50 protein-coding genes, 3 pseudogenes and 1 riboswitch (1 of these 54 cut by a window edge) are annotated in these 56,459 nt (G+C 72.5%); of the genes and pseudogenes, 28 read left to right on the top strand and 25 right to left on the bottom strand.

Annotated features, from left to right (window positions below; translation table 11 throughout):
• A protein-coding gene (locus ACO0M4_RS11245; RefSeq protein WP_430369727.1) for an aminoglycoside phosphotransferase family protein crosses the window boundary here: on the top strand, positions 1-245 show its 3' end. 712 nt of this gene lie to the left of the window's left edge; only the last 245 of its 957 coding nucleotides appear in the window; the start codon falls outside the window, past its left edge; it ends in the stop codon at positions 243-245.
• A gap of 139 nt (positions 246-384) precedes the next feature.
• Entirely contained in the window at positions 385-789 is a 405-nt protein-coding gene (locus ACO0M4_RS11240) for a DUF779 domain-containing protein (RefSeq protein ID WP_390012741.1), read from the top strand.
• A gap of 208 nt (positions 790-997) precedes the next feature.
• On the opposite strand, the gene ACO0M4_RS11235 is transcribed toward ACO0M4_RS11240, so the two are convergent.
• The 3 genes from ACO0M4_RS11235 to ACO0M4_RS11225 form a co-directional block, all read right to left on the bottom strand.
• Positions 998-1,945: a hypothetical protein gene (locus ACO0M4_RS11235; RefSeq protein ID WP_430369726.1), complete on the bottom strand. Its 948-nt coding sequence runs from the start codon at positions 1,943-1,945 to the stop codon at positions 998-1,000.
• Between the two features lie 213 nt (positions 1,946-2,158).
• Positions 2,159-2,674, bottom strand: a complete 516-nt coding sequence (locus ACO0M4_RS11230) for a lytic polysaccharide monooxygenase auxiliary activity family 9 protein (RefSeq protein ID WP_430369725.1) — start codon at positions 2,672-2,674, stop codon at positions 2,159-2,161.
• Positions 2,675-2,757: 83 nt separating this feature from the next.
• Positions 2,758-3,801 (bottom strand): LacI family DNA-binding transcriptional regulator, encoded by a 1,044-nt coding sequence (locus ACO0M4_RS11225; RefSeq protein ID WP_430369724.1) that lies wholly within the window; start codon positions 3,799-3,801, stop codon positions 2,758-2,760.
• A 334-nt stretch (positions 3,802-4,135) separates the two neighbouring features.
• On the opposite strand from ACO0M4_RS11225, the gene ACO0M4_RS11220 reads away from it, so the two are divergent.
• From ACO0M4_RS11220 to ACO0M4_RS11200, 5 genes are all read left to right on the top strand, one after another.
• Positions 4,136-5,083 (top strand): nucleoside hydrolase, encoded by a 948-nt coding sequence (locus ACO0M4_RS11220; protein WP_430369723.1) that lies wholly within the window; start codon positions 4,136-4,138, stop codon positions 5,081-5,083.
• Positions 5,080-6,519: an MFS transporter gene (locus ACO0M4_RS11215; RefSeq protein ID WP_430369722.1), complete on the top strand. Its 1,440-nt coding sequence runs from the start codon at positions 5,080-5,082 to the stop codon at positions 6,517-6,519. Before ACO0M4_RS11220 ends, ACO0M4_RS11215 begins: the two co-directional genes overlap by 4 nt.
• Positions 6,520-6,685: 166 nt before the next feature.
• Positions 6,686-7,102 (top strand): DUF2795 domain-containing protein, encoded by a 417-nt coding sequence (locus ACO0M4_RS11210; RefSeq protein WP_430369721.1) that lies wholly within the window; start codon positions 6,686-6,688, stop codon positions 7,100-7,102.
• 80 nt (positions 7,103-7,182) lie between these two features.
• Positions 7,183-7,665, top strand: a complete 483-nt coding sequence (locus ACO0M4_RS11205; RefSeq protein ID WP_430369720.1) for a DUF5709 domain-containing protein — start codon at positions 7,183-7,185, stop codon at positions 7,663-7,665.
• A gap of 104 nt (positions 7,666-7,769) precedes the next feature.
• Positions 7,770-8,435, top strand: coding sequence for a class I SAM-dependent methyltransferase (locus ACO0M4_RS11200; protein WP_430369719.1), 666 nt, complete (start codon positions 7,770-7,772; stop codon positions 8,433-8,435).
• 59 nt (positions 8,436-8,494) lie between these two features.
• Here ACO0M4_RS11200 and ACO0M4_RS11195 read toward each other — a convergent pair whose 3' ends face one another.
• The 3 genes from ACO0M4_RS11195 to ACO0M4_RS11185 form a co-directional block, all read right to left on the bottom strand.
• Positions 8,495-9,898: a M1 family metallopeptidase gene (locus ACO0M4_RS11195; protein WP_430369718.1), complete on the bottom strand. Its 1,404-nt coding sequence runs from the start codon at positions 9,896-9,898 to the stop codon at positions 8,495-8,497.
• Positions 9,895-13,854, bottom strand: coding sequence for an epsilon-poly-L-lysine synthase Pls (pls, locus tag ACO0M4_RS11190; RefSeq protein ID WP_430369717.1), 3,960 nt, complete (start codon positions 13,852-13,854; stop codon positions 9,895-9,897). Before pls ends, ACO0M4_RS11195 begins: the two co-directional genes overlap by 4 nt.
• 449 nt (positions 13,855-14,303) lie before the next feature.
• Complete coding sequence (locus tag ACO0M4_RS11185; RefSeq protein ID WP_430369716.1) at positions 14,304-15,083, bottom strand: hypothetical protein; 780 nt, start codon at positions 15,081-15,083, stop codon at positions 14,304-14,306.
• A gap of 152 nt (positions 15,084-15,235) precedes the next feature.
• Positions 15,236-15,406: riboswitch (M-box (ykoK) riboswitch) on the top strand.
• Between the two features lie 299 nt (positions 15,407-15,705).
• Here ACO0M4_RS11185 and ACO0M4_RS11180 point away from each other — a divergent pair.
• The 3 genes from ACO0M4_RS11180 to ACO0M4_RS11170 all read left to right on the top strand — a co-directional run bounded on the left by ACO0M4_RS11180 (position 15,706) and on the right by ACO0M4_RS11170 (position 19,535).
• Positions 15,706-17,361: an NRAMP family divalent metal transporter gene (locus tag ACO0M4_RS11180; RefSeq protein ID WP_430369715.1), complete on the top strand. Its 1,656-nt coding sequence runs from the start codon at positions 15,706-15,708 to the stop codon at positions 17,359-17,361.
• Between the two features lie 60 nt (positions 17,362-17,421).
• Positions 17,422-18,153 (top strand): MgtC/SapB family protein, encoded by a 732-nt coding sequence (locus ACO0M4_RS11175; protein WP_430369714.1) that lies wholly within the window; start codon positions 17,422-17,424, stop codon positions 18,151-18,153.
• Between the two features lie 734 nt (positions 18,154-18,887).
• Entirely contained in the window at positions 18,888-19,535 is a 648-nt protein-coding gene (locus tag ACO0M4_RS11170) for a TetR/AcrR family transcriptional regulator (protein ID WP_430369713.1), read from the top strand.
• A gap of 58 nt (positions 19,536-19,593) precedes the next feature.
• Here the strand turns inward: ACO0M4_RS11170 and ACO0M4_RS11165 are convergent, their stop codons facing one another.
• Entirely contained in the window at positions 19,594-20,379 is a 786-nt protein-coding gene (locus ACO0M4_RS11165; RefSeq protein WP_430369712.1) for a DUF6214 family protein, read from the bottom strand.
• Positions 20,380-20,574: 195 nt separating this feature from the next.
• Here ACO0M4_RS11165 and ACO0M4_RS11160 point away from each other — a divergent pair, with 195 nt between their 5' ends.
• Positions 20,575-21,948, top strand: a complete 1,374-nt coding sequence (locus ACO0M4_RS11160) for an FAD-dependent oxidoreductase (RefSeq protein WP_430369711.1) — start codon at positions 20,575-20,577, stop codon at positions 21,946-21,948.
• Positions 21,949-21,997: 49 nt separating this feature from the next.
• On the opposite strand, the gene ACO0M4_RS11155 is transcribed toward ACO0M4_RS11160, so the two are convergent.
• The 4 genes from ACO0M4_RS11155 to ACO0M4_RS11140 form a co-directional block, all read right to left on the bottom strand.
• Entirely contained in the window at positions 21,998-22,369 is a 372-nt protein-coding gene (locus tag ACO0M4_RS11155) for an ArsR/SmtB family transcription factor (protein WP_430369710.1), read from the bottom strand.
• Positions 22,370-22,698: 329 nt separating this feature from the next.
• A complete protein-coding gene (locus ACO0M4_RS11150) occupies positions 22,699-23,388 on the bottom strand; it encodes an ATP-dependent Clp protease proteolytic subunit (RefSeq protein ID WP_430369709.1) in 690 nt (229 codons plus the stop codon).
• Positions 23,389-23,568: 180 nt separating this feature from the next.
• A complete protein-coding gene (locus ACO0M4_RS11145; protein WP_430369708.1) occupies positions 23,569-23,751 on the bottom strand; it encodes a hypothetical protein in 183 nt (60 codons plus the stop codon).
• A gap of 252 nt (positions 23,752-24,003) precedes the next feature.
• Positions 24,004-25,101: an NADH:flavin oxidoreductase/NADH oxidase gene (locus tag ACO0M4_RS11140; protein WP_430369707.1), complete on the bottom strand. Its 1,098-nt coding sequence runs from the start codon at positions 25,099-25,101 to the stop codon at positions 24,004-24,006.
• 430 nt (positions 25,102-25,531) lie between these two features.
• Between ACO0M4_RS11140 and ACO0M4_RS11135 the strand changes: the two are divergent.
• The 7 genes and pseudogenes from ACO0M4_RS11135 to ACO0M4_RS11105 form a co-directional block, all read left to right on the top strand.
• Positions 25,532-25,769 (top strand): annotated as a pseudogene (locus ACO0M4_RS11135) (NADH:flavin oxidoreductase/NADH oxidase); the annotation flags it as partial.
• A gap of 92 nt (positions 25,770-25,861) precedes the next feature.
• On the top strand, positions 25,862-26,944 hold the full coding sequence (locus ACO0M4_RS11130) for a WD40/YVTN/BNR-like repeat-containing protein (protein WP_430369706.1): 1,083 nt from the start codon (positions 25,862-25,864) through the stop codon (positions 26,942-26,944).
• Positions 26,945-26,999: 55 nt separating this feature from the next.
• Positions 27,000-27,677 (top strand): uracil-DNA glycosylase, encoded by a 678-nt coding sequence (locus ACO0M4_RS11125; RefSeq protein ID WP_430369705.1) that lies wholly within the window; start codon positions 27,000-27,002, stop codon positions 27,675-27,677.
• 39 nt (positions 27,678-27,716) lie between these two features.
• Positions 27,717-28,715, top strand: coding sequence for a phospholipid scramblase-related protein (locus tag ACO0M4_RS11120; RefSeq protein WP_430369704.1), 999 nt, complete (start codon positions 27,717-27,719; stop codon positions 28,713-28,715).
• A complete protein-coding gene (locus ACO0M4_RS11115; RefSeq protein WP_430369703.1) occupies positions 28,708-29,748 on the top strand; it encodes an N-acetylglucosamine kinase in 1,041 nt (346 codons plus the stop codon). The genes ACO0M4_RS11120 and ACO0M4_RS11115 overlap by 8 nt, the downstream gene beginning before the upstream one ends.
• A gap of 72 nt (positions 29,749-29,820) precedes the next feature.
• Positions 29,821-30,759 carry a sirohydrochlorin chelatase gene (locus tag ACO0M4_RS11110; RefSeq protein ID WP_430369702.1) on the top strand — a complete coding sequence of 313 codons (939 nt, stop codon included), beginning with the start codon at positions 29,821-29,823 and terminating at the stop codon, positions 30,757-30,759.
• Positions 30,760-31,108: 349 nt separating this feature from the next.
• Entirely contained in the window at positions 31,109-31,462 is a 354-nt protein-coding gene (locus tag ACO0M4_RS11105) for a nuclear transport factor 2 family protein (RefSeq protein ID WP_430369701.1), read from the top strand.
• A 35-nt stretch (positions 31,463-31,497) separates the two neighbouring features.
• Here the strand turns inward: ACO0M4_RS11105 and ACO0M4_RS11100 are convergent, their stop codons facing one another.
• The 4 genes from ACO0M4_RS11100 to ACO0M4_RS11085 all read right to left on the bottom strand — a co-directional run bounded on the left by ACO0M4_RS11100 (position 31,498) and on the right by ACO0M4_RS11085 (position 35,741).
• The gene (locus ACO0M4_RS11100; RefSeq protein ID WP_430369700.1) at positions 31,498-32,589 is read right to left on the bottom strand and encodes a lactonase family protein; all 1,092 of its coding nucleotides are present in this window, start codon (positions 32,587-32,589) and stop codon (positions 31,498-31,500) included.
• Positions 32,590-32,774: 185 nt separating this feature from the next.
• Positions 32,775-34,286, bottom strand: coding sequence for an FUSC family protein (locus ACO0M4_RS11095; RefSeq protein ID WP_430369699.1), 1,512 nt, complete (start codon positions 34,284-34,286; stop codon positions 32,775-32,777).
• A 307-nt stretch (positions 34,287-34,593) separates the two neighbouring features.
• Positions 34,594-35,121, bottom strand: a complete 528-nt coding sequence (locus ACO0M4_RS11090) for a GNAT family N-acetyltransferase (RefSeq protein WP_430369698.1) — start codon at positions 35,119-35,121, stop codon at positions 34,594-34,596.
• 62 nt (positions 35,122-35,183) lie between these two features.
• Positions 35,184-35,741, bottom strand: coding sequence for a DUF6624 domain-containing protein (locus ACO0M4_RS11085; RefSeq protein ID WP_430369697.1), 558 nt, complete (start codon positions 35,739-35,741; stop codon positions 35,184-35,186).
• Between the two features lie 200 nt (positions 35,742-35,941).
• On the opposite strand from ACO0M4_RS11085, the gene ACO0M4_RS11080 reads away from it, so the two are divergent.
• The gene (locus ACO0M4_RS11080; protein ID WP_430369696.1) at positions 35,942-36,424 is read left to right on the top strand and encodes an Lrp/AsnC family transcriptional regulator; all 483 of its coding nucleotides are present in this window, start codon (positions 35,942-35,944) and stop codon (positions 36,422-36,424) included.
• A gap of 239 nt (positions 36,425-36,663) precedes the next feature.
• On the opposite strand, the gene ACO0M4_RS11075 is transcribed toward ACO0M4_RS11080, so the two are convergent.
• A complete protein-coding gene (locus ACO0M4_RS11075) occupies positions 36,664-37,749 on the bottom strand; it encodes a sugar ABC transporter substrate-binding protein (RefSeq protein WP_430369695.1) in 1,086 nt (361 codons plus the stop codon).
• A 282-nt stretch (positions 37,750-38,031) separates the two neighbouring features.
• On the opposite strand from ACO0M4_RS11075, the gene ACO0M4_RS11070 reads away from it, so the two are divergent.
• Complete coding sequence (locus ACO0M4_RS11070) at positions 38,032-38,919, top strand: phenylalanine 4-monooxygenase (RefSeq protein WP_430369694.1); 888 nt, start codon at positions 38,032-38,034, stop codon at positions 38,917-38,919.
• A gap of 44 nt (positions 38,920-38,963) precedes the next feature.
• On the opposite strand, the pseudogene ACO0M4_RS11065 reads toward ACO0M4_RS11070, so the two are convergent.
• Positions 38,964-39,221: pseudogene (locus ACO0M4_RS11065) on the bottom strand (MATE family efflux transporter); the annotation flags it as partial.
• Between ACO0M4_RS11065 and ACO0M4_RS11060 the strand changes: the two are divergent.
• Together ACO0M4_RS11060 and ACO0M4_RS11055 are read left to right on the top strand one after the other, a co-directional pair.
• Positions 39,210-39,872: an ABC transporter permease subunit gene (locus ACO0M4_RS11060; RefSeq protein WP_430371338.1), complete on the top strand. Its 663-nt coding sequence runs from the start codon at positions 39,210-39,212 to the stop codon at positions 39,870-39,872. The pseudogene ACO0M4_RS11065 and the gene ACO0M4_RS11060 sit on opposite strands and share 12 nt — an antisense overlap.
• Positions 39,760-40,926, top strand: a pseudogene (locus ACO0M4_RS11055) (ABC transporter ATP-binding protein); the annotation flags it as partial. The gene ACO0M4_RS11060 and the pseudogene ACO0M4_RS11055, both read left to right, overlap by 113 nt.
• Before the next feature lie 223 nt (positions 40,927-41,149).
• Here the strand turns inward: ACO0M4_RS11055 and ACO0M4_RS11050 are convergent.
• Together ACO0M4_RS11050 and ACO0M4_RS11045 are read right to left on the bottom strand one after the other, a co-directional pair.
• Positions 41,150-41,902 (bottom strand): PP2C family protein-serine/threonine phosphatase, encoded by a 753-nt coding sequence (locus ACO0M4_RS11050; RefSeq protein WP_430369693.1) that lies wholly within the window; start codon positions 41,900-41,902, stop codon positions 41,150-41,152.
• Positions 41,903-41,977: 75 nt separating this feature from the next.
• Entirely contained in the window at positions 41,978-43,111 is a 1,134-nt protein-coding gene (locus tag ACO0M4_RS11045) for a site-2 protease family protein (RefSeq protein ID WP_430369692.1), read from the bottom strand.
• A 346-nt stretch (positions 43,112-43,457) separates the two neighbouring features.
• Here ACO0M4_RS11045 and ACO0M4_RS11040 point away from each other — a divergent pair, with 346 nt between their 5' ends.
• A complete protein-coding gene (locus ACO0M4_RS11040; protein ID WP_430369691.1) occupies positions 43,458-43,745 on the top strand; it encodes a hypothetical protein in 288 nt (95 codons plus the stop codon).
• Positions 43,746-43,963: 218 nt separating this feature from the next.
• On the opposite strand, the gene ACO0M4_RS11035 is transcribed toward ACO0M4_RS11040, so the two are convergent.
• From ACO0M4_RS11035 to ACO0M4_RS11025, 3 genes are all read right to left on the bottom strand, one after another.
• The gene (locus ACO0M4_RS11035) at positions 43,964-44,407 is read right to left on the bottom strand and encodes an SRPBCC family protein (RefSeq protein ID WP_430369690.1); all 444 of its coding nucleotides are present in this window, start codon (positions 44,405-44,407) and stop codon (positions 43,964-43,966) included.
• A 383-nt stretch (positions 44,408-44,790) separates the two neighbouring features.
• Positions 44,791-45,960 carry a PP2C family protein-serine/threonine phosphatase gene (locus ACO0M4_RS11030; protein WP_430369689.1) on the bottom strand — a complete coding sequence of 390 codons (1,170 nt, stop codon included), beginning with the start codon at positions 45,958-45,960 and terminating at the stop codon, positions 44,791-44,793.
• A 716-nt stretch (positions 45,961-46,676) separates the two neighbouring features.
• Positions 46,677-47,369 (bottom strand): RraA family protein, encoded by a 693-nt coding sequence (locus tag ACO0M4_RS11025; protein WP_430369688.1) that lies wholly within the window; start codon positions 47,367-47,369, stop codon positions 46,677-46,679.
• A 229-nt stretch (positions 47,370-47,598) separates the two neighbouring features.
• On the opposite strand from ACO0M4_RS11025, the gene ACO0M4_RS11020 reads away from it, so the two are divergent.
• Together ACO0M4_RS11020 and ACO0M4_RS11015 are read left to right on the top strand one after the other, a co-directional pair.
• The gene (locus ACO0M4_RS11020; RefSeq protein WP_430369687.1) at positions 47,599-48,357 is read left to right on the top strand and encodes a TetR/AcrR family transcriptional regulator; all 759 of its coding nucleotides are present in this window, start codon (positions 47,599-47,601) and stop codon (positions 48,355-48,357) included.
• 137 nt (positions 48,358-48,494) lie between these two features.
• The gene (locus ACO0M4_RS11015) at positions 48,495-49,784 is read left to right on the top strand and encodes a cytochrome P450 family protein (RefSeq protein WP_430369686.1); all 1,290 of its coding nucleotides are present in this window, start codon (positions 48,495-48,497) and stop codon (positions 49,782-49,784) included.
• A 163-nt stretch (positions 49,785-49,947) separates the two neighbouring features.
• Here the strand turns inward: ACO0M4_RS11015 and ACO0M4_RS11010 are convergent, their stop codons facing one another.
• A complete protein-coding gene (locus ACO0M4_RS11010) occupies positions 49,948-53,220 on the bottom strand; it encodes a CHAT domain-containing protein (protein WP_430369685.1) in 3,273 nt (1,090 codons plus the stop codon).
• 129 nt (positions 53,221-53,349) lie between these two features.
• Here ACO0M4_RS11010 and ACO0M4_RS11005 point away from each other — a divergent pair, with 129 nt between their 5' ends.
• The 3 genes from ACO0M4_RS11005 to ACO0M4_RS10995 are packed head-to-tail and all read left to right on the top strand — an operon-like array spanning position 53,350 to position 54,464.
• Entirely contained in the window at positions 53,350-53,721 is a 372-nt protein-coding gene (locus ACO0M4_RS11005) for a hypothetical protein (protein WP_430369684.1), read from the top strand.
• Between the two features lie 20 nt (positions 53,722-53,741).
• Complete coding sequence (locus tag ACO0M4_RS11000; RefSeq protein WP_430369683.1) at positions 53,742-54,107, top strand: hypothetical protein; 366 nt, start codon at positions 53,742-53,744, stop codon at positions 54,105-54,107.
• A gap of 6 nt (positions 54,108-54,113) precedes the next feature.
• Positions 54,114-54,464, top strand: coding sequence for a hypothetical protein (locus ACO0M4_RS10995; protein WP_430369682.1), 351 nt, complete (start codon positions 54,114-54,116; stop codon positions 54,462-54,464).
• Here ACO0M4_RS10995 and ACO0M4_RS10990 read toward each other — a convergent pair.
• Together ACO0M4_RS10990 and ACO0M4_RS10985 are read right to left on the bottom strand one after the other, a co-directional pair.
• Complete coding sequence (locus ACO0M4_RS10990; RefSeq protein WP_430369681.1) at positions 54,436-55,305, bottom strand: ABC transporter permease; 870 nt, start codon at positions 55,303-55,305, stop codon at positions 54,436-54,438. The two genes, ACO0M4_RS10995 and ACO0M4_RS10990, sit on opposite strands and share 29 nt — an antisense overlap.
• Positions 55,302-56,213, bottom strand: a complete 912-nt coding sequence (locus ACO0M4_RS10985; protein WP_430369680.1) for an ABC transporter ATP-binding protein — start codon at positions 56,211-56,213, stop codon at positions 55,302-55,304. The genes ACO0M4_RS10990 and ACO0M4_RS10985 overlap by 4 nt, the downstream gene beginning before the upstream one ends.
• Between the last annotated feature and the right edge of the window lie 246 nt (positions 56,214-56,459).

The raw sequence follows: 56,459 nt of genomic DNA, 5'->3' as shown, positions 1-56,459 counted from the left end.
GGGACGACGTGGTGGCCACCGGTGACGTGCGGCGGGCGGTGCTGCGCCGTTTCGACCTGCTGACCGAGGTGGTCGGCCTGGACCGGGAACGGGCCGCGGGCTGGACGCTCGGCCGGGTCCTGCAGAACGCCCTGTGGGACGTCGAGGACGGCAGCCCCGCCCTGGAGCCGTCCCAAGTGGCCATCGCCGGCGCGCTGCTGGACCACCGGATGCCGGCCGCGGCGAACCGCCACCGTCGGGGGTGAGGTGTCGTAGTCGTCCCGGTCCGGCGTGATCCGGTGTATTCCGTGGCGCGGCGGACCTCTGCCATGCTGCCGGGCGGGGCACTCCCCCGCCCGGCAGGGGGAGCGCGCCCACTGTGACCGGCCGACGAAGGGGCGACACATGGACGACCAGGGAACCGGCCTCCCGGAAGGCGCCGCACGGATCGCGCTCACCGACACCGCCGCCGCGCTGCTGCGGTCGCTGCACGCACAGCACGGGCCGCTGATGTTCCACCAGTCCGGCGGTTGCTGCGACGGGAGCGCGCCGATGTGCTATCCGGCCGGGGAGTTCCGTACCGGCGCGTCGGACGTGCTGCTGGAGAAGCTGGCGGTGGACGGGGTGCCCGAGCCGGTGGGCTTCTGGATGTCCGCGGACCAGTTCGCCCGCTGGCGGCACACCCATCTGACGGTGGACGTCGTACCGGGGCGGGGCAGCGGCTTCTCGCTGGAGGCGCCGGAGGGCGTGCGCTTCCTGATCCGCTCGCGGCTCTTCACGGACGAGGAGCGGGCGCAGCTCGACGGGTGAGGTCCGGCGCGGTGGGGCTCTGCGCGGTGGGACCCGGTGCGGCGCGGAGGCACCCGCGGACATGGCGAGGCCCCGCGCACGGGGGAGAACGCGGGGCCTCACACTGACAAACGGGCTACGGGCGGGCGGGGTTCCCACTCGGCGAAGATTTCGCGGAAAAATTTTGGACGGGCCCGGTCGCGGACTTCCGACCGGGCGCCGGACGTCGTTACGGCTCGTCCTGCACCAGGCGCTCCAACATGTCCTGGAACTCCATGTCGACCACCACGCGCAGGCCGTCGCCGTCCGGTTCGCTCAGCGGTGTCATCATCCCGCGGCGCCACCAGTACACCCGGGGGCTGATCGCGCCCGCCGCGTCCTCGTGGCCGGCCGCGGCGAACTGCGCCATGGCCTGGAGGGCCGGGATGACCTGGGCGTCGTGGATGCGGTGGAACGCCAGCTGGTGGCGGAAGGGCAGGGCGACCAGGGCGCCGTCCCGGGTGAGGGCGGTGCCCATGAGGCGCTCGACCACGTCGTCGAGGACGAGGACCCGGCTCGCGGTGAAGAAGGAGTCGCCGAGCAGCACCTCGAACGCCGAGCCGTCGCCGCGGCGCACCGTCTCGTGCCCCTCTACCGGCAGGGCGCGCAGGTTGTTCATGGCGCGGATCCGCAGCTCGGCCACGTCCCCGAGGTCGGCGAGGGAGTCCTCGCTGAGCATTTGGACGGCCTCGGGCAGGTCGAGGGCGAGCACCTCGCACAGTCCCGGGGCCGGTTCGTGGCCGTAGTGGAAGGAGTCGGAGGCGGGCAGGGTCTCCTGGGCGACGATCCGGGGGTAGAGACAGGCCCGGATCTCGTCGTGGGAGAGGATCTCCAGCGGCTGCGGGCCGTCCATGGTGCGCAGCACCTTGCCGACGTGGTCGCGGATGAGCGTCGGCCAGGTGCGCTCGCCGCGGCGGTCGCGGTGGCAGACGGCGGCCAGATTGCCGAGGCCGAACTGCCGGCCGGCGGAGTCGGTGACCACTCCGGCGTACGCGGTGACCTCCAGGCCACGCTCGGCGAACGCCTGCCGGACCTGGGATCTGAAGGCGCGGCCTTCCCGCTCGGAGAAGAAGCTGAACTCCTCGTCGCGTGCGAGGTCGCGGGAATCCCGCTTCGGTCCTCGGCGGAACAGACCCATCTCGTCCTCCCGGCTGCGGCCATCCGCGGCCACCCACATCGGCCCTTGAATGCGCCGATCGTAACGGGTGCCCCTGACAGCGGCGTCGCCCCGCGTCCTGGGACGGGGCGCGGGGCGACAGTGGGGAGGGTGAGCGGAGAAGGGGGCCGGGGTGGGGCGGAAGGTGCGGGGTCGGGACCAGGGACTGTCCGGTGGGTCAGGGGCGGACAGGCCCTAGCCGATGTTGACGTCGATGCAGGCGTAGAAGGCGTTCGCCGTGTCGGCGATGTTCCACACCGCGAGGATCTTCTGCTGGCCCTTGATGTTGCCGAAGTCGACGGTGTGGGAGACCTCGGCCGGGGGCTGGGCTCCGTTGCCGTTGATCTCGGCGACCTTCTGGCCGTTGGCGAAGTACTGCCAGTTGCTGGTGGCGTGCCGGGCCGTGAAGCGCCAGGTGAAGGTCTGGCTGCTGCTGATCGGGGTGACCTTCCACGGCTTGGAGTCGTCGTCCAGATCGGCGAACTGACTGTTGCCGCCGCTACAACTCGTCAGCCCCTTGGGCCCTTCGACGCTCTGCGGTTCCCATTTGATGGGGCCGCAGTCGATGGTGCCGGCGGCGCACTGGGCCTGTCGGCTGGGCGGTGAGGAGACGTAGCCGTGGGCACTGGCCGGGCTGACCGGCAGACTGACGACGAGGAGGGGGGCGATGCCGGCGCCTATGGCGAGGGCCAGCCTTCTCTTCTTGTTCATGTCAACCCTTTCGCGTAGGGGGGTGGTTGACGCGAGGGCGTGCCGAGCAATTGGTCTAGACTTAACGCTGTGACCGCGTACGGTCAAGAGGCCGGGAGCGCCTCAGTGCCTGCTCCGCCCGGTGCGCTGGACGCCCGTACCACCAATTCCGGGGCGAGCCGGACGGTACGGACCGGTCGGCGGGGCCCGGGGACCGGGACCGCGGCGGGGGTGCGGGTGAGCAACCGGGCCGCCTCGGCGGCCAGTTCGGCCACCGGCTGGCGGACGGTGGTGAGGGCCGGGTCGGCGAGGCCGGCCAGCGGGACGTCGTCGAAGCCGGTGACCGCGACCTCGCCGGGTACGTCGGCGCCGAGTTGCCGCAGGCGCTGGAGGGCACCGGCCGCGATCAGGTCGTTGGCGCAGACCACGGCGTCCGGCCGGGCGGGCCAGATCCGATCGACGGCGGCCCGGCCCCACTCCACGGAGAAGTCGCCGAGCACCGTGCGTTCCGGGGCGGTCGGGTCGAGGGCGGCCACGCCCGCCGCGTACGCCGCGTGCCGTTCGACCGCGGCGGAGGCGGTTCCGGCGGCACCGATGAAGCAGGGGCGGCGGCGGCCGGTGGCGGCCAGGTGCGCAAGGACCAGGGCCATCCCGGCCGCGTTGTCGACGGCGACCGAATCGGCGACGCCGGGGCCGCAGCCGCGGTCCAGCAGCACCAGCGGCACCTGCGCCGCGGCGGCCGCCACCGCGTCCCGGCTGCGGCGCTCGTCGACCGGGATGAGCAGCAGGGCATCGACCCGGCGGCCCAACAGCGCGGTGATCCGGGCGGCCTCGGTCTCCGGGTCGTCATCGCAGTCGGCGAGCAGGACGGCCCGGCCCTCGGCGTGCAGGGCGTGCTCCAACTCCCGGACGAGGGAGGGGAAGAAGGGGTTGGTGATCTGCGGGAGGACCAGGCCGACGGTGCCGGTGGAGCGGCTGCGCAGCGCGCGGGCGACCTCGTTGGGGCGGTAGCCCAGGCGGTCGGCCGCCGCCCGCACGGCGCGCGCCGTCTCGGCGCCGACCGGGCGGGTGCCGGCCAGGACGCGGGAGACGGTGGCGACGGAGCAGCCCGCCGCCCGCGCGACGTCCCGCAAGGTCACTTCGGCCACGACGGCGTGCCCTTCCACTACGGGACGGCAGCCCTGCGCACCGCACTGCCCCGGACGATGGCGGCAAACGTTATCACCGCACGTACACAGGCGTACCAGCTCCGTTCCCCTCCGTACCAGCGGGTAGACGGGTCGCCTGCCTCACACTTCGTTGACGTTTCATTGACATCTCCGCGCAACATGAGCGAAATTTCCGGAGAACGTTTTCCCGAGGTAGCGCCCGGTGCAAGCACCGGCTCCACTGGAGCGGCTGACGCCGCGCCCCCTGGCTCGCGCGCCCCAGAGATCGAGTTCACCCCGCTTCACCGTTCCGCAGAGCAAAGGGGCTCTCCCGTTGGCCAGAAAGATCATCCTCGACTGCGACCCGGGGCATGACGACGCGATCGCCATGCTCCTGGCCCACGGCAATCCCGACATCGAACTGGTCGCCGTGACGACCGTGGTCGGGAACCAGACGCTGGAGAAGGTGACCCGCAACGCGCTGTCGGTGGCGACGATCGCCGGGATCACCGGCGTGCCGTTCGCCGCGGGCAACCCGCGTCCGCTGGTCCGGTCCATCGAGACCGCCCCCGACATCCACGGCGAGACCGGCCTCGACGGGCCCGAGCTGCCCGAGCCCGCCTTCGAGCTGGACCGCCGGCACGCCGTCGACCTGATCATCGACACCGTGATGTCCCACGAACCGGGCGAGATCACCATCGTCCCCACGGCCGGGCTGACCAACATCGCCATGGCCGTGCGCAAGGAGCCGCGGATCGCCGAGCGGGTCCGCGAGGTCGTCCTGATGGGCGGCGGCTACCACGAGGGCAACTGGAGCGCGGTCGCCGAGTTCAACATCATCATCGACCCCGAGGCCGCGCACATCGTCTTCAACGAGAAGTGGCCGGTCACCATGGTCGGCCTGGACCTCACCCACCAGGCACTGGCCACCCCCGAGGTCGAGGCGAAGATCGCCGCGGTCGGCACCGCGCCGGCCCGGTTCGTGCTGGAGCTGCTGGACTTCTTCCGCGAGGCGTACCGCGAGAACCAGGGCTTCGAGTTCCCGCCGGTCCATGACCCGTGCGCGGTGGCGTACGTCATCGACCCGGACGTGATGACCGTCCGCAAGGCGCCGGTCGACATCGAGCTGCGCGGCGCGCTGACCCTGGGCATGACCGTCACCGACTTCCGGGCGCCGGCGCCGGCCGACTGCCACACCCAGGTCGCGGTCAAGCTCGACCACGAGCGCTTCTGGAACCTCGTGGTGGACGCCCTTGAGCGGATCGGCGAAGGCCGCGCATGAACGTCTCCACTGCACCACGCTCCACAGAGGTTTCCGGCGGCGGCTCCGGCGTGCGGATCGGCGTGCTGGTCACCGCGCTGCTGGTGGCCTGTTTCGCCTTCCAGCTCAATGCCAGCATGCTCAGCCCGGCGCTCAAGAGCATCGAGGACTCGCTCGGTGCCAGCTCCGCCGAAGTGGGCATGACCCAGACCGCGTTCTTCACGTCCGCGGCGCTGTTCTCGCTGTTCCTGCCCCGGTTGGGCGATGTCCTGGGCCGGCGCCGCGTGCTGGCCGGCATGCTCGCCCTGATGGCCGTCGGCTGTGTGGTCGCCGCGCTGGCGACGAGCATCCCGATGCTGTTCGCCGGGCGGATCATCCAGGGCGTGAGCGGGCCGGTCGTCCCGCTGTGCCTGATCATGCTGCGGGTCGAGGTCCAGGAGCCCAAGAAGTACGGCACCCTGCTGGGCGTGATCACCGCCGTCAACGGCGGTATCGCCGGGGTCGACTCGCTGGCCGGCGGCTACCTCGCCGACCACCACGGCTTCCAGTCCGTCTTCTGGACGATGGGGGTCGTCGCGGCACTGGCCACGGCCCTGGTCGCCACCCTGACCCCGGAGTCCAAGGCGCCCACCGCGTCCCGCATGGACTGGCCCGGCGTCGCACTGCTGGTCGTCTCGGTCGGCGCGCTGCTGATCGCGCTGAACGAGGCAGGCAAGCTGGCCGCCGCCAACTGGGCGATGATCGCCGTACTGGTGGTCCTGGCCGCCGCCGCGTTCGCCCTGTTCTGGCGGACCGAGAACCGCAGCGGGCACCCGTTGGTCGCCACCCGGCACCTCAAGCAGCGGGCCACCTGGTCGCTGCTGCTGACCACGGTGCTGACCATGACCGGCGTGTTCGCGGTGATGAACGGTCTGATCCCGGCCTTCGCCCAGGACGCCCAGGCCGGACTGGGGATGTCCGCAGAACAGTCCGCCTGGTGGACGCTGTCGCCGTACGCGCTCGCCGGGTTGGCGATGGGTCCGCTGGCCGGCCGGCTGGCCGCGACCTTCGGCTACGGCCGGATCCTGCGGCTGGGCCTCGTCGGGGCCGTGGGTTCGGTGGTGCTGATGCTGCTGACCATGCACAGCCAGTCGCACGTGCTGCTGCTGGTGACCTCGCTGCTGGTGGGCATCACCTACGCGGGCGTGGCCAACATCGTCCTCAACGGGCTGGGCATCGTCCTCTCCCCCGGTGAGAACCCCGGCTTCCTGCCCGGTCTGAACGCCGGCGCCTTCAACCTCGGCGCGGGGCTGAGCTTCGCGGCGCTGTACGCGGTGAAGACCGCGCTGACGCCCACCGACCCGACCTCGTCCGGCGGCTACACCGCCGGCATGATCGCCGGTGTGGTCATCCTGGCGCTCGCCATCGCGACGTCGTTCCTGATTCCGAAGCCGACCACCGCCGAGGCCACGAGCTGACGGCGCGGGCCGCGCACCGACCGCCCGCCGCTCCCGGACCCCCGGGAGCGGCGGGCGGTCCGGTATCCGGGCCCGGGACGACCGGCGGGCGCCGCGTCCGGTCCTCCGTCGTGTTGTCAGGACGGGGGGAAAAGGGAGACTGGAACCGGAGGCAACGGAGGCAGCAATGGTCATGGAACACGGTATGGACAAGACCGGTCCCGCCCGGGACGACATGATGAAGAAGCAGCTTCGGAGCCAACTGACGATGGACCGATCGCTGCGCGCGGACGAGAACCGCGAGCTGGAACCGCCCGGCGAGGACCAGCCGGTGGCGGCGCCGTCACCGGAGAGCGTCTACCGCGGCGGCACCCCGCACGGCATGTCCGAGCGCGACGTGGGGCTCCGCTCCGAACTGGCGCAGTACCTCGGCCGCAGTGTCTACCCGGCCGAGCGCAACGACATCCTCCGTACCCTGCGCCGCAACCACGCCCCGGACCGCCTGGTCTCGATGGCCGAGCAACTCCCCACCCACCACCGGTACGGCAATGTGCAGGGCATCGCCGAGTCGCTGGGGCTGGGGACCGAGGACCGGCGCTCCTGAGGCCGAGGAGCGCCCGGTGGCGGACAATGGCCACGGAAGGGTAAATACCACCCCGCGTGGAGGCGAAGAGGAGGGCGGCAATGTCCGACGACGCCATGGGCGACGAGGTCTACCAGCCGCCCAGATCCGATCCGCAGGACAATCCCAACGACCTCGACATGGAGGACGCCCTGGACGAACCGGGGCTCGACGAGGCGTTGGACACCGGCTACTCGCCGCCGGAGCGCCCGTTCGTGGTGAACCACGAGGGGACCACCGCGCAGGAGCAGCACGACCGCGAGTCGCTGGCCCACCGGCTCTCCATCGAGCTGCCGGACGTCTGCGCGCCGGACGGCGACGGCATCGGCGACCTGCCGGACGGTGCCGGTGAACCCTACGACGACCAGGTCGGCGACGAGCGCGCCGGGCGGATCGTCAGCTCCGACGACGGCTTCTGGCGCGGCGGCGGCAGCAACGACATCATCGCCCGCGACGTGGGCGTCGACGGGGGCGCGGCGTCCGCCGAGGAGGCCGCGGTGCACATCGCCCATGACGTGGGCGGGGCGGTCGAGGGCGAGATTTAGCGGGGGCTCCCTCCGTTTCGTTGCGGAATCAGCAACGGACTTTGCCGGACGGCCGGGGTACGGCCGAGGCTTCGCCGTAACCGGACGGAGAAGGAGTGCCCTACATGAACCACGGCAACGGCAGCGCCACGGTCCCCGACGAGGAGTTCTGGGACGCCCGGTACGCGGAGCGCGACCGCATCTGGAGCGGGAACCCCAATGCGGTACTGGTCCGCGAGGTCCACGACCGGGCCCCCGGCTCGGCGCTGGAGCTGGGATGCGGCGAGGGGGCGGACGCCATCTGGCTGGCCACTCAGGGCTGGCGGGTCACCGCGGTCGACGTGTCGGGGGTGGCACTGGGCCGGGCCGCCGAGCAGGCGGCCGCGGTCGGGGTCGCCGACCGCATCGACTGGCAGCGGCGCGACCTGGCGGTCTCCTTCCCCGAGGGCAGCTTCGACCTGGTCTCCGCGCAGTTCCTGCACCAACCCGGCGAGATCTTCCGGGAGGGCATCCTGCGGACCGCGGTGGCGGCGGTGGCGCCCGGCGGGGTGCTGCTGATCGTCGGGCATGCCGGGGTGCCGCCGTGGGAGCACGACCACGAGCACGACCATGACGACGCGCACCCGGTGGAGCAGTTCCCGACGACCCAGGAGGTGCTGACGGCCCTCGCGCTGCCCCCGGAGGAATGGGAGGTGCAGCTCAGCGAGGAGTTCGCGCGGGTGCACAACGGCCCCGACGGACAGCCGGTCGAGCGGATCGACGCGGCGCTGAAGGTGCGGCGCCGGGGCTGAACCGGCGCGGTCCCCGGTGGCGGACGCGAAATCCGTCCGCCACCGGGGACGCGGAGTGCTCAGGCCGCCAGAGCGGGCAGCGGCTTCTCGTACAGCCAGGTGTGCAGCAGCGGGCGGACCGAGCGTCCGGCGCAGCGTTCGGCATGGGCGAGGAACACCCCGGTGTCGGCGCTGGCGCCGCGGTGCTCGCCGTGCCAGCCGCGCAGCACGGCGAAGAACCGGTCGTCGCCGACGGCCCGGCGCAGCGCGTGCAGGGCGCAGGCGCCCCGGACGTAGATCCGGTCGTCGAAGATCCGGCGCTGGCCGGGGTCGGCGATCCGCAGGTCCTGGGGGCGGCCGCACAGCGAGCGCCATTCCCGGCGGGCGATCTCGTCGGCGGTGTCCTCGCCGATGTGCTCGGACCACAGCCACTCCGCGTAGGTGGCGAAGCCCTCGTTGAGCCAGATGTCGCGCCAGTCGCGCAGGCTGACGCTGTTGCCGTACCACTGGTGGGCGATCTCGTGCGCCACCAGGGTCTCGGCGCCGCGCGCCCCGTCGATGTGGTTGCTGCCGAACACCGACCGGGTCTGGTTCTCGACCGGGGCGGCGAGTTCGGCGTCCACGACCACCGCTCCGTACGCCTCGAACGGATAGCGGCCGAAGTGGCCGCTGAAAACCCGGAGCATCTCCGGCTGGCGGGCCAGGTCGTGCGCCGCCTCCTCGGCCATCCATGTCGGGTAGGAGTTGTGCAGCGCGATCGGCGGGTGGTCCGGGCCGATCTGGGCGGTGCCGCTGTCGTGCCGGAACCGGCCGGTGTAGAGCGCGGCGAGGTACGGGGCCATCGGGCCCGGGTGGTGGTAGGTCCAGCACTCACGGTGCCCGCTGCGGCGGCGTTCGAGCAGGGTGCCGTTGGCGAGGGCGTGCTGGCCGTGCGGGACGTCGATCCGGAAGGTGAAGGCCGCCTTGTCGTCGGGGCGGTCGTTGCAGGGGAACCACGAGGGGGCGCCGAGCGGCTGGGAGGCGACCATGGTCCCGTTGTGCGGGTCGCCGGTGCGGTCCCAGCCGATCGGGCCGAACGGGGAGCGGACCGGCCGGGGCCGGCCGCGGTAGCCGATGTCCACGGTGAACCGCGCGCCGGTGGCGAGCGGGCCGGGGGTGAACAGGTACAGCTTCCCGTTCTGCTGACGGGTACGGACCCGGGTCCCGTCGATCCGGGCGGTGTGCGCGGTGAGTCGGGAGAGGTCCAACTCCACGCGGTCCAGGGGCCGGTTGGCCACCGCCTCGATGCGGGCCCGCCCGTCGAGGCCGCCGTCGGCCGGGCGGTAGGACAGGTGCAGGTCGTAGGAGACGGTGTCGTGGGCGTAGGTGCCGTGCCGCGGGAAGTAGCGGTCCGGGAGCGGACCGGCGGGGCCGTCCGCGACCGTCGCCGCGAACGGGAGCAGGGCGGCGCCCCGGATGAGGGCGCGCCGACTGCATCGGGTCACGCGGCCGCCCCCCCTTCCGCGCGGGCCGCGACGGAGCGGGTCGGGCGTTCGCCGGCGATCGGGTTGCCGGCCCACCGGGTGTGGGCGGGGACGCTCTCACCGCGCATGACCAGGGACGACGGTGCGATGGAGACGCGCGCCCCGACGTCGGTGCCGGGGAGCACGATGCCGTGCGGGCCCAGCGAGGAGCCCTCGGCGAGGCGGACGGTGTCCAGCCGCATGATCCGGTCGTGGAAGAGGTGGGTCTGCAGGACGCAGCCGCGGTTGACGCTGACGCCGTCGGCGAGGGTGATCAGGTCGGTCTCCGGCAGCCAGTAGCTCTCCAGCCAGACCCCGCGGCCGATCTTGGCGCCGAGGGTGCGCAGCCACCAGTTGAGGACCGGGGTGCCGGTGAACGCCCCGGCCATCGACGGTACGGCGAGCGACTCGACGAAGGTGTCGAAGAGCTCGTTGCGCCAGACGAACGACGACCACAGCGGATGCTCGCTCACGGTGAAGCGGCCGACCAGCAGCCACTTCGCCACGGTCGTGATGAGCAGCGCCACGAGGCCCGAGGCCAGCAGTAGCGGGGCGCCGACCAGCGCGGCGAGGCCGAGGCCGCCGTTGGTGAAGGCGTCCTGTTCGGTGAGGAACACGCCTTCGGCGAGCGCCACACCGCACATCAGCGGCAGCACCCGGCACATTTCGACGGCGGCGCGGGCCAGCACCAGTTTGCGCGGCGGGGCGAAGGTGCGCGCCGGGTCGGCCTGGGTCGCCACCCGGGGCAGCGGCATGGCGGGCCGGCCCAGCCAGGACATCCCGGGCTCGTTGTTCGCGGGGGCGTTGGAGAGCACGCCGATCAGGCTGTGGTCGGGAACGTCGTGACCGGGGTCGACGATGCCGGAGTTGCCGACGAAGGCCCGGCGGCCGATCCGGACGGTGCCCAACCGCAGCCATCCGCCGCGGATTTCGAAGGGGGCGACCAGGGTGTCGTCGGCGAGGAAGGCGCCGTCCTCGACGTGCAGCAGGGAGGGCAGCGGCAGCACGGTGGAGATCTCCGCGTGCTTGCCGACCTTGGCGCCGAGCAGCCGCAGCCAGTGCGGGGTGGCGAGGCTGGCGTAGAGCGGGAAGAGGCTGCCGCGGGCGCCGTCCAGGAGGCGGGTGACCAGCCAGGCGCGCCAGGCGACGCCACCGCTCGCGGGGTGCAGCCCCGGCGTGATGCCGCGGCCGAGGATCCGCACCACGGCGGCCGTCACCAGCATCGAGCATCCGGTGGTGACGATCGCGAAGACCGGTGCGGCCAGCAGCAGGCGGACCGCCGCGGTGGCGAGGGTGCCGCTGTCGCGGAGCAGGAAGTACGCGCCGACCAGGGCCGGGGCGGTGGACGGCAGCGCCAGCAGCGGCAGGCCCAGCAGGGAGAGCCCGTAGGCGGCGCTCCAGCCGAGCGAACGCCGCCAGCGCGGGGCGGGCCACGCGGCGCCGGAGATCCGCTCGGCGGCGCCGGCCGGTCGGGCCGGGGAGCCGGTCCAGCAGGCGCCCTCGGGGACCTCGCCGTCCAGGCAGCCGCCGGCGGCGAGTTCCGCGCCCTGGCCGACGACGGCACCGGGCATCAGCATGCTGCGGTGGGCGACCCGGGCGCCGGCCCCGATGCGGACCGCACCGATGTGCAGGGTGTCGCCGTCGAGCCACCAGCCGGAGATGTCGGCCTCGGGTTCGACGCTGCAGCCGTCGCCGAGTTCGGCGAGGCCGGTGACCGGCGGCATGGTGTGCAGCGACACGTTGCGCCCGGTGGTGCAGCCCAGGGTCCGGGCGTACAGCCGTGCCCAGGGCGTACCGAGCAGCGAGGGGATGCCGAAGGCGGCGACGACGCGTTCGGCGGTCCACAGGCGAAGGTGGGTGGCGCCGCCGCGCGGGTAGGCACCGGGCTTGATGGAGCCGGCGAGCAGCCGGGCGCCGAGGGCGCCGAGGGCGCAGCGCATCGGGGCGCTGTAGAGGACCACCCAGCCGACGATGATCAGCCACCACGCGGTGTGCGGTGCCCAGACCTGCGGGGCGAGCCAGCCGAGGATGTTGTCGGCGAGCGCGAGCCCGACGAGCCCGCGCAGGCCGGCGATGCCGTACAGGCCGGTCTGGACGAGGAATTGGACGACGGCGGTGCGCCGCGGGACCGGGCGGACCGGGCGGACCTCGTCCACCGGGCCGCCGAGCGAGTCGAGGTGTTCGGCCATGTCGCGCAGCACCGGGTTGCGGTAGAGGTCCGCGACCGAGACGCCCGGGTGGTGGGCGCGGAGCTGGGACGCCATGCGGGCGGCGACCAGGCTGGTGCCGCCGAGGGAGACGAAGTCGCTGTCCGGACCGGGCCGGACGCCGAGGAGTTCCTCCCAGATGCCGGCGAGGCGGGCGGCGGTACCGCGCAGGGCCGCGGCCGGGTCGCCGGTGCCGGCGTCGACCGGGGCGGACGGCAGCGGCCAGGGCAGCGCCTTGCGGTCGACCTTGCCGGACGTCCGGGTGGGCAGGCTCTCGATCTCGGCCAGGACGGGCACCAGCTGCGCCGGCAGCCGTTCCTGGAGCAGCGCGCGGGCCTTGTCCTGCTGGAAGCTGGAGCCGTCGGCGGAGCGCTGTTCGGGGACGACGTAGCCGACCAGTACCTGGGTGCCGGCCGGGGTGGTCTGGACGGCCGCGGCGGCGCCGAGGACGCCGGGCAGGTCGGCCAGGGCGGCGTCGATCTCGCCCAGCTCGATCCGGCGGCCGCCGAGTTTGATCTGGTCGTCGGCGCGGCCGACGAAGAGCAGGCCCTCGGGTTCGGCGCGGACCAGGTCGCCGGTGCGGTAGGCGCGGGCGGTGCGCAGGACGTCGTCGGGCCGGAAGCGCTCGGCGTCCTTGGCGGGGTCGAGGTAGCGGGCGGTGCCGACGCCGCCGATCAGCAGCTCGCCCTCCGCGCCGTACGGCACCGGCTGCCCGGTCCGGTCGACGACGGCGAGCTGCCAGCCCTCCAGCGGCAGGCCGATGCGGACCGGCTGGCCGGGCCGGAGGCGGGCGGCGCAGGCGACGACGGTGGTCTCGGTCGGGCCGTAGGTGTTCCACATCTCGCGGCCGGGCCCGGCGAAGCGGTCGACGAGCCCGGCGGGGCAGGACTCGCCGCCGACGATCAGCAGTCGGACCCGGCGCATCGCCTCGTCCGGCCAGAGTGCGGCGAGGGTGGGGACGGTGGAGACCACGGTGATGCCGCGCTCGACCAGCCACGGGCCGAGTTCGTGGCCGGCCCGGACCAGCGAGCGGGGGGCGGGCACCAGGCAGGCGCCGTGCCGCCAGGCGAGCCACATCTCCTCGCAGGAGGCGTCGAAGGCGACGGACAGCCCGGCCAGCACCCGGTCGCCGGGGCCCAGCGGCCGGTCCTGGCAGAACAGGCCGGCCTCGGCGTCGACGAAGGCGGCGGCGGAACGGTGGCTGACCGCCACGCCCTTGGGCGCGCCGGTCGAACCCGAAGTGAAGATGATCCAGGCGTCGTCCTGGAGGCCGGGGCCACGCGGGTCCCCGGCGGGCCGGGACAGGCCGGGCAGCAGGCCGTCCGGGCCGAGGACGGCGCAGACGGCGGCCTCCCGGAAGACGGTGGCGGCCCGCTCGTCGGGGTCGTCGGCGTCGACCGGTACGTACGCCGCTCCGCTGCGCAGGACGGCGAGGATCGACAGGTACAGCTCGGCGGTTCCGGAGGGCACGCGGACTCCGACCCGGTCGCCGGGACCGATCCCACGGTCCCTGAGCTGCCGTGCGCGGCGTTCGATCTCGGCACACAGATCGCGGTAGGTGATCACCTCGGAACCCGTGTCCAGGGCGATCGCCTGGGGATGTGCGACGGCGGTGGCATCGAGCACGTCGAGCAGCGTCCGCGGGGCCGGGGTGCCGGCGGTGCGGTATACGGCCCGTTCGGGCACTGGCTCGGACGGCTCGAAGGACGATTCGAGAAGGGGCGACGACATCGATATGCCTCTGTTCGGTGCCGGTGGGTGTGAAGACCCTCGGACGTTCGCCCCTAGAGATGCCGCTGACCAGGCACGGGTTCGCCTGCCGGGCTGTCAGATCCGCTAATCGAACATGCTGTGAAAGTGCCGGTCGGCCGCTTGGGCAGGTGGCACTGGGAATGCGGCTCGGACGCCTGACCGCGACGTGGGAAAGAATTGACTCCGGCCGGGGATTGTTTTCGGCACCGCTCCCCCGGAACCACAAAACCGCAGGTCAGAGCCACAATGCGGATCGGTTACGGACCAACCGGTCAAGCCTTGGCCAAATAATTGCGCACATGAGCAATTATTCATCGAGTTCTCATAGCGCCCTCATCGCGCTGTCATGACACCGCCATACCCTCGCAACGCGCCCGTCACACCCCGGAACATCCCCACGATGTCCACCAACAGGAAGCCGGCGCGGACTACTTGAGAATGTTCACCGCCCGGGCCACCACCAGGACGACCGTCAGCAGCGACACCGCCGACTGGAGCAGCATCAACAGCTTCGCCCAACGAGTCAACGGCATCACGTCGGTCGGGCTGAAGGCGGTGGCGTTGGTGAAGGACAGGTACAGATAGTCGGCGAACTGCGGCTCCCAGTGCTCCGGGGCCAGCTCTGGCGTCGCCATCTGTGGGAAGAGGAAGTCGGGGTAGCGGCGCACCGCATGGACCCGGGCGACCGGGCCGCCGCGGTCCCACTCCCAGTACCACAGCGCGAAGACGATGACGTTGGTGGCCCAGATGCTGCCGCCGGTCGCCAGCAGCGGCCCGGCGTCCCCGCCCTCGGTACCGCGCACCAGACCGATCACCAGATGCACCGCGGACCAGCCGTTCGCCGCGCTGATCATCGCGATCAGCGCCAGCCCCGCCCACCGGTAGAGCCGGGAGACCCGCTCGATGCGGAACGGGTCGACCACCACCAGCACGAGCAACAGCGCGGTCTCCAACCCCGGCAGCAGCCACTCCGGATGGATCGCCAACCGCTCCGGCAGCCGCCACTGCAAGGCCACCGCCACCGACACCGCGAGCGTCGAGGGCCAGCGGGGCTCACCGCGGGTGACCCGCCGCCAGGCCGGCCGCAGCCGCCGCCCCGCCTCCTCCACCCCCGCGACGGCGGGCGCCAACAACGCCTCGATGCGGTCCAACCGCTCGGCTTCGGTACCGGCTTCGCCCGCCTTGCCGGGCTCGGGGTCCTGGGACATGCGGCTCATGCTCACCCGAGGTCGGTGCGGTGTCCAGCAGCTCGGCCCGGACGGCGGGACGGACCCGTCGCGGGGTTAAGAGTCGGTCAAAAACTTGCAGACTTGCGCAAGTGTCTCCTGGCGGGGTCTACACTTCTAGAGGTTTACGACAGCGGTCACCTCGTTCGGTGAGGCGTCGTCATGGACACAGGCCACTGATCCCACCCGTCGAGAGACGCTCCGGATCAGGACAGGTCTCCCCGGCCCAAGGGGTGACCCCAAGTGGCTGCCCCGCACGGGGCTACGCCGTGACGTGCCAAAGCTCTGACGAGTGGGGGTGAACCAGTCGATGGGGACTGGTCCGCTCCTTGCCGGATCGACGACGGCGCACCCTACGCGCCCCGACCGGAAGGAGGCGAGAGACATGGATTGCAGTAGTCCGGGCCATCATCGGCCCCCCTTCCGCCTGCCCTCGCATTCTTCCGGCACGCGGTAGCCACCTTCCCTGCGCGGCCTCCCCGCCGCACCACGCCCCCGTACGGCCCACCGCCGACACGGGTCGCCGTGCTGCGCGCCCGCGCAGGGAAGATGGCTGCCTCGCGCCCCCAACACCTCCCCCGCCCGGGGGACTTGGAAGGTCGCCATGACCGAGACCACCGTCCGCTCCACGGTCCCCGCCCCGCACCCCACCGCCGTGCTCGACGACGCGCACACCGGTGACATCCGCGGCGCGCTCGGCACCATCAAGCACGACGACACCGCCCCGCGCCGGGGCCTGTCCGCCAAGCTCAAGACCCTGCTGGCCGTCGTCGGCCCCGGCCTGATCGTGATGGTCGGCGACAACGACGCCGGCGCCTTCACCACCTACGGCCAGGCCGGCCAGAACTACGGCACCCACCTGCTGTGGACCCTGCTCCTGCTCGTCCCGGTCCTCTACGTCAACCAGGAGATGGTGCTCCGGCTCGGCGCCGTCACCGGCGTGGGGCACGCCCGGCTCATCCTGGAACGGTTCGGGAAGTTCTGGGGCGCGTTCTCGGTCATCGACCTGTTCCTGCTCAACGCGCTGACGCTGGTGACGGAGTTCATCGGCATCACCCTCGCCGCCGGATACCTCGGGCTGCCCAAGGTCGGCGCGGTGCTGCTGGCCGCCGCCGTGATCATCGCCTCCGCCTTCACCGGGTCGTTCCGGCGGTTCGAGCGGATCGCCATCGCCCTGTGCGCGGCGTCGCTGCTGCTCGTCCCGCTCTACTTCCTGGTCCACCCGTCCACCGGACAGATGGCCCACGACTTCGTCGTCCCGCACCTCCCCGACGGACCCGGTGGACCGTCGGCGGTGATGCTGCTGATCATCGGCATCGTCGGTACCACCGTCGCCCCGTGGCAGCTCTTCTTCCAGCAGTCCTACGTCATCGACAAGCGCATCACCCCGCGCTACATGTCCTACGAGAAGGCCGACCTGTGGATCGGCATCGCCATCGTGGTGCTCGGCGCCGCCGCCCTGATGGGCTGCACCGCCGCCGCCTTCGCCGGCACCAAGGGCGTCGGCGCCTTCACCGACACCGCCGGCATCGCACACGGCCTGGCCGCACACGCCGGCAAGCTCGCCGGAGTGCTGTTCGCCATCGCCCTGCTGGACGCCTCGATCATCGGCGCCTTCGCGGTGTCCCTGTCCACCGCCTACGCCATCGGCGACGTCTTTGGCATCCGGCACTCCCTGCACCGCGGAGTCGGCGGCGCCAAGGGCTTCTACGCCGTCTACGCGGGTCTGGTCGCCGCGGCCGCCGCGATCGTGCTGATCCCCGGCTCGCCGCTGGGCCTGCTCACCGAGGGCGTACAGACCCTGGCCGGGGTGCTGCTGCCCTCCGCCTCCGTCTTCCTGCTGCTCCTCTGCAACGACCGGGCGGTGCTCGGCCCCTGGGTCAACGGCCCCCGGACCAACGCCTTCACCGCCGCCGTCGTCGGCGTCCTGGTCACCCTGTCGGTGATCCTCACGGCCTCGGTCCTCTTCCCGGACATCGACGCGAGCACCATCCTCACCCTCATGGCCGGCTGCGGCGCGGCCGGGGTACTGGCGCTCGGGTACGCGGAGGTGCGGCGCCGCCGCAAGGGCTGGGCGTTCGGCGGCCGGCCGGTGGACCGCACCGGCCGGAACGACTGGCGGATGCCGCCCCTGGAGGCGCTGCCCCGACCGGTCTTCTCCACCGGACACAAGGTCGGCCTGGCCGCGCTGCGGACCTATCTGCTGCTCGCCATGGTCCTGGTCGTCGTCAAGCTCGTCCAAGTGGCGCTCGGCCACTGAGGTTTCCGGCCCACCGCCGGTACCGGTCCACCATCCCGCCCTCTCCGAGGAGGTGCTCCCATGCACACCCTGACCGTCGTCGACTTCCTGGTCCGACTCGCCACCGGCGTGGCCTGCGGAGCGCTCATCGGTGTCGAGCGCCAATGGCGCGCCCGGATGGCGGGCCTGCGCACCAACGCCCTCGTCGCCGCCGGCGCCACCCTCTTCGTCCTCTACAGCACCGCCGTCGGGGACTCCGGCAGCCCCACCCGGGTCGCCTCGTACGTCGTCTCCGGTATCGGCTTCCTCGGTGGCGGGGTGATCCTGCGGGACGGGGCGGGGGTACGCGGACTGAACACCGCCGCCACCCTGTGGTGCTCGGCCGCGGTCGGCGTACTGGCCGCCTCCGGACGGCTCGAATTCGCCGTCCTCGGCACCCTCGCCGTGCTCGCCGTCCACCTCGTCCTGCGCCCGGCCGGGCGGCTGCTGGACCGGGCCCCGGCGTCCGGGTCCGACCCCGACGCGGCCGTGCACGCCACCGTGCACGTGGTCTGCGAGCGCCGGGCGGAGACGCACATCCGCGCCCTCCTGCTCCAGGCGCTGACCTCGTCCGGACTGACCCCCATCAGCCTGCGGGCCCGCCGGGACGCCGAGGACACCACCAGCATCCGCGCCGCGGTCACCGTCTCCGGCAACCTCGCCCAGGCCCTGGAACAGGTCATCGCCCGGCTCTCCCTGGAACCCGACGTCCGGGACCTGCACTGGCACCTGGACGAGTCCGAAGTCGCCCCGGAACAACGGGCACTGGCTTGACCAAGCCGGTAAATCCAGCCACCAGAGGGAGAATTGTGGTGGCTGGATTTACCCATCCCACGATCCCGGTCGTTTCCCGGGCCGAACCTTTCCCAACACCCCGGAAGAAACGTTCCGTTAAGAAGCCGTGAAAATTCTGCGCGCACGCCGCTTTCACCTGCCAGGGACCCTCCGGAACGCCCCACCTTCCCCATCCGACACCCCACTCCGGCACCTTCCCCTGCCGCCCGTTGCGAGCGAAGAAGATCACGAACGGAGACGGAATGGCCCGCAATCCCTGAACACCGGACTACGGGAACCCGAAAAGCCGGAAACCCGGACGCCCTGAGCGGAGGGTTCTCGGCACCCCCGGCAGGCTCTCCCGCTCCGGACCGCCACGCACACCGGCCCGGAGCCGCACCCGCGCCACCACACCGCGCAACGCAGCGACCGCCCCGTCCCGGCGCACGGCCGCGGGTGCCTCTCCCCTGCATGAACACCCGGAATGGGCGCGGCAATCCGGCCAATGAAGATCAATTGCCGGGCCCGGAGTACGGCAAGGGCCGGAACACCCGTCACAACCCGCCGAAAGGCAGTTCACAACGGCCGTTCCGGCCCCATCGCGGCCTGATTCGGACGATCCCCCGCGTCGCCCGAATCAGGCGGCCTGACCGGATTCACCACCCTGGCGGGCGGACATCCGGAACCTGTGCTGAGTATATTGGCTCTCAGCCAGTCAACGCAGGAGTTACAGCATGTCCCCCCGCAGCGCATCGGTCAATGAAGAATTGCGGCGGCGCTCCCGCGAGCGGCTGTTGCAGGCGACGGTCGAACTGGTGGGCGAGCGCGGATACGAGGCCACAACGCTCGGCGACATCGCCCAGCGCGCGGGGGCGGCGCGCGGTCTGATCTCGTACTACTTCCCCAGCAAGCACCAGTTGCTCCAGTCCGCGGTGCACCGGCTGATGCACCGCACGCTCCAGGCCGCGCTGGAGCGGGAGCCGCGGCCGACCGGGCCGGACGCCGGACGGGAGCTGATGGCCCGGGCCATCGACGCGATCCTGGGGCTGGCCCACGACGAGCCGCTGCTGATGCGGACGCACATGGCCGGCATCCTGACGTCCGTGGGATTCGTCCAGTGCCCGGAACAGCAACGACTGGCCCAGCTGCTGCGCGAGACGGTGGTGGCCTACGGGTCCGCGGACCCCGACACCGACTATCCGCTGCTACGGGCGCTGCTGATGGGGTCGGTGGTGCCGATGCTGCTCCCGGGGGCACAGATGCCGCGGGTCCGGCTGCGCGCCGAACTGTTCCAGCGGTACGGGCTGGACTGGGAGATGGGCGTGCCCCCGGGCGAACGCCCACCCGAGAACGCACTGCCCCGGGGGCGCCCCGGCGCGTGACGGCACCCAGGACCCATCCGCCCCTGATCCACCGGGCCGGCCCGTCGTCGGACCGGCCCTAACGCTTGTTGTGCCGCGGGGTCAGCAGACCGGCGTCGCGGGCCCCGGCGATCAGTCGTAGGGCCCGGCGCCGGTTGCGGCCGGTGGCGTTCATGACGGCCAAGACCGGGTCCTCGCCGTCCTGCTGGGCCGCGCGGTAGGCCGCCGCGGCGATCTTGCGGCGTTCGCCGGCCCGCGAGCGGACCAGGACGGCGGAGCGGGCCGCGGCGGGCGGCGGGGTGGCGTCCGGTTCCGGTGCACCGTCCGGGACCGGGGTGGGCCCGGTAGCGGGGGCCCCGCCGGCCGCGGCGGTCGCCGTCGGCTCTGGCGTCCCGTCAGCCGGCGCCGCGCCGCCCGCGCCGGTCGCTGCGCCGGCCACGGGTCCGGTATCCGTACCGCAGAGCGTGCCCTCGCCGTGGACGGCCTGGTCCGTAAGCGCGGCGCCGCCCGCGCGGGCCTCCTGGGGCCGGGCCGGGCCGCCGCCCTCTTCGGACCCGACGGACGCCGGTCCAGGCTCGGGACCCGGCGGCGTTCCGGGGCCGGTCCGGGGCTTCGGGGGACGTCCGGTGGCCATCCGGCAGGCGTCGTCGAGCGGGCCGTCGATCCAGTGGGCGAGGGAGGCGAGGGCGTCGAGTGTCAGGGGCGGGTCGGCGCGGACGTCCTCGACCGTGAGGCGGTCGCCGGTGGCCGTCACCAGGACGTCGATCCGAGCGCCGTGGGGGAAGGTCAGCCGGGCGCTGAACCAGGGGCCCAGCTCGGATGCGGCCGAGCCATGCGCCTGAAGCTCCCAGTCGGGCCACTCCAATGCCCCGCGCTGCGCTTTATATCGGTGGTTATCGGTATAAAACTCACTTTCCGACACAAACAAAACCTAGCCTCCAGCTCACCCGGCCACGGGGCGCGGCACGCTCAGCGGACCGGGAGCAACCCCGATAGCGCAGCTCTCCCGCCGCACGCCCGCCGGTGCGATGCTGGGGGTACTCCGCGGAAGGGGCCACCCGTGCTTCGTGTCGCAGTGATCGGTTCCGGACCGAGCGGTGTCTACACCGCCCAGACGCTGGTCGGGCAGGAGGCCGTCCCGGACATCGAGGTCTATGTCCTGGACCGACTGCCCTGTCCGTACGGTCTGGTGCGCTACGGCGTGGCACCCGACCACGAGAAGATCAAGTCGCTGCAGAACAACCTGCGGACGGTACTGGAACACCCGCGGGTGCACTTCCTGGGGAACGTCGCGGTGGGCGCCGCCGGGGTGGGGCTGCGGGAGTTGCGGGAGATGTTCCACGCGGTGGTGTTCTGCGTGGGCGCCGCCACCGACCGGCATCTGAACATCCCCGGCGAGAAGCTGCCGGGCAGCCATCCGGCCACCGATTTCGTCGCCTGGTACAGCGCGCACCCGGACGCGGCGGCCGACGGCTTCACGCTGACCGCCCGGTCGGCGGTGGTGATCGGGGTGGGGAACGTGGCGGTGGACGTGGCCCGGATGCTGTCCCGGGGCGCCTCCGAACTCGCCGCCACCGACATGCCGCAGGGCGCGCTCGGGGCCCTGGCCGACAGTCGGGTCGAAGACGTCTGGATGGTGGGGCGACGCGGCCCCTCGCAGGCGAAGTTCACCACCAAGGAGCTGCGGGAGCTGGGTGCGCTGCCGGGTACGCAGGTGCTCGTCCGACCCGAGGAGCTGGCGCTGGACCCGGCGTACCGCGATCCGGGCGGGCTGCCGGCACCGGTGCGGCGGAACATCGAAGTGTTGCGCGACTGGGCCGAGCGGCCGGTGGAGCGGGCGGCGGGGATGGGCCGGTCCCGCCGGATCCACCTGCGGTTCTTCCTACGACCGGTGGAGATCCTCGGGGACCCGGCCGCCGGGGTGCGGGCAGTGCGGTTCGAGCGGACCGTGCCCGACGGGCGGGGCGGGGTCGCGGACACCGGCGAACACGAGGAGATCCAGGGGCAGTTGGTGCTGCGGTCGGTCGGCTACCGGGGCCTGCCGCAACCGGGGCTGCCGTTCGACGAGACGACCGGGACGGTGCCGCACGCGGCCGGTCGGGTACTCCGGGACGGCGAGCCGTACCCCGGGGTCTATGTGGCGGGGTGGATCAAGCGCGGACCCACCGGGGTGATCGGCACCAACCGGCCGTGCGCCAAGGAGACCGCCACGTCCCTGCTGGCGGATGCGGCCGGGCTGGCACGGCGGCCGGTGGCGACGGATCCGGTGGCGGCGCTGGAGCGGGCCGGGGCGCGGCCGGTGCCCTGGCGGGGCTGGCTGGCCATCGAGGCGGCGGAGGCGGAGCGGGGGCGCGGCCTGGGGCGCGGCACGGTCAAGCTGGCGGACTGGGAGGGCCTGCTGCGCGCGGCGCGGTCGGTGATGGTGGGGCGCTAGGCGTATTGCCCCGTGAGGTCGGGAACGCGGCTGGCGGGTGGTTGACCGTTCAGAGTGCGCCGAGGCGGCGCTCCTGGAGGCCGGCCGCCCGCAGTACACCGTCGATCAGGCCGGGGAAGAGGTCGTCGAGGTCGGCCCGGCGCAGGCCGTTCATCTTGGCGGTGCCGCGGTAGAACTGCTGGATCACGCCGTGCTCGCGCAGCACCCGGAAGTGGTGCGTACAGGTCGACTTGCTGACCGGGAGCTCGATGTCCGCGCAGTTCAGCTCACCCTCAGCGGCGGCCAGCGCACAGACGATCCGCAGCCGCATCGGGTCGGCGAGGGCGTGGAGGACCTGGGCGAGCCGGATCTCCTCGCGGGTCGGGTGCGGGAGCGACCGGGCGCCCGAGACGGCCCCGGCGGCTGGCGTTTCGGTCGACATGACGGCTCCTGACCTGCTGTTCTATTGACCTGCGGCGCACGCGCACGTGGTGTTCACCGGTGGTCGCAGCGGCCCTTGAAGCCCCTATTGTACGAGAACCATCGTAGTTTGACACCTACCGTACTACGGTGCCCGCCGCAGGAACGTGGGGGCGATCGGACGCTGGTCACGGACGCTCGGAAAACCGCAGGCCGAAGGTCTGCACAGTCAACAACCCGCACTCCCCCGGTGCCCGCCGGCCACACGCAGTGCGAGATCACCTCGACCCGTTACCGGTGGCCCCTGTACGACGGCGGCGCGCTCTCCACCAGAGCTCCTCCCCGCCGTGATCAACCCGAGGATTCTCCCGCGCCGCCCGCCGACGGGACAACACCCTTCACCGAGAGGGTCCGGGGGGAGAGCACCTCGTCCACCAAGCCGTACTCCTTCGCCTCGTCGGCGGTCAGGATGTGGTCCCGCTCGATGTCCTGACGGACCTTCTTGGCGTCCAAGTTGCGGTGTTTGCCCAGGACTTCTTCGATCCAGTTCCTGGCACGGTCCAGTTCGTTCGCCTGGATTTCCAGATCGGAGATCTGACCCTGGTGTACGGGACTGCTCGGCTGGCACAGGAGAACGCGGGAATGCGGGAGGACCATTCGTTTACCCGGAGTGCCGGCTGCGAGAATGACCGCCGCGACAGAGTTCGCCTGGCCGAGGCACACCGTCTGGATATCCGGCTTCACGAACTGCATGGTGTCGTAGATGGCGGTGAGGGCGTTGAACGATCCACCGGGCGAGTTGACGTAGAGGGAGATGTCGCGATCCGGATCCAGGAACTCCAGGTAAATGATCTGCGTCATGACATCGTTGGCCGTGGTGTCGTCGACCTCGGTCCCCAGGAAAACGACCCGCTCTTCGAAGAGCTTGCCGTACGGGTTGTAATCCCGGGTCCCGTTCGTCGTCTTCTCCGAGAAATTCGGGAGAATGTAGTGGCTCATCAGTATTCCCTGCGCACCGCCGCGCAAAGAGTCCGGTGTCATGACGGTCTCGTTTCCTCTTCTCGGGTGCTGCCGACGTCCCACCGGTGACGGGGTACTCGCTGGAGCGGTGTCGGACACCCGGTGCGTGCCGGTCGGCGCACCAGTTGTCCGGCAACGTGCTCAGGCGGTGCCGCCGCCGGGAGCGTCCCCGGTGGAGGTCATGACCTTGTCGCGCGTCTCTCAGGCTCCGGCAGCCGCCCCCGCGCGCGGCCTGATCACGGCGGGAAGTGCACGGATGCCGTTGAGCGCCAGCGAGGGAAGCGGCTCCATCTCCTTCGCCGGGACGGCGAGTTCGGCATCGAAACGGTCGAAGAAGGCCGGCAGTGCGAGGTGTGCCTCCAGCCGGGCCAGCGGAGCGCCCACGCAGAAGTGCGGTCCATGGATGGCCGAAGGACAGGTGGCGGGTGTCGCGGGCGACGTCGAACGACGCGGCCAGCGGGCCGTGGTGCGCCGGATCCCGGGAATCTCCCCATGGCATACCTGTCAACCCGCCCAAGCAACTGACCCCGACAACAACCGCCGCCTCCCCGAAGCGGCGGTCCGCTCATCGCCGGTGGCCGTGCTGCTGGATTTCCTCAGCGCGCATGGAGGAATCCGATATCAGGGAATCCGATATCAGGTAGCCCGGTGATACTGGATCGGCGCGGCTACTTCGCCGCCGAGTTCACGTGCGGCATGCCGTGCGAAGTACGGATTGCGAAGCAGCTGGCGGCCGATCAGTACGGCATCCGCCTGTCGGTTCTCGATGATTTTCGCAGCCTGCCGCGCCTCGGTGATCTCTCCGACAGCACCCACGGGAAGCCCGACTTCGGTCCTGACCCGCTCCGCGAACGGCACCTGGTAACCAGGTCCGGTGGGGATACGGGCCTTGGGTGCGTTACCGCCGGTGGACACGTCCAGTAGGTCGACCCCGTGTGCCTTCAAGTCGGCGGCGAACCGCACGGTGTCCTCGACGGTCCATCCCTCGCGCTCGTCATCCGGGTTTTCCGTCAGCCAGTCGGTCGCGGAAATACGGAAGAAGACGGGCAGTTCCTCGGGCCAGACGGATCGCACCGCGTCCACCACCTCCAGCGCGAAACGCGTCCGGTTCCCAAAGGAACCGCCGTACGCATCGGTGCGGTGGTTGGTGTGCGGGGAAAGGAACTCGCCGATCAGGTAGCCATGGGCACCGTGGATTTCGACCGCCTCGAATCCGGCATCCCGAGCCCGTCGAGCCGCGGCGGCGAAGTCCTGCACCACCTGCTGAATCCCCTCGACCGTCAGCTCGTCCGGGACCGGATGGCCCTCATCGAAAGGCAGCGGGCTCGGCGCGACCGGCCGCCAGCCGTGTGCGTCAAGGTCGACAGGAGCGCCACCGCGCCACGTCGCGTCCGTCGACGCCTTGCGACCGGCGTGAGCAAGCTGCACACCAGGCACCGTGCCCTGCTCCTTGAGGAAGGAGGTGATCCGCCGGAACGCGGCTGATTGCCGGTCGTTCCAGAGACCCAAGTCTCCGGGGCTGATCCGCCCTTCCGGGGAGACGGCAGTGGCCTCGACCATGATCAGTCCAGTACCGCCAGCGGCTCGCGCGCCGTAGTGGGCGAAGTGCCAGTCTCCCGGAACACCGGCATCCGGTCCCGACGCCTCAGCGCTGTACTGACACATCGGGGACATCCAAACCCGGTTGGGGATGGTCAACGACCGAAGCCGAAAAGGCTCGTAGAGGGCGCTCACAAAGGACTCCGTTCACACGGGCAGCCATCTCGGCCGCTGTTGATACGACAACCACCGTACTACGAAGGCCATCGAATTACGACACCCTTCGTACAAGCTGGCCAGCCCGGCCGGTCGGCAACCGGCTTTCGGCGCCCCGCGGCCCGCGGCCCGCGCCCCGCCCATGCTCCACCTCAATTGATGCGACGAAGCGCCAGGAAAGTCGGCAAAGGGTCAGCATGCGTCCGAGTGGACCTGACTGAAGGGCCTGGCTGAAGCCGACCAGACCTGCACACCGAGCCGGCCGTAAGAAAGCCCACTTGACCTGCGGCGATGCGGGTGCGAGGCGCTCGGGCCGCAGGGTAGGGGTCGCCCCCGGTGGAGAGGTGCCCATACTCGGCGGCCCCCGAAGGTCCGGCCGACGGCGCCCCCGGACGCGAAGGTCGCGGCGACGCCCGGCTACCAGGTGCCGTTCGCCGAGCGGATCAAGAAGCAGAGCGGCCTCGCGGTGGGCGCCGTCGGTCTGATCACCGAGGCCCGGCAGGCCGAGAAGATCGCCGCGGACGGCCGGGCCGACGCGGCGCCGCTCGGCCGCGAGCTGCTGCGCTCGGCCGTGCTTCGCCCCGCACGCCGCCCGCGAGCTCGGCGCCGCCGTACACGTCCCGCAGCAGTACCACCGGGCCGTCTGACCTGCACGGACGCCGTTGCGGCACGCCGTTGTCAGTGGCCGGGTGCACACTGGCGACTACCTGAGACAACGGCGTCCCGGAGGTGTTCCGGCATGACAGAAGTGCTCCTCGCGGTGGGCACCCGCAAAGGGTTGTTCATCGGCCGCCGACGGCGCGGAAGCTGGCAGCTGAGCGGCCCGCACTTCCCCGCGCAGGCGGTGTACTCCCTCGCGATCGACACCCGCGGCCCGCAGCCCCGGCTGCTGGCCGGAGCCGACAGCGCACACTGGGGCCCCTCGGTCTTCCACTCCGACGACCTGGGCGAGAGCTGGCGCGAGCCGGCCCGCCCGGCCGTCAAGTACCCGAAATACACCGGGACTTCGCTGGAACGGGTATGGCAGCTGCATCCCGCGGGCCCGGCCGCTCCCGACGTGGTCTACGCCGGTACCGAGCCCGGCGGCCTCTTCCGGTCCACGGACCGCGGCGAGACCTTCGAGCTGGTCCGGGCGCTGTGGGAGCACCCCAGCCGGGAGCGGTGGGTGCCGGGCGGCGGCGGACTGGCCGTGCACACCGTGGTCACCGATCCTCGCGACGCCGCCGCGGTGACCGTCGCGGTCTCCGCGGCCGGGGTGTTCCGCACCCACGACGGCGGCGCCAGCTGGGAACCGTCCAACAAGGGCGTCAAGGCGGGCTTCCTGCCCGACCCGCACCCCGAGTTCGGCCAGTGCGTGCACAAGATCGCGCCGGACCCGGTCGACCACGACCGGCTCTACCTCCAGAACCACTGGGGCGTCTACCGCAGCGACGACGCCGGAGCGACCTGGACGGACATCGGCGCCGGCCTGCCCTCGGACTTCGGCTTCGCGGTCGCCGCACACCCCCACAGCGGCGGTGTCGCCTATCTCTTCCCGATCACCGCCGACATCGACCGGGTGCCGGCCGAGCACCGCTGCCGGGTCTTCCGTACCTCCGACGCCGGCGCGAGTTGGGAGCCGCTGAGCGTCGGACTGCCCGAGGAGGAGCACTACGGCACGGTGCTGCGGGACGCCCTCTCCGTCGACGACGCCGACCCCGCAGGGGTGTATTTCGGCAACCGCAACGGCGAGCTCTACGCCAGCGCCGACGGCGGCGACAGCTGGCGGCAGCTCGCCGCCCACCTGCCGGACGTGCTCTGCGTGCGGGCGGCGGTGGTCTGAGTCGCGGACGGCCGGGAGTTGAAGGGGAGCGGGCATCGGCCAGTAGGGTGATCCCGTGGCTGCACGACCTCTCCAAGACATCGTCGAACCAGGCTGGGCCAAGGCACTTGAGCCGGTCGCCGGGCAGATCGCCTCGATGGGCGACTTCCTGCGGGCGGAGATCGCCGCGGGCCGGACCTACCTCCCGGCCGGCAGCAATGTGCTGCGCGCCTTCCAACAACCCTTCGATGAGGTGCGGGTGCTCATCGTCGGACAGGACCCCTACCCCACCCCCGGACACGCGGTCGGGCTGAGCTTCTCCGTGGCGCCGGACGTCCGTCCGCTGCCCGGGAGCCTGGAGAACATCTTCCGCGAGATGCACTCCGACCTCGGTCTGCCCCGGCCGTCCAACGGCGACCTCACCCCGTGGACCCAGCAGGGTGTGCTGCTGCTGAACAGAGCCCTGACCACGGCGCCGCGCAAACCCGCCGCGCACCGCGGCAAGGGCTGGGAGCAGGTCACCGAGCAGGCCATCCGGGCCCTGGTGGCGCGCGGCGGCCCGCTGGTGGCGGTGCTGTGGGGGCGCGACGCGCGCAATCTCCGGCCGCTGCTGGGCAATCTGCCGGCCGTCGAGTCCGCCCACCCCTCGCCGATGTCCGCCGACCGCGGGTTCTTCGGCTCCCGGCCGTTCAGCCGGGTCAATGAGCTGCTCGTCGGGCAGGGCGCCCAGCCGGTGGACTGGCGCCTGCCCTGACCCGGGCCGCGTCCCGGGCCGGGGGATAGTGTTCCCCGCATGACGCATACGAACATCCCTGCGGGTTGGTACGCCGACCCGCAGGGCACCCCCCAACAGCTCCGTTGGTGGGACGGCTCCCAGTGGACCGGGCACACCCACCCCGGTCAGCAGGCACAGCCCCCGGTACAGGCCGGTCAGCCGAGCCAACCGCAGCCCACACCGCAGCAGGCGCCCCAGCAGACCCCTCAGGCGCAGATGCCTCAGCAGTACGCGCCACAGCAGCAGCCGGCCCAGGCCCCGTACGGCCAGCAGGGCGGATACCCGCAACAGATGCCAGGGCAATCCGGGCAGCCGGGCCCGTACTCCGCCGGCGCACACCACCAGGCGCAGCAGCAGGGCGGCATCCAGCGTCAGGTGCAGCAGCAGGCCGGCGTGGCCCCCACCGGGCCGGGCGGCGGCACGCTCTTCACCGAGCCCGTGCTGGTGGTCAACCAGAAGGCCAAGCTCATCGAGGTGAGCAACGAGTACGCGGTCTACGACCAGAACGGCGCCGCCCTCGGCTCGGTCGTCGAGATCGGCCAGAGCACCGCGAAGAAGGTGCTCCGGGTGGTCTCCAGCCTGGATCAGTACATGACCCACAAGTTGGAGATCCGGGACGCCTACGGCCAGCCGCAGCTGGTGCTGACCCGGCCCGCGAAGCTCATCAAGTCCAAGGTGCTGGTGGCGCGTCCGGACGGTCAGCCGGTCGGCGAGATCGTCCAACAGAACGCCATCGGGAAGATCAACTTCTCGATGATGGTCAACGGTCAGCAGGTCGGCGCCATCAAGGCGGAGAACTGGCGCGCCTGGAACTTCGCCATCGTCGACCACACCGACGCCGAGATCGCCCGGATCACCAAGACCTGGGAGGGCCTGGCCAAGACGATGTTCACCACCGCGGACAACTACGTGCTCCAGATCCACCGGCAGCTGCCCGACCCGCTGCTGAGCCTGGTGGTGGCCACCGCGCTGACCGTCGACACCGCCCTCAAGCAGGACGCTCGCGGCCTTGGCTGAGCCCGGAGGCACCAGAGCCGGCGACCACGTCCTGGGCGTGGACTCGGGCGGCTCGGGCCTGCGGATCGCGGTGGCCCTGGTCGGCACCGACGGCGGACGGCCCCGGCCGGCGGCCACGTTCACCTCGCGCGAGCCGGTCCGCACCGGCCCGGCCGGTATCGACGCGGACCATCTGCTCGACCAACTCCTGCCGGCGGCAACGGAGTTGGCGCAACGGGTGGGCGCGGACCGGTTCGTCGCGGGGTGCGTGGGCGCCGCGGGGATGGGCACCCTCGGCGACGCCCTGCGCGCGCGGCTGCCCGCGGCGCTGGCCACCGCTTTCGGAATCCGGCGCCTCGCACTCGCCGCGGACGCGGTGACCGCCTACGCCGGAACGCTCGGCCAGCGGCCCGGTGCCGTGGTCGCCGCCGGCACCGGCCTGGTCGCCCTGGGCACCGACCTGACCCCGTCGGGCGGCTGGCGCCGGGCCGACGGCTGGGGGCATTTGCTGGGCGACTGCGGCAGCGGCGCCTGGATCGGACGGGCCGGGCTGGTGGCGGCGCTGCGCGCGTACGACGGTCGCCCCGGCGGTTCGCGGGCCCTGCTGGCCCGGGCGGAGGCGATGTTCGGGCCGGTCACCGGGCTGCCCGCCGCGCTCTATCCACGGCCCGACCGGCCCGCCGTGCTGGCCGCGTTCGCCCCCGAGGTCGCGCGCTGCGCCGCCGGCGACGCGCTCGCCGCCGGCATCCTGGCCGACGCCGCGCGCCACATCGCCGACTCCGCGGCCGCGGTCTGCCCACCGGGCCCCGGTGTCGCGGTCGCGCTCACCGGCGGCCTGCTGGCCCTGGGCGACCCGTTGCTGTCCCCGCTCCGGACGGCGCTCGCCGAGCGGCTGCCCGGCGCCCGGCCCACCGAGGCCGCCGGGAGCCCGCTCGACGGGGCGCTGGCGATCGCCGCGGCGCTGGCCGCGGACCGCCTGACCCTCCCCGTCGACGGGAAGTTGTTGCAGATCACAGGGCATGTGACGGACCCGCCACCCCGACGCGCGGGATAAAACGGGACGGATACCTCGGGACGGAACCCTCCCTCGGCGGCCGGGCACTACGAGGCGTTAGCATGCGGCGCCATGAGTTCCCCCACTGGGCCCGCACCTGGCTCGCCCCGTATCGACGCCGACGCCTCCGGCCTGCCCGTACGCATGCCGCGCACGCGGCAGTCCGGCCGCCACCGCAAGCCGGAACCGCTCGCCGCACCCGAGGGCGCACCCGCCCTGGTGCTGGCCGTGCCCGGCACCCCCACCCCCGCCTCGCGCAGCCTGGCGGCGGAGGTCTCCAGCATCGCCCGGTCCGAACTGCCCGGCCTCGACGCGCGGATCGGCTACGTCGACGGCGGGGACCACGAGTTCCCGTCCCTGGAGGCGGTGCTGGCGCAAGCCGCCGCCGAGCAGAAGGCCCGGGCGGCCGCCGCCGGCCAGCCCGACCCCGGCCCCGGCGCGGTCGTCGTCCCGCTGCTGGCCGGCCCGGACAGCGCCCTGCTGCGCCGGATACGCCAGGCCATCATGAACAGCGCTTCCGGCGCCGAACTGACCGACGTCCTGGGCCCGCACCCGCTGCTCGCCGAGGCGCTGCACGTCCGGCTGTCCGAGGCCGGTCTGGCCCGCGCCGACCGGGCCCGGCTGTTCACCGTCGCGACCGCCGCGGACGGCATCATCCTCGCCACCGTCGGCGGTGAGGAGGCGGTGCAGGCCGCCGGGATCACCGGCATGCTGCTCTCCGCCCGGCTGGCCGTGCCGGTCCTGGCCGCCGGTCTGGACGAGGAGGGCGCCATCGCCCGCACCGCCGAGCAGCTGCGCACCTCCGGCTCGCACCAGCTGGCGCTGGCCCCGTACCTGATCGGCCCCGAGCTCGCCGACGGCCTTCTGGGGGCGGCCGCGGCGGAGGCGGGCTGCGCGGCGGCCGAGGCGCTCGGCGCGTACGGCGCGGTGGGCCGGCTGGTGGTGTCGAACTACGCGGCGAAGATGGGGATCACCCTGCCGGGCCAGGGCCTGGGGGCGCCCGTCCGGTAAGCCTGCGTCGCAGTCGCGCGGCATCGGAAGCACGTCCGGGGCCGTATCCGTTCACCGAGGGCCGTCCCGCGCCGACCGCGCAGGGCGGCCCTCCGCGCTGTCCGGCCTCCCCTCGGGCGCCGCCCACACCCCCGCTGAGCGGCGCAGATGCCCGTCAGACGGCCGGGGAGAGCGGCGCGGACCCCGGGGGCGGGAAGGGGTGGCAGCGGGCCCTGTGCGGGCGCTCTGTGGGCGCCGTGCGCCCCGCCGTGCGCCGTCCCGCGTCCTCGTCCCCGCGCGGCCGATGAGTCGGGCCCCGGCGTCTCGTCTACCGTCATGGCCCACCCCACCCCTTAAGGAGGAGGACACTGTGTCGGACACCATCGCCCCCGAGGACGTCGCCCGCGCCTGCTTCGCCGCGTACCTGGCCCAGGACCGGCCAGCCATGGAGCGGCTGCTCGCAGAGGAGTTCGTCTTCACCAGTCCGCAGGACGACCACATCGACCGGGCCGCGTTCCTGGAGGTCTGCTTCCCGACCGCGGACCGGGTCCGCTCCCAGAAGGTCCTCGACGCCGTCCCGTTCGACGGCGGCCAGGTCTTCGTCCGCTACGAGTACGAGCTCATGACCGGCGAACGCCACCGCAACGTCGAGGTGATGACGGTGCGGGACGGTCGGCTCACCGAGACCCAGGTGTACTTCGGCGGGCGCTTCCCTCAGGGGTGACGGCCGCGCCGACCGGCCCCTCGGGCGCCGCCCCGTCAGACAAAGGCCACGCACGAGGCGGCCGGCGCCGGCACCGAGCCGCCGCGGGTGGGGACGCCGGTCTCCGGGCCGACGGTGAACCAGGTGACGTCGCCGGAGCGTTCGTTGGCGGCGTAGAGGTGACGCCCGTCGGGGTGGAGCGCGAGGTCGCGGGGCCAGTGGCCGCCGCACGGCACGGTGGTGACGAGGGCGGCGGTCCCGGCCCGGGCGTCCAGGGAGAGCACCGCGATGCTGTCGTGACCGCGGTGGGCGGCCCAGGCGAACCGGCCGTCCGGTGAGATGACCAGTGCGGAGGGGAACGTCGGGCCGGTGCCCGCCGCCCCTTCGGGGAGCAGCGGGGTCTCCCCCAGCGGCGTCAGCGTGCCCCGGTCGGTGTCCCACCGGCAGAGCGTCACGGTCGGGTCGAGTTCGTTGATGACGCAGGCGAGGTCGCCGCGCGGGTGGAAGGCGAGGTGACGGGGCCCGCTGCCGGGGCGCAGGCGGGTCTCGTTCCGCACGGTCAGGGTGCCGCTCGCGGGGTCGAGGGTGCAGATCCGGACCGAGTCGGTGCCCAGGTCGACGCTGAGCAGCCACCGGCCGCTTGGGTCGGGCCGCACGGCGTGGGCGTGCGGGCCCTCCTGGCGGTCGGTCCGGGGGCCGCCGCCCTGGTGGGCGAGGACCCGCGCCGGGCCGCCGAGGGTGCCGTCGTCCCGTACGGGGAGCGTACTGACGTCGCCGGAGCTGTAATTGGCGGTGACCAGGTGGCCGGCGGTAAGAGTGAGGTGGGTGGGGTCGGCGCCGCCCACCGGGACGGCGGGGGCGAGCAGGACGGGGCCTTCGGGGGTGAGGCGGAAGGCGGCGGCCGCGCCGCGCGGGGTCTCGCTGACGGCGTAGAGGTGACGGCCGCCGGGGTCCGGCACCAGGTAGGACGGGTTGGGGACGGCGTCGGTGGAGTGCAGCGGGGTCAGCGCCCCGGATGCCGGGTCGACGGCCGCGGTGGTGATGCCGTGGCCGCCGGCGGTGGTGAAGGAGCCGAAGTAGGCGCGTGTGCCCTCGCCTTGCGCCGGTCCCCCGGTGCTCCGCTCGGCCGCTGGTCCCGTCGTCGCCACTGGTCGCCGCCCTTCGTCCGCCTGCCCGTCGGGGACCGTCCGGCCGGGGTGGCGGCCGGCCCGGCGCGGCCCCGCCGTCCGGACGGTGTCCCGTTGTCCGGGCGACGCTAACAGGGCGGGTGGGGGCGGCGCCGGTGGTAGCCGGGACTGGTCGGTGGCACGGCCGGCGCGCCACCGGCCGGCGCTCAGGACGACGCGGCGAACGGCGCCCGGGGCGAGCTGCGCACCGGGTGGGCGAGCGCGGTGAGCGCGGACTCCAGGCCGTGCAGATGGGCCAGGGCGCGTTCGGCGCCCGGGTGGTGGGCCGGTGCCGGGCCGTCGAGCGCGGCCACGGCCGAGGGCCCGGTGGCGAACAACGTGCCGACCACGGCCTCCACACGCTGGCAGGCGGCGGTCAGCCGGGCGTCGTGCGAGGCCGCCGGATCGGCGGCGACCGCGGCCAGGCCCCGCACCTGTGCGGCGCACTCGTCCAGGTAGGCCACGACCTGGCGGGCGCGGGCCTTGCGGTGTCGCAGCGGGTTGAGCGGGTGCAGCAGCGGTACCAGCGCCAGCCGCACGCGGGCCAGCAGGAGCTCCAGCTCGGCGACGTGTGGTGTCGGGTCGGCCTGGTCGTCCCCGGCGAGCCGGCGGGCGGCGACCGCGGTGCAGTCCCGTACGCAGTGCACCGCGCGCTGGATCCAGGCGTGGGTCGCGGCGTGGGTGGTCACCGGCAGCACCAGCGCGACCGCCAGTGCGGCCCCCAGCGCACCGACCGCGGTCTGCTCCAGCCGCATCGCCAGCAGCCCGGGGTGCAGGACGCCAAGCAGGCCGTAGAGCAGTCCGGCCATGCTGGTGACGAAGAACATCATCCAGCTGTACGAGGGCGCCGCGGTGTAGAAGATGCCGAAGACGCAGACCGCGACCAGTGCGGCCGTGGGGACCGGGGCGCCGTGCAGCGGGACGGCGATCAGCAGGCCCACCGCGATGCCGGTGACGGTGCCCAGCATCCGCCGGAATCCGCGGATCAGGGTGTCGCCGCGGGAGGCGGTGTTGACGAAGATCCACCAGGCCGAGACCACCGCCCAGTACCACCGGTCGTGCGACAGCACCTGGCCGGCGGCGAGCGCGAAGCCGCAGGCGGCGGTCGCCTGGACCGCCTGCCGGGTGGTGATCCGGGCCAGGCCGCGGCCGGCCGGCGGGGCCACCGCGGCCGGCGGCGGCAGCCGGCGCTCGTAGCACCAGAGGCCGAAGCGGACGGTGGCGGCCGCGAGCAGTCCGAGCGCCACCGCGCCGCACAGTTCCGGCAGCCGGTCCGGGGTGGCGTGCAGGAACTGCACCATGAAGAACATCATGAACCCGAAGATCCCCAGCGCGTGGCCGCGCGGGCCCCAGCGGCGGGCGTACACCCCGACGCCCACTACGGCGAGGAACGCGGCGTCGCGCAGCAGTGGGTGGCCGTGGAGCGCGGTGGCCGCGGCGAGTACGGGGAGGCCGGCGGCGGGCAGCAGGGCGGTGGTGACGGCCTGGCCGCGCACCGTGGGGTCGCCGACCGTGAAGAGCGCGAGCAGCGCGGCGAGCCCGCCGGCGACGGCCGCGAGGACCGACTGCGCGACGAGTCCCGACACCGTCACCGCCAGCCCGATCCCCAGGACGGCCCGGACGGCGCTGCGCAGTCGCACCCGGCCGGGGTCCGGAGCCACGAACATCCTCTTCAGCACGGCCTCCCCTTCGTTGTGGTCCTTCGCCCGCGCCGGTCGGTGCGGGCGGGGCGGGCGACAGCCCATGAAAAAGGCGCCGCGGATTCCGCAGCGCCATTGACGAGAACATCAGACCATCTAGCCACCAGGTGGCTCAAGGGATGCCGAAATGGCTGGGCCATTGGCATAGCGAGGAGGGAGTTGGGTGCGCCAATAGCGGGCCAACGGACCAGCCGGGGCGGGGTGCCCGGGCGGCGCGGCCGCGTCGGGCACGCCTCACCTGGGGCCCTCACATGGGGACGTCACACGGGAACCTCACACGGGAACCTCACATGGGAAGGGAGCGCAGCCGCACCGGGCCGGACGGCCAGGCGGCGCCGTCGTGCAGGGGCGTCCACAAGGTGCGCAGCGGCATGACCACGGGGCCGGCGGGCTGCTCGACCTGCACCTCCGCCAGGACCTCCCGCCAGCCGAGCCGTGCGTAGAGGGCGACCAGCACCGGGCGGCAGAAGAGGAGGCCGTGCCGCGGTCCCATGGTGCGGGCGTGGTCGAGCGCGGCCGCCACCACCCGCCGGGCCAGCCCCTGGCCTCGTACGTCCGCGGCCACGGCCACCCCGCCGACGCCGATCACCGAGGTTTCCGTCCCGGCCAGCTCGATCGGCAGCCGGCGCAGACCGGCGTGCGCGACCAGGCGGCCGTCGAGCCGGATGCCGAAGTGTTCTTCCTTGGGCAGCCAGGTCAGGCCGGCGGCGGCGACGCCGAAGGGGTCGGGGCCGTCGCCGAGTATCTCGGTCAGGTGGGCGCCGGTGAAGTCGTCGAGGCGCACCGCGGTGAACTGCGCGGGGAGGTCGGTCATGCCGTGCATCATGATCCGCCGGACGGCCGGAGGGCCAGCCCGGGCCGGGCGCCGGGTGGTGCTCAGGCGAACTGGGCGACGTACTCGTCGAACGGCGGGATGCCCACCTCGGCCCGCCGCTGGTCCATCCGCTCCGGGTCCCGGCACGGCCACGGCACGGGCACGCCGTCCCGGACCCCGGCGATCTGGGTGCCGTAGATCTGCTCGTGCCCGTCGTTGACGAGCGTGCGGTCCGCGAGGAAGGCCAGTTCGCGGGGGCTCGCCAGGCCGTCCGCGACGGCGCGTTCCATCAGGCGCAGGGCGCGCCGCTGCACCTCCAGTTGGCGGTCGGCGTGCTGGGCTATCAGCCAGGCGCTGCGGGCGGCGTCCGCGCCGAAGCGGTCCGCGGTGGGCCAGCCGTGGGCGTCGATGACCTCGGTGAGCCGGTCGGCGTGCCGGGCGGTCAGCCGGCGCCAGGCCAACTGGTCGGCGAAGTCACCGCTGTTGGCGCGGGGTGCGGCCTGGTTGTCCGCGGCGGCCATGGCGACGAGTTCGGCCGCCACCGCGGCGAGGTCATCGGCCGCGCCGTGGCGGCCCTGGTCGCCGTGGTCGGTGCTGCGCTCGTGCGCGTCGTGCGTCATCCGTGCTCCAGACCGTGGTGGTGACCCTGCGTCGGGTCGGCTGCCTCCACGCTAAAGGGGCGAATCGGCACTAAAGATCGTGCTTGGGTACGGTGACAGCAGGGGCGCCGCGGCTGGATAATGGATCTGTCCTCGGAACGCTCCGGCCGTGCCCGGCACCCCGCCGACCAACCCGCCGACCGTGAGGAGGCCGTGAGCCGATGGCCGTGGACGCGCTGGACGCGAAGATCCTCCGGTTGCTGCTGGAGCAGCCGCGGACGAGCGTGCGGGAGTACGCCCGGGTGCTGGGGGTCGCCCGCGGCACGGTGCAGGCCCGGCTGGACCGCCTGGAGCGGGACGGGGTGATCACCGCCTACGGTCCGCGGCTCTCGCCCACCGCGCTGGACCACCCGGTACTGGCCTTCGTGCACATCGAGGTGACGCAGGGGCACCTGGAGGAGGTCGCCGCCGCGCTGGCCGAGGTGCCGCAGATCATCGAGGCGTTCTCCACGACCGGCGGCGGGGACCTGCTGACGCGGGTGGTGGCCCGGGACCCGGCACATCTGGAGGACGTGATCCAGCGGCTGATCAGCCTGCCGGGGGTGGTCCGTACGCGCACGGAGGTGGTGCTGCGCGAGCGGGTGCCGCACCGGATGCTGCCGCTGGTCGAGGCCGTGGGCGGCGCGGCCGGGCCCGGGGGCTGAGGGATCCGGGCGGGACGGCGGCGGCGCATGCCGGTCGAGGAGTTGCCGGCCGGGGCCAACCGCGCCCCTCCGAAGCCGGCGCGGGTGGGTACGGCGGTGTTCCCAAAGACGCGGGAGCGGTCAGCGGGAGTTGGCGCCGGACGGCGTGCCCGGGGATCGGGTGGGCGGATCGGTCGGGGTGACCGCGGTGGGCCCGGGGCCGGCCGGGTTCGAGGTGCGCCGACCGGCCCCGGGGCCCGTCACTTCAGGCCGAGGGATGCGCACTCCGCGGCGAGGGCCGGGGTGCACAGCCAGTCGGTGCGGACCACTCCGTCGCTGACGACGGTGTCCTTGAGGTTCTCCTTGGTGACCATGGTGGCCTTGAAGAGCTTGGCGGGGATGCCGGACTTGCTCTTGCTATCGGCGGTGGTGGAGGTGAGCGAGGTGATGCTCTGCCCGCGCAGCAGACGGAAGGCGATCTCCGCGGCGGTCTCCGCCTCCGGCCGCACCTCCTTGTAAATGGTGAACGCCTGAGTGCCGTTCAACAACCTTTGCAATGCGGGAAGTTCGGCGTCCTGGCCGCCGACCGGAACATTCTTCACACCGGCCGACTTCAGTGCGTCGGCGATACCGCCGGCCATCCCATCATTCGCCGAGTAGACCGCGTCGAAGCCCTGTGGGCCACGGGAGTTGATGACGTCGGTCATCTCCTTCTTCGCGGTTGCCTCGGACCATTCGGGGATGTCCTGCTCGTCGACGATTTTGCGGACCTTGCCGTCGAGGGCGGCATGCGCGCCCTTCTTGAAGGACGGGGCATTCGGGTCGCCCGGGGAACCGTTGAACATGACGACGTTCGCGGTGGCGGCCCGGGAGCCGAGCGCGGCGAGAATTCCCTCGCCCTGGAGGCGGCCGATCTTCTCGTTGTCGTAGGAGACGTACGCCTTGACGTCGCCCTCGGCGAGCCGGTCGTAGGCGATGACTTGCACGCCTTGACGTGCGGCGGAGTCCACCCAGCCCTTGGCCGCCTGGGCGTCGACCGGGTCGAGGACGATGACCTTGACGCCCTTGTTCACCATGGCCTCGAACTGGGTGCGCTGGGTCTCGGCGCTGGACTCGGCGTTTCCGTAGTCCAGCGTGCATTCGAGGCAGAGCGCCGCGATTCTCCGGGAAATGATGCGGTGATCGAATTTCTCGTACCGCGTGGATTTGCTCTCGGGAAGGAGGAGGCCAATGTGGTCCTTCCCTTCGGGCGCTGCCTGATGATCACTTCCACAAGCCGCCAAGGGTGCGGCGAGGGAAAGCGTCAGCGCACTGACGATGACGCGGCGACGTATTGTTGCATTCATCACATTCACAGCGCCCATTGCCTTCATCGGCCTCATGAAAAGTACCTCCACAGGGGCCGCCCTGACTCGGCCCATGAAGGGCTGAGTGAACGTCACTGAAGCCCGGATCGTCAAGAAACGAAGCAATAACGATACAAAAGCGACCCATGCGTTGAGAGACCGAAGGCAGCGCGGGCGCGACGCTCGGCGGGCGGACGGCGCACACGGCGCGGACCGCGGGGGACCGCGCACCGGCCGCTACGCCAAGTGGTCTCCCCCCGGCCGTGGGGCAGATTCAGAGCCATGAGCACGGTACGGAAGCAGACTCCCGTCTCCACCGAGGGGCGGCTGGGCAGCGCGAACGAACACCCCGGGCGCAGCGACCAGGACTACCGGCGGCGCCGCGACGCCCTGGCGGCCCGCGCCGCCAACCACCCGGTGGGGGCGCCGTACCCCGGCGTGGAGTACACCGAGGAGGAGCACCGCACCTGGCGGACGGTGCACGACGCGCTGACCCCGGCGCACCGGGCGCACGCCTGCCGGGCGGTGCTGGAGGCCGGTGAGGACACGGGCATCCCCGCCGAGCGGGTCCCGCAGCACGCGGACGTCACGCCCGGGCTGCGGGCCCGTTCCGGTTTCGCGCTCACCTTGGCCGGCGGGATGGTGCCCAACGAGCGGTTCCTGGGGGCGATGGAGCACGGCTACTTCCACGCGGTGCAGTTCGTACGCCATCCGGCCGTGCCGCTGTACACCCCCGAACCCGATGTGCTGCACGACGTGTTCGGGCACGGGATCCACCTGTCGTCGCCGCGCATCGCCGCGCTGTACCGGGTGATCGGCCGGGCCGCGAACCGGGTCCGGACCGCGGAGGCGCTGGACATCCTGAGCCGGGTGTATTGGTACACCCTCGAATTCGGGCTGATCACCGAATCCGGGGCCGCCAAGGCGTTCGGCGCGGCGCTGCTGTCCTCGTACGGGGAGATCGCCGCGCACGAGGGTCGGGAAGTCCGCGAACTGGACATGTCCGCGGCAGCCAGTACCTACTACCGCATTTCCAGCTATCAGCCCGTTTTATTCGCGGCGCGCTCTTTCTCCCATCTTGAGGACACGCTCGGTGCGTTCTGCGCGGAATTCGACGATGACACCGGGAATCGGCTGGGGCTGCCGTCGCTCCCCCGCGACCGGGGGTAGGCCGGCGCGGTGGGTCGGGGTCGGACAGGCCCTGGGGCCGGTCGTCACGCGCACGCCTGTGGGGCGGCGGCGGCCCGCATCCGTAGGGCGGTGCCGTACCGGCGCAGCAGGAGGAGGGCGGTGGTGGCGAGTCCGGCGAGCAGGCCGAGCCAGATGCCCAGGGTGTGCAGGCCGGCGGCGTAGCCGAGCGCCCAGGCGGTGGGCAGGCCGACCATCCAGTAGCCGATGAGGGTGATCCGGAAGCCGCTCTTGGTGTCGTCGAGGCCGCGGAGCAGGCCAACGCCGATGTTCTGCGCGCAGTCGCCAGCGCCGCCGCGCCGCTCGCCGCCGCCGGCTTCGTCGAGTCGGCCGCCGCCGGTGGCGAGGGCCTGTGCCACCTGGCGCTGCGGGAGATCCTGCCCAATCTGCGGGCCACCGTCCTGGCCCTGTTCGGGCTGCGCTTCGTCGAGGCGGTGTACGTCATCTCGATGGCCGGATTCCTCCAGCTCGGACCCCAACCACCCACCGCGGACTGGGCGTTGATGATCCGCGAGAACGCCTCCGGCATCCTGCTCAACCCCTGGGCGGTGGTCGCCCCGGCCCTCGCCATCGGCCTGCTGGCCATCAGCGTGAACCTGGCCGCGGACACGGTGTCACCGACGGCTGGACGCCGAGCGGTGAGCAGACGCTGGACGCGGCGGGGCGCGACGCGGGGGGCGGGGTGCGGCGGAGTCCGCGACGTGGTGGGGGGCGGTGGTCGCCGAGGTCGCCGCCGACCCCAGCCCCGCCGCCGTACGGGACCTGCTCGCCGCCTGCCGACTGCCCACCGACGACGGCCTGCCCGACCGCCGCCCGGCTGCGCTCTCGGGCGGCCAGCAGCGCCGGGTCGCCCTCGCCCGGGCGCTCGCCCGCCAGCCCGACGTCCTGCTCCTGGACGAGCCGACCGCGGGCCTCGACCCCGCCCTCCGCGATGAGATCGGCGCACTGCTGCGCGACCTCGCCGACCAGCACCACCTGGCCATCGCCCTCGCCTGTCACGATCCCGAACTGGTCCACCGGTACGCGGATGACGTCGTCAACCTGACCACACCGGCTCCCGCAGCCAGCACCTGTGAGGCCGACCTAGCATCCACGGACCGCCAGGCACCCGAACAGTGCCTAGATCAGCAGGAGTTGGGGCATACACCGGAGCCCCCACCCCTCGCAGAGGCAGCGCCGGTCACCGCTGCCGGGAACCCGTCCCGCGCCCGACCGCGGACCCCTGGCACCGCGGTGCGACTACCCGCCGCCACCGGCCTCGGCGCGCGCCGCCTCCACGTCACCTACCGACGGCGGGGCGCCGCCCAGCACGCCCTCACCGACGTCGACTTCCTGGCCGCGCCCGGAAGTTCGGCGGGGGTCTGCGGTCCCTCCGGCTCCGGCAAGACGACCTTGCTGCGTGTCCTGGCCGGGCTCCAGCGCCCGGATGCGGGGGCCCTCACCTTCGACGGGCGAACGCTGCCGGTCCTCGCCCGCAAACGGCCACGCGAGGACCGCCGCCGCATCCAGTTGGTACCGCAGAACCCGCTCGGCGCCCTCAACCCCGCCCACACCATCGGCGCCACACTGGCCCGTCCGCTGCGGCTGCACCACCGGGCCGCCCGAGGCGAGTTCACCGGCCGGGTCACCGACCTCCTCGGCTAGGTCGGGCTGTCTGCCGCATGCGCCGGCCGCTATCCGCACGAACTCTCCGGCGGCCAACGCCAACGGGTCGCCATCGCCCGTGCCCTGGCCGCCGAACCGGACGTGCTGCTGTGCGACGAGATCACCTCGGCACTCGGCCCGGACACCGCCGTGGCGGTCATGGACCTGCTGACCACGATCAGGGCGGACCGTGGCCTGACGCTCGTCGTCGTCAGCCATGACGCGCCACTCGTCGCCGCGTACACCGACACCGTGCACACCCTGGAGGCCGGGCGGCTGGTCTCGACCGGCCCGGCCGCGAACGTCGGGGGGCACCCGCCGGTGGCCCGCGCAACAGCACGCTGAGGGTGCTCGGCGACGATCCACGACACTTGACCGCGCCCGATGGCGTCCGATGGCGTCCGGCAGGGCCGTACCCAAGGGCTGACGTCCGGCAGGGCCGTACCCAGCGGCTAGCTCCTGGCGCGGCCTGGCGTGGCGTGATCGGGCGTGGCCTGATCGGGCGTGATCTGGCATGGCGCCGATCGGGCGTGATCCGGTGTGGTCTGATCCGGCCCGGGGGTCCGCCTCACCCCCCGACGCCGATCAACGCCACCGTGATGTTGTCCGGGGCACCCGCCTCGATGGCCGCCTTCCACAGCTCGAAGGCGGCCCGCCCACCGTCGTGCGCCCGTAGCACCTCGGCGATCTCCTCCTCCAGGACCGGATCGGTCAGCCCGTCCGTGCACACCACGTACCGCCGCTCCCGAGCGAGCGGCACGCTCCGCACATGCGGGGTGACCGCGCTGAACCGCGCCGCGCCGCCGATCGCCTGGGTCACCAGTGATGTGGTCCGCTGGCCCGCTTGCAACGGCGGGCTGTCGTCCACGCTCACCTGGCGCAGCCCCGCCCCGTCCGACTCCAGGACCCGGCTGTCGCCGACGTTGAAGACCAACAGTGCATCGGGCAGGACGACGGTGCCGGCCACCGTCGTACCCATCGCGGTCAGCGCCCGATCGCGCTCGGCCGCGGCGTACACCGCCCGGTTGCACCGGGTCAGGGCCTCCCGCACCGCCTCCTCACTGTCCAGCGACGGCCCCAGCGCCGCCAGGTGCGCCACGGTCAGCGCGCTGGCCACTTCACCGCCCGGCTGTCCGCCGATACCGTCGGCGACCGCCACCACCAACGGGCTGCCAAACGGGAACACCAGCGTCTGCGGGGTCTCGGTCACCGTGCCGCACAGCGTCCACGGCCCGACGACCAGACTGTCCTCGTTGTGCTCCCGGATCAGACCGGTGTGGCTGAGCGCCGTCACCGTGATGTACCGCGTCACCGTGTCCATGGCCGTCGCTCCCTCGCGGTCGCTCCCCCGCCGATTCCACCGCGACGTCTCCCGTCTCGCCCCGGGCCCACGGGCTCACCCGGCCCCCGCCCGACCGCTCAACGTGTGCCGCTGCATCAGCCGGGAAACGTCCTTGGCGGTGATGATCCCCACCAGATGCCCCGCGTCCACGACCAGGATCCGCATCCCGGTCCGCAGGGACGGCTTCTCCAATGCCTCGGTCAGCAGATCGTCCGGCGCCGCCACCGCGCACTGGGACAGCGGCGTCGCCACGTCCCGCACGCGGAGTTCCGCCCGCTGGGCGACCGGTATCGCCGCGAGCCTGCGAAGGTGCACGATGCCGCTCGGCCGGCCCTCGAAGTCCAGCAGCGGGACGGCCGAGTGCCCGGTGTGCACCGCCACCTCGTCGATGAAGCGCTGGACGGTCAGCCAGTCCGCGCCGGTCACCACGGGGCTGGACATGGCATCGGCCGCCCGCACCCCCCGCAGCGCCGTCTGCAACGTCGCGCGCCGCCGCTCCGCCCCGGCGACGGCCATGATGAACAGCCCGATGAACCCCAGCCACAACCCGCTCGGCACCCCGCGCAGTACGGAGATCCAGCCGATGGCCAGCAGCAGGCCGCCAATCACCTGCCCACCCCGGGACGCCACCAGATCCGCGCGGTCCCGGTCCCCTGTGCGCCACCACAGGAGCGCCTGCACCACCCGGCCGCCGTCCAGAGGGACGGCCGGCAGCAGGTTGAACACGCCCAGGAACACATTGGCCCAGCCCAACCACACCAGGACGATCGAGGGCACCGCCCACAACGACAGCGCGTTCAACCCGAACCCGGCTCCCAGCGCGACACCCCCGATGAGCAGACTGGTCAGCGGACCGCTGACGGCGACCGCGAAGGCCGCGGCCGCGGTTTGCGGCCGCCCCATCCGCGTCATCCCGCCCAGCGCCCACAGGGTCACGTCCTCGACGGAGATCTGCTTCCGCCGCGCGATCGCGGCGTGCGCCGTCTCGTGCAGCAGCAGACTGCCGGTGAGCAGCGCGGCGCCGACGACCCCGGCCAGGGCGTAGACGACGGCGGAACGCCCCGGGGCGATCACGGGCAGCGTCTGCCGCCCGAGGCCGTACGCGAACAGCGCCACCAGCAGCGGCACGCTCCAGTGCATGCGCAGCGGCACCCCGACCACTTGTCCGATCCGGACCGAGCCGTTCATCAGCGTCTCCCGCCGGCCCGGGCGGTGGTTCCTCCGGGCGGGGCCTCCCGCCCCGCACTCCGCGGACCGCCCGGCACGGCATCCACCCTCATTGTCACTCGCCACCCCGTCCCCGTCGGCTGCCGCCAGCACCGGCCCTGACCCGCCCCCAGTACTGACCCGCCCTGCACCTGCCTGCCTGCCTGCCTGCTGCACTGCCCCGCCCCTCTCCGCCTGCCTCTCCGTCTGCCTTGCTGCCGGTTCGTCCGCCTGCCTGCCTGCCGCACTAACCTGGAACTGCGGACGCCCATCGGGTGCGGACGCCAGCAGGCAAAGCGCACCGCCCTGGACACGGGAGGCGAGAGCCATGGGACGCAGCCACCACTTCCACCTCGATCAGGGCGGCCACTCGATCACCGTGAACATCGGACCGGGACGGGACGGCGAGATAGAACTCCTGGTCAACGGCAAGGTCGTCGCATACCAGAAGGAACACGACACCGGCCTGAACCTCCTCACCGGCGAACTTCCCGACGACCCCGTCCGGCTCTTCCGCGTCCGTGTCCGTGAACCACGGCTCGTCCCCACCGCGCCCCGCTGCTCGCTGGAACTGGACGGGGTGGAACGCCCCATGCCCGAACGCCACCTCGCCTGAGCCACCGCCTCACCATCGCCGCGGCACAGCCACATCCCGGACGCCGTCACGATCCGGGCGCCGCCCGTCGCCCCGTTCGTTAGTGACAGGTGCGAGGCCGGCTCATCGCTTCCCTCCTCGCACCCGGCCCTACCCCTCCTCCTCACTCACCCACTTACTCGTTCATGTACTCACTCGGCCTTGTACTCACTCGGCCTCGCGCTCCACCTTGTGCGCTCCTACTTGGTGGTCTTGCGCTCCGCCTCCACCAGCTCCTTGAACTGCTGGAGATCGCTGCGGACACCACGCTCGATCGCGACCGCCTGCGCGAATCCCTGCGGCCCACCGAACGTCTCCTTGATCGTGCCCGGGTCGTACTCGAACCGGGCCTGGAGCCGGGTGTGGTCACGGTCGATGGGCAGCAGCGAGAACGTCCCCGCCAGATCGGGGCCGCTCGTGGTCTGCCACGTCATCACCTTCTCCATCTCCCGGTCGACGATCTCGACCTGGAACTCCTGCTCCTTGCCACCTGCGTCGATATCCAGGTGCGCCCGTCGCTCGCCCGCCGATCGGGCTTCCCGGACGCCGTTCAGGAACCGGGGATAGGTCTCCGCACGATGGAGGCAATCCCAGGCGTTTTCGAGGGGAACGCTGATGTCGATGTGTTCTTCGAGAGTGCTCATCGGACACCTCACACCTTCCTGCACGACCCCCGCTACGTATCCAGGGTCCTCCGCCCGGCGCCCCGAAGCGACCCGAGTGCCCCGGCCTCCCCGCGCCGCGCCCCCACCCACCCCCACCCGGTCCAGACGGAGCACCACCCCCCTTCAGTCCTTTCGTCGGTCCTGCCGTCGGTAGCGTCGTCGGTCCGGTCCATAGGTCCCGTCGTCGGTCGCGTCGTCGGTCCCGTCGTTCTTCCCATCGTCCCGTCGTCGTTCCCGTCATCGGTCCCGTCGGCATTCCCGTCGTCGCCCAGTACAGCGCGAGGGTGTGTGCGGGCCTGAGGGCGCCGCCCAGCGTCAGCCGGGAGAGCGTCGCCCCGTAGACGGGAGGGTGCCGGCCGGGCCTATACGGGCTCGGGAGCCCGTCCGCACGGTGCGATCACGAGGATCGCCACGTCGTCGTGGAGGACGCGGGTGTGGCGGGGTAGGTCGGCGTTGAGGAAGTCGATGACGTCGGCCGGTCCGGGCGCGGGCCGGCCGCCGAACCGTTGGCCGAGCCGTTCCAGCAGCGGATAGAACGCACCCGTGTGATCACGGGCCTCGATCAGTCCGTCCGTGCAGAGCAGCAGCACATCACCGTGGGCGAAGCGGTGCGTGTACGAGACCGGGGTGTCGGCGGCCAGGCCGCCCAGCCCGAGCGGAAGCGCGGGCGGCCCGGTGAGGGCGGTCACCTCTCCGTCCGAGATCAGCACCGGCTCGATGTGCCCGTGGTTGATGATCGTCACCTGGTGGGCCTCGGCGTCGTACTCGATCAGGGCCGCGGTCACGAACAGCTCGTCGTCGGGGATCTCCGCCGCCTCGTGGGCCAGCCGCCGTTCCATCCGGGAGGCCACCGCCAGCAGGTCCCCGGGATCGTAGACCGCCTCACGGAAGCTGCCCAGGATGTCGGCGACGGTACGGACCGCCTGCAACCCCTTCCCCCGGACGTCGCCGATGATGGCTCGCTCACCGGCCTGGGTGGCACGGATGTCGTACAGATCGCCGCCCACCATGGTGCCGATCTCGCCCGACCGGTACAGACCGGCCGCCAGTACCCTGCCGACCCGGTGCGGCACCGGCCGCAGCAAGGTCCGCATCAGCGCCTCGGCCACCGAGTTGACGCGCACCAGGTGCCGCTGCTGACGCTGCCGGTATCCGGCCAGCGCCACACCCATGATCCCTACGACGATGGTGGAGATATACGTCGCGACATAGTGATTCCCCCATAGCTGATGGATGTTGTGGCCCGTGCAGCACGGCGTGCCCGCGAGCACGCCCTCCAGGACGACGGCGAAGACGGTCACGACGGCGACGCCGATCGGGCCGTGGGTGAAGGCGGCGAGCACCGGAACGGCGATCAGCAGGGAACTCACCGCCCACAGGGTGGGCGTGACGAACTCCAGCAGCAGCACGACCAGGACGTAGAGTCCGGGCAGCCAGCGCATCCACGGGGGGACCGTCGGCGCCTCGAACCCGTTGCTGTCCACGAGTCCGGAGAGCCGCTGGCCCGGGTGTCCTTGGCTCGACGACCTCACGGCGGCGGCTCCCGCCGTGCCGCCGGGACCGCACCCACCAACGCCGTCACCCTCGTCCTCAGCGTCACCGCTCAACGACCCACTCACGCGACCTGTTCACACGGACTCCCGCCACGGACTCCTGTCACGACCGTGCTCAAGGCCCACAGCCTGACGCGCCCGGACAGTCAACCCGACGATTACGCCATCGGCGGCATGTCACCTCCTGTCAGCCGGCGCCCGCACGCCGGCTCTCTCGGGTATCTGATCCGATCCGTCGATGCCCTGGGGCGTGCTCCACGAGTCGGTCAGCGCGGCCGGCGGCCCCGCCCGCCGCCGCGGCGGTGTCCCGCCCGTCCCAGCCTGTGGCCGTGGTGCCGGCCGCATCGACCGGCGTGCTCCGCTCCTGCTCATGATGGCCCCCGTTTTCAGACAGTTGACACGTGGATGAGTCCGTCCGGCGCGGGCATCTGCCGCGTCTCGACGTATTCCACTGTCCGCGATCCGCCGCCCGGCGGCATCGAACCGTGGGTGGCAACACGGCATCAACCCCAGGTCGTACGGGAGGCGCCGGCCGCATACCTGAGGGTGATGGGCGCCGCGTTGCACTCCCCCGACCTCGGTACCTGCGGCTCGCCGACCGACTCCGCGGCTCCATGCCTGCACAGCTCTGTGCCTGCACAGCTCCGCGGCCCTATGACGCTGCGGCTGTGCGGCTCTGTGCCTCTGCGGTCCGGCTACTCCTCCACGGCTCCGCCGACCCGCCGGAGGTGCTGCCGGAACGTGTACGCCGGATCGGTGGCGCGGCGCGCGAGGAAGTCGTCGAAGGCGGTCTGCCGGCGCAGGGTCTCGCCCGCGCGGATCCTGCGGGCCTGTTCGCGCTCGGTCTCCCAGATGGCGCGGGCCGTCTCCAGTACCTCCTCGGCGCGGTCCGCGGGGACGAACAACACCCCGTCGTCGTCGCCGAAGACCAGATCACCGGCGGTGACGAGATGGGGGCCGAAGCGCGCACTGACCAGGGCGTCGGGCTCCCGGTCGTCGAGCCGGACCGGACCCGACGCATGGCGTCCGTAACTGAACACCGGCAGACCGATCTCGACCAGTTCCGGGGTGTCCCGGTGGAGCCCCCAGATCACCACACCGGACAGCGCCGCGGCCTGCGCTTCGAGGGTCAGCAGGTCGCCGACGCACGCCTCGTCCTGGCGGCCCCCGTTGTCGATGACCAGGACGTCGCCCGGCTCGGCATCGGTGAACGCCTCCAGGAAGATGTCGACGCTCCCGTAGTGGCGGGCCGGAAGCGCCCGCCCGGCGACCCGGTGGCCGGGAACCACCGCACCGACACCGGGCGGGGCGGCGCGCAGCGGTACACCGAGCCGGACGCAGGCGTCGGCCACCAGGGGCGTGGACAGCTCGGCGAAGCTCTTGAGCATGGCGTTCTCCTCGATTCGGTCCCGTCACCGCCTCGGAGCGGTCGGCGCGGGGAAGCGACGAACGCTGCCATGATCCCCGGCCGTTCCGGCCCGGACAAGCGGCCTGCCCACTATCGCTCCACCGCCCGCGAGTGGCCGGAAACCGCCTTATCGGACGACCCCGCCCTCCCTACCTTTGACCACGTGACCAGATTTGAAATCTGGTCACGCATGGGGAAGGAGAGGGTGAGTGGAGCGAGCCGAACGCGGTGAGCGCATCCTGGAGGCCGCCGGGGAGCTCCTGGTCGCCTGGGGGTACCGGCGGGTGACGATCGATGAGATCGCCCGCCGGGCCAAGGTCGGCAAGGGGACGGTCTATCTGCACTGGAAGACCAAGGACTCCCTGCTGCTGACCGTCGTGCTGGTGGCCAAATCACGAAGTCAGCGGCGGCATTTGGAGCGGATGCGGTCCGATCCGCGGGAAATCCTGCCGAGTCGGACGATGCGCGGCTACTACCAAGACTTCCTGGAGGAGCCGGTACTGCGCGCCCTCTACACCGACGACGTCGATATCCTCGGCCGGCTCAACGATGCCGCCAAAAAGGAATTCGCCGAGCTGATCGCGTTCAGCGACGAGGTGACGCTGCGCTACCTCGAAGTACTGCGGGAGCACGGTCTGGTGCGTACCGACGTCGACGTACTGCACCAGCGCTACATGCTGCTTTCCACGACCACCGGATTCTTCATGGCCGAGGCGATGTTGGGCGACCGTGCGCCGGACACTCCGGGCGTGCGCGCCGAACTCCTCGCCGAGACGATCCGCAGCTCTTTGGAAATGCCTGCGGAGGCGTTCCCCGCACCTGACGCCGGGCCGCCGGGCCGCTCCGGGCCACCCCCGGGAACAACCATGGACGAGGCACTAACAGCCGCCGCACTCGAAATCCTCCCGCTGTACGCACAGGTGGAGGAACAGAGCGCCCGGGAACTGCGCCGGCACTTGCGGGACTGATATCCCCCGCGGCCCGTACCTGATCTCGATCCGTCGCGGCTCCGTTCCGACGTTGTTTCGGCGTCACTTCGGCGTCAAACCGGCGCCATCTCTACTGCTTCTCAGGCTCATTTCACCGCACCTCACAGGAGAGAGACATGACCGAATTAGCGGACTCCCCCTTCAGCGAGCACGTCGGCAAACACCCCGGCGAGCCGAACGTGATGGAACCGGCCCTGCTCACCGATCCGTTCACCGGCTACGGCGAACTGCGCGAACAGGGCCCGGTGGTCCGCGGCCGGTTCGCGGACGACACCCCCGTGTGGTTCATCACCCGCTTCGAGGACGTCCGCGAGGTTCTGCGGGACCACCGGTTCGCCAATAACCCCGCCTTCGCGACGGGAAGCGCCAGCGGTGACACGTCCACCAATCGACTGATGGACATGATGGGCCTGCCCGACCATTACCGGGTGTACCTCGCCGACACCATCCTCACCATGGATGCCCCCGACCACACCCGGATCCGGCGACTGGTCTCCCGGGCCTTCACCGCCCGTAAGATCACCGAACTGCGACCCCGGGTGGAGGCCATCGCGGACGACCTGTTGAGGCGGCTGCCCGAGCATGCCGAGGACGGCGTCGTCGACCTCATCAAGCACTTCGCCTATCCGCTGCCCATCACGGTCATCTGCGAACTGGTGGGAATTCCGGAGGCGGACCGGCCGCAGTGGCGGGAATGGGGCACCGCGCTCGTCTCCCTGCAACCGGATCGGCTCAGCGAAGCGTTCCCGGCGATGATCGACCACATTCACGAGCTGATTCGCGAACGGCGCGCGGCGCTCACCGACGATCTGCTCAGCGAACTGATCCGGGTCCATGACGACGACGGCAGCCGACTCAGCGACGTCGAAATGGTCACGATGGTCCTGACCCTCGTCTTGGCCGGTCATGAGACCACCGCCCATCTCATTGGCAACGGCAGTGCCGCACTCCTCACCCACCCCGACCAGCTGCACCTGCTGACATCCGATCCGCAGCTGCTCCCCCGCGCCGTGCACGAGCTGCTGCGCTGGTGCGGACCGGTGCAGATGACGCAGTTGCGGTACGCCACGGAGGACGTCGAGGTGGCCGGGGTGCAGGTCAAGAAGGGCGAAGCGGTCCTGGCCATACTGGTCGCGGCGAATCACGACCCTCGCCACTTCGCCGACCCCGCCCGGCTCGACCTCACTCGCCAGCCGGCGGGCCGGGCCGAGAACCACGTCGGTTTCGGCCACGGCATGCACTACTGCCTGGGCGCCAGCCTGGCCCGCCAGGAGGGCGAGGTCGCCTTCGGGAAGCTGCTCGAGCACTACCCGGACATGTCCCTGGCGGTGGAACCGGACGCCCTCCAGCGGATGCCGCTGCCGGGCAGCTGGCGGCTGACCGCGCTGCCGATCCGGCTGCACTGAGCCGGGCCGAGAACCCGGGCGGCGCCTCGCGCCGATGGGGCGCTGCCCGTGGTGCGGGGCGCTGCCCGGTTCGGCTGCCGGGTCGCCGGCCGTCGGCTCCAGGACCTGTCAGGCCCCGACCCACCCGGCAGGCCCCAGGGCCGCGTCCCGCCTCCCCGCTGCCCTACGCCCCGATGTGGACATGCCCCGCCCACCGGCTCGGTAGCAGGGGTGCGTTCGCCCGGAGGGCGCGTACGGCCTGGTGGAGGGCGTGAGCGGGGGTGGGTTGGGGGCTGGTGTGGAAGAGCCGGGCGGTCTCGGCGGCGGTGGTGTCCTCGACGGGCCAGAGGGTCGCCACGACCTGGTCGAAGCCGGCGAGGTGGAAGGCGCCGCCGATGTGGACGGACTCGTCGGGGAGGCGGCCGGAGCGGGCGGTGGCACAGGCCGAGAGGTAGCAGAACTCGCCGCGGGTGAGGCGGAGTCGGGAGATCTCGGAGACGGTCAGTGGTTGGTCGTCGAGGATGAGGTGGCTGCCGTAGGGGCTGGTCGGGTCGGCGACCGCGTGGCAGGCGAAATGGATGTGGGTGCTGGCGGGCAGGGCCGCCAACAGCCGGGCGCGGGTGGCCTCCCCACCGGTGAGCAGGACCGTGCCCCGTCCGTAGTGGTCGGCGGCTGCGCGGGCCTCGGTGAGGGCGCCGGCCAAGGGGGCGAAGCCGGGCGTGTGGGGCATCGCCACGACCAGGGGCGCGGGCCGGTGGGGTCGTGGGCTGCGGCGGGCGGCGGTGCGGACGGCCGCGGCGAGGGCGGCGACGGTCGGGGTGTAGGAGGGCACCGCCCGGTCGAGGAGGGAGCGGCCGGCGTCCGGGTCGGTGTGGTGGCCGGCGGCGTGCAGCGGGAGTTGCGCCAGGGGGCCGGTGGCGGAGAGCCAGATGCGGGGTGGGTGGGGAGAGGTTGCGGCGATGGCTGCGGTGTTGTTGAGGGCGGTGGTGCGGGAGAGGTGGGTAAGGACGGGGGCCGCTGTGGTGTCCCAGAGCCACTCCAGGGTTTCGCGGAGGTACGCCTGGGCCGTGAGGCGGTCCACGAGTGCGGTGCCGGCGGTCTCGGCGGTGCGCAGCGCCTCGGCGAACCGCGCGGCACGACTTTCCGCCTCGGCGTACGAGAGGTCGGGCAGCGGTACGGCGGCCACTCCCCCGCTGGTGAGGATCAGCGCGTCGCAGCGCAGCGGGCTGGTGTTGACGGTCACCACCGGGCCGCCGGTGGCCGCCGGGCGCAGGGCGGCCAGCCGCGGTGGCCTGAGGAAGCCGTCCAGGCCGGGCAGCAGGCGGGCCTCGGCGACCACCGCGTCCCACCGTTCGGCCAGTTGGTGACGGCGGTCGCCCGGGTCCGCGCCGGCCGGGGCGGTGGTGAGGGCGGTGCGCAGTTCCGCGAGTCGGTCCGCTAGGGCCGGGGCGGCGTCCCGGAGTTCCTCCTCCTCGCCGTGGAGTCCGAGCCTACGGGTGAGCAGGATGCCGCGGCCCTGTTCGAGGAGTTCCAGGGCCCGCGCGGGGGCGTCGGGGCCGCCCGCCCGGAGGACCGCGGCCGCGGCGTCGGCGGCCAGTCCCCGGCCGTGCCGGTCCAGTTGGGTCTCCGATTCGCTGCCGTGCAGTTGGTGGGGCACCGCCTGGGGCAGCAGGGTGACGGCGCGGGCGTACGCCGCGGCGGCCTCCCGGTGGCGACCGGTGGCGGTCGCCAGTTCGGCCAGCGCGCGGTGCAGGCGGATCAGCTCGCCGGGCGGTCCAGCGGCGGTCCGGGCGGCGGTGTCGGCGAAGGCGTACGCCTCCCGGATGAGCTTGGGTTCCGGCTCGTCGCCCGCGGTGTGCCGTTGGCGTTCCAGCAGGGCCGCGGAGAGGTGGGAGAGCATGGCCGAGCGGAAGGCGTGGCCAGGGCGGGCGGTCTCGATGGCCTCCCGCAGCAGGGAGATCGCCTCGTCGAGGGCGTCCGGGCCAGCTTCCCGGCGGGCCCGTTCGCGCAGGCTGCAGGCGAGGTTGTTGAGGTAGCCGGGCCGTTGCGGGTCGTCGGGCGCGCTCACCGCCACCGCTTCGCGGTGGACGGCGATCGCCTCGTGGAGCGGGGACGGTTCCGGGGGTTGTTGCCCGCCCGGCGCGGGGCGGTCCTCCCCCGGGAAGTCGGCGCAGAGGTCGTAGAGCGCGTTGCCCAGGTGGCTGAGGGCGATGGCGAGGTCGGTGGGGTTGCCGCCGCGGGCCCGCCGGTCGTCGGCGGCCTGCCGGTACAGCGTGATGGCGTCATAGAGCACGCTCGCCAACCCGGTGCGCCGGTACTGGGCGTGCAGCACCTCCGCGTGTTCGACCAGCACGCCGTCGCGGCCGGGTGCGGGGAGTGGGTGCGGTTCGCGGCGGACCAGTTGCACCGCCTCGTCCAACGCGGCCCCGACCCCGGTGACCCGGTGGCGCTTGACCAGCAGACCGGCCAGTCGGGCCCGGTGGGACACCGCGTCCGGCGCCCCCGTGGGGGCGGCCCGTACCGCGCCGCGGCTGGCGTCGATCGCCGCGTTGAGGTCGGCCGGGGCGCCGCTGACGTCGTACCGCAGTGCCAGGTGCAGGCTGAACTCGTCGAGTCGTGACGGCAGCCACTCGCTGTCCGGCGGGGTGTGCCGCAGCGCTTCGCGGCCGTAGTCGACCGCCTCGTCGATGTCTCGCCGGTTGCTGGTGTGCCGGTAGTGGTCGCCGACCACGCGGGCGTGGTTGGCGACGGCGTCGGCCCAGCGTGCCCCGCCGGCCGGGATCAGCAGCAGCAGTTCCCGGCCGAGCCGGACCGCTTCGGCCAGGATGGCGGCGTCGCCGGTGGCGCGGTAGCTCATCTGGAGGGTGACCGCGATGAGGCGCAAGGTCCGTACCCGGTCAGGGATGTGGCGGGGCGTCAGGTCGAGGAAGGGGCGGAGGGACCGCGCGTCCCGCTGTGGCCGGCCGCCGCGCGGATCGAGCCCGCGGACCACTGCGACGAAGTCCTCGGACAGCTCCTCGCGCCGCCGGAGTCCGGAGAGCACCCAGCGGCGCACCTCCCGCGGCACTCGGGGGCCGCCCAGCCGGCGCCCGGAGCGCACCGCCTCCAGCACGGCGGCGGCCTCCGGCGGCACCGCGTCGGGCTCCCTGGCGTAGACGCAGGCCAGCGGTTGCAGGGACGCCTCCCATTCGGCCTGGTGAGCGCCCTCGGGGCCGGCGACGTGCTGGAGCCAGCGGGCCATGCCGACGGCGTGCAACGCGGCGAGGTCCGGCCATCGCGCATCGTCCATGCTGATCACCAGCCGGGAGACCGCCCCCTGCCGTTCCAGCGCCCGTAGGGGGGCGGGGTCGCCGGTGTCGCGGACGGCGGCGATGGCCTGCCGTACCGCGACGAGGAGCCCGTCCCGTGAACCGTCCCGTGAGGGATCCCGCGCCGGATCCCGTGAAAGCTCTCGCATCGCGCCCCCGTTGGCCCGAGAATGAGGTGTCTGATTCTCACCCCTGCGGTCCCGTAGGGGTACCTTCCCCGCACGGTCCCGACGGCCTCTTCAGGCAGGACAGCATAAGCCCGACCGGAAGGTCAGCCCATGGCATCGACATCACTCGCGGACGGCCGGGACGACCCCGATCTGACCGCCCTCTGCTCCCAACTCGCCGCGTTGGGCCGGGCGGTGCACGGCACGCCGCTGGCGACGGAACTCGCGGACGGCCTGACCGCGGTGCGCGAGGGAGCGCCCGCCGCGCCGCTGCTGGCACGGCTGGGTATCGCGCCGGCCGGGCAGGACCGCGACGCCTGGGGCGGCGCGGCCACCGTCGCGGGGCTGGGTTCCGGACACAGCCACGGCGAGCAGTACGCCTGCCCGGCGGGCCGGTGCGGGCGCACGGTGATCCGCGAACCGGGCGGTGAGCGGCCGCGCTGCCTGGTGCTCGGCTCGGACATGCGGCTGTTGGTGGACTGACCGATGGACCACGTCCGGTGATGCCGGTCCTAGGCGATCTGGGCCGCCAGCTCGCCCAGCGGTGGGTCGGCCGACTCGCCCTGCCCGGGCTGCTGCTGGCCGCCACGGCGCTGGGCGGTGCGGCGCTCGGGCAGCGGCATCCGTTCGATCATGCCCGCCTGCTGCACCGCTTCGCCCGCTGCGCCACGTCGTTCGCGGCCCGGCCGCCGTCGGTGCAACTCCTGTTCGCCGGGGCGGTGTTGTTAGCGGTAGCGGCAGCCGGGGTCGCGGTGGAGTCGGCGGCCGGGGTGACGCTGCGGCTCTGGCTCGGACAGTGGCCGCGGGCCCTGCGCGGCCCATCCCGCCTACTGGCGGCCCGCCGGGAGGCCCGTTGGGAGGCCGCGTAGCGCCAGGTGGCGGAGCTCCAGGCCACCCTGCCGGCGCCTCGGGAGCCAGCCGAGACGCGAGCGATCGACCGGGCGGCGGAGGACCGCGAGGCGATCGCCCCGGCCCGACCGGCCCGGCCGACGTGGATGGGCGACCGGGTCGCCGGGGCCGACACCCGCGTGCTGCACCAGTACGGGCTGGATCTCGCCGCGGTCTGGCCCCGGCTGTGGCTGGTGCTCCCGCAGGAGGTACGGGACGAGGTCACCGCGGCCCGCCGGCGGGTCGAGGCTGCCGCCCAACTCGCCACTTGGGCCGTGCCGTTCGCCGCCGTCACGGTCGCCTGGTGCCTCACACATCGCGCCGCCGTACGACGGTGACCGTGACGACGGTGGAGAGCAGCGCCCAGGCGGCCAGCGCCAGCCATGACCCGGTGACCGTCGCCGGATAACCGCCCAGTGGGGCCGTGGAGTTCGGGTTGTGCGTCAGCCGGGCCAGGGCGTTGAGCGGCAGGCAGTTGCCGATCTCCTTCAGAAGCTGGTAGTGGTCGCCGCCGAACAGCAGGGGCAGGAGGAACAGCAGCGCGACAACGCCGACGAGGGAGGCGGTGGGGTGTCGCAGGACGGCGCCGAACGCCATGCCTATGAGCGCGCAGACAGGTACGGCCAGTGCGTAGGCGAGGACCGCCCGCAGACAGCCCGGGTCGTGGAGCGAGAGGCCGACGTGGCGGGAGGCCAGCATGGCGTTGGTGGTGAAGAACGACGCCGTGGAGACCAGCGCGCCGAGGACGAGCGTGAGCGCGGTGACCACGGTCACCCTGGCCAGGATCACCGCGCGGCGGTCGGGGACCGCCGCGAAGGTGGTGCGGATCGTCCCCGTCGCGTAGGCGCCGAAGACCGTCAGGGCGCCGAAGCTGGCCGCGGCCAGCGCCATCAGGTCGGCGGCGATCGCGTTGAGCCCGTGGAAGAGCGGGTCGTAGACGTACGGCGGGAAGCCGGGGGCGGCGGGGTGCGGCCGGTCGATGTAGGGGAGGTCGCTGTGGACGGCGTTGATGTTGACGGCGAGGGCGGCGAGGGCGCTGAGGACCAGCAACCAGGGAGTCGAACGCAGCGAGCGCACCGTGAGCCACTCGGCGGCGAGCAGATCGGTGAACCGCGGTGCCGGGTCCTCCCGGTGCGCGGAGCGGGCGGTGGCGCGGGGCGTCAGCGGGGTGCTGGTCATCGGAGCCCTCCGGTGAGGTGGTCGGCGTGGCCGGCGGTGAGGGACAGGAACACCGATTCCAGGGACGTGGTGTGCGGGGTGAGGGCGTGCAGCACGATGCGGTGGCGGTGGGCGAGTTCGCCGATCCGGGGCGCGGTCAGGCCGGTGACCTCGGCCGCCTCGGCGCTCGAAGGCCGCACCGCGGCGCCGTCCGCGGTGAGCACGGCCGTCAGCGCGGTCAGGCTGGGGGTGTGCACGGTCACCCGCGGCGCAGAGTCGAGGGCGGCGAACTCCGCCGTGCTCAGGTCCGCGAGCAGCCGGCCCTGCCCGATGACGATGAGGTGGTCGGCGGTGTGCTGCATCTCGGCCATCATGTGGCTGGAGACGAGGACCGTGCGGCCCTCGGCAGCCAGGCTGCGGAAGAAGCCGCGCACCCAGCGCACCCCTTCGGGATCCAGGCCGTTCAGCGGCTCGTCGAAGAGGAGGACGGGCGGGTCGCCGAGGAGCGCGGCGGCGATGCCGAGGCGCTGTTTCATCCCGAGGGAGAAGCCCCCTATGCGGCGATCGGCGGCCGGGGTCAGCCCGACCTCGTCGAGGACCTCGTCCACCCGGCCGGACGGGATGCGGTGGGTGCGGGCGAGAATCGCGAGGTGGGCCCGGGCGGTGCGGCCGCCGTGCACGTCCTGGGCGTCCAGCAAGGCACCGACGTGACGGAGTCCGCGCGGGCGGGCGGCGAACGGGATGCCGCCGACGGTGACGGAGCCGCTGGTGGGGGCGTTCAGCCCGAGGATCATTCGTAGGGTGGTGGACTTGCCGGCGCCGTTCGGGCCGAGGAACCCCGTCACGCGGCCCGGTGCCACGGTGAAGGTCAGGGCGTCGACGGCGGTGGTGCCGCGGTAACGCTTGGTCAGTCGAGTCGCTTCGATCACGCCTCAACGGTGCCCGGCACGGCGGGTAACCGACGTCACCCCCTGGTTCGTACTTCCCGGGCCCTGCCGGTAGCCCCCTGGTATGGCGGTAGCTCTCCGGTATGACGTCCGCGGGGCGCGGGCCTGCTGGCCGCGACGGGGGCACAAGGTGTACGCGGCGAACGCGGCGGCGTCGCTCAGCGCGGTGACCGCCCCACGGACTGCACCCGCCGGGCCAAGGCAAGCACCGGCCCGGCGGCGGCCACA

It is taken from the genome of Streptomyces sp. RGM 3693 (genome assembly GCF_050471125.1).
In the GTDB taxonomy this organism is placed as follows: domain Bacteria; phylum Actinomycetota; class Actinomycetes; order Streptomycetales; family Streptomycetaceae; genus Streptomyces.
The sequence above is the reverse complement of the archived record's forward strand: the minus strand, read 5'-3'. Positions and strand labels throughout refer to the sequence as shown.

Coding starts and splice junctions, on each gene's coding strand:
- ACO0M4_RS11180 (WP_430369715.1), top strand. CDS start 15,706: ATGACCGAGACCACCGTCCGCTCCACGGTCCCCGCCCCGCACCCCACC.
- ACO0M4_RS11230 (WP_430369725.1), bottom strand. CDS start 2,674: ATGAACAAGAAGAGAAGGCTGGCCCTCGCCATAGGCGCCGGCATCGCC.
- ACO0M4_RS11035 (WP_430369690.1), bottom strand. CDS start 44,407: ATGAGCACTCTCGAAGAACACATCGACATCAGCGTTCCCCTCGAAAAC.
- ACO0M4_RS11080 (WP_430369696.1), top strand. CDS start 35,942: ATGGCCGTGGACGCGCTGGACGCGAAGATCCTCCGGTTGCTGCTGGAG.
- ACO0M4_RS11050 (WP_430369693.1), bottom strand. CDS start 41,902: ATGGACACGGTGACGCGGTACATCACGGTGACGGCGCTCAGCCACACC.
- ACO0M4_RS11015 (WP_430369686.1), top strand. CDS start 48,495: ATGACCGAATTAGCGGACTCCCCCTTCAGCGAGCACGTCGGCAAACAC.
- ACO0M4_RS11070 (WP_430369694.1), top strand. CDS start 38,032: ATGAGCACGGTACGGAAGCAGACTCCCGTCTCCACCGAGGGGCGGCTG.
- ACO0M4_RS11120 (WP_430369704.1), top strand. CDS start 27,717: ATGACGCATACGAACATCCCTGCGGGTTGGTACGCCGACCCGCAGGGC.
- ACO0M4_RS11110 (WP_430369702.1), top strand. CDS start 29,821: ATGAGTTCCCCCACTGGGCCCGCACCTGGCTCGCCCCGTATCGACGCC.
- ACO0M4_RS11130 (WP_430369706.1), top strand. CDS start 25,862: ATGACAGAAGTGCTCCTCGCGGTGGGCACCCGCAAAGGGTTGTTCATC.
- ACO0M4_RS11235 (WP_430369726.1), bottom strand. CDS start 1,945: ATGGGTCTGTTCCGCCGAGGACCGAAGCGGGATTCCCGCGACCTCGCA.
- ACO0M4_RS11045 (WP_430369692.1), bottom strand. CDS start 43,111: ATGAACGGCTCGGTCCGGATCGGACAAGTGGTCGGGGTGCCGCTGCGC.
- ACO0M4_RS11205 (WP_430369720.1), top strand. CDS start 7,183: ATGTCCGACGACGCCATGGGCGACGAGGTCTACCAGCCGCCCAGATCC.
- ACO0M4_RS11075 (WP_430369695.1), bottom strand. CDS start 37,749: ATGAATGCAACAATACGTCGCCGCGTCATCGTCAGTGCGCTGACGCTT.
- ACO0M4_RS11185 (WP_430369716.1), bottom strand. CDS start 15,083: ATGTCCCAGGACCCCGAGCCCGGCAAGGCGGGCGAAGCCGGTACCGAA.
- ACO0M4_RS11215 (WP_430369722.1), top strand. CDS start 5,080: ATGAACGTCTCCACTGCACCACGCTCCACAGAGGTTTCCGGCGGCGGC.
- ACO0M4_RS10990 (WP_430369681.1), bottom strand. CDS start 55,305: ATGACCAGCACCCCGCTGACGCCCCGCGCCACCGCCCGCTCCGCGCAC.
- ACO0M4_RS11200 (WP_430369719.1), top strand. CDS start 7,770: ATGAACCACGGCAACGGCAGCGCCACGGTCCCCGACGAGGAGTTCTGG.
- ACO0M4_RS11005 (WP_430369684.1), top strand. CDS start 53,350: ATGGCATCGACATCACTCGCGGACGGCCGGGACGACCCCGATCTGACC.
- ACO0M4_RS11085 (WP_430369697.1), bottom strand. CDS start 35,741: ATGACGCACGACGCGCACGAGCGCAGCACCGACCACGGCGACCAGGGC.
- pls (WP_430369717.1), bottom strand. CDS start 13,854: ATGTCGTCGCCCCTTCTCGAATCGTCCTTCGAGCCGTCCGAGCCAGTG.
- ACO0M4_RS11025 (WP_430369688.1), bottom strand. CDS start 47,369: ATGCTCAAGAGCTTCGCCGAGCTGTCCACGCCCCTGGTGGCCGACGCC.
- ACO0M4_RS11000 (WP_430369683.1), top strand. CDS start 53,742: ATGCCGGTCCTAGGCGATCTGGGCCGCCAGCTCGCCCAGCGGTGGGTC.
- ACO0M4_RS11010 (WP_430369685.1), bottom strand. CDS start 53,220: ATGCGAGAGCTTTCACGGGATCCGGCGCGGGATCCCTCACGGGACGGT.
- ACO0M4_RS11040 (WP_430369691.1), top strand. CDS start 43,458: ATGGGACGCAGCCACCACTTCCACCTCGATCAGGGCGGCCACTCGATC.
- ACO0M4_RS11090 (WP_430369698.1), bottom strand. CDS start 35,121: ATGACCGACCTCCCCGCGCAGTTCACCGCGGTGCGCCTCGACGACTTC.
- ACO0M4_RS11150 (WP_430369709.1), bottom strand. CDS start 23,388: ATGACACCGGACTCTTTGCGCGGCGGTGCGCAGGGAATACTGATGAGC.
- ACO0M4_RS11210 (WP_430369721.1), top strand. CDS start 6,686: ATGGTCATGGAACACGGTATGGACAAGACCGGTCCCGCCCGGGACGAC.
- ACO0M4_RS11240 (WP_390012741.1), top strand. CDS start 385: ATGGACGACCAGGGAACCGGCCTCCCGGAAGGCGCCGCACGGATCGCG.
- ACO0M4_RS11175 (WP_430369714.1), top strand. CDS start 17,422: ATGCACACCCTGACCGTCGTCGACTTCCTGGTCCGACTCGCCACCGGC.
- ACO0M4_RS11170 (WP_430369713.1), top strand. CDS start 18,888: ATGTCCCCCCGCAGCGCATCGGTCAATGAAGAATTGCGGCGGCGCTCC.
- ACO0M4_RS11155 (WP_430369710.1), bottom strand. CDS start 22,369: ATGTCGACCGAAACGCCAGCCGCCGGGGCCGTCTCGGGCGCCCGGTCG.